58 protein-coding genes, 1 pseudogene and 1 riboswitch (1 of these 60 running past the window's edge) are annotated in these 54,974 nt (G+C 60.9%); of the genes and pseudogenes, 26 read left to right on the top strand and 33 right to left on the bottom strand.

Going from position 1 to position 54,974, the window contains the following annotated elements:
• The 3 genes in view from FHT82_RS29955 to FHT82_RS29945 are tightly spaced (at most 23 nt apart) and all read right to left on the bottom strand, a layout consistent with a single transcriptional unit that may run on beyond the window.
• A protein-coding gene (locus FHT82_RS29955) for a hypothetical protein (RefSeq protein ID WP_183736349.1) crosses the window boundary here: on the bottom strand, window positions 1–3,245 show its 5' portion. It extends 595 nt beyond the left edge of the window; 3,245 of the gene's 3,840 nt are visible here — the first part of the coding sequence; it begins with the start codon at window positions 3,243–3,245; its stop codon lies beyond the left edge, outside the window.
• Between the two features lie 23 nt (window positions 3,246–3,268).
• A complete protein-coding gene (locus FHT82_RS29950) occupies window positions 3,269–4,579 on the bottom strand; it encodes a hypothetical protein (protein ID WP_183736348.1) in 1,311 nt (436 codons plus the stop codon).
• Entirely contained in the window at window positions 4,525–5,688 is a 1,164-nt protein-coding gene (locus FHT82_RS29945) for a hypothetical protein (RefSeq protein ID WP_183736347.1), read from the bottom strand. The genes FHT82_RS29950 and FHT82_RS29945 overlap by 55 nt, the downstream gene beginning before the upstream one ends.
• A 74-nt stretch (window positions 5,689–5,762) precedes the next feature.
• Between FHT82_RS29945 and FHT82_RS29940 the strand changes: the two genes are divergently transcribed.
• From FHT82_RS29940 to FHT82_RS29930, 3 genes are all read left to right on the top strand, one after another.
• On the top strand, window positions 5,763–6,107 hold the full coding sequence (locus tag FHT82_RS29940) for a hypothetical protein (RefSeq protein WP_183736346.1): 345 nt from the start codon (window positions 5,763–5,765) through the stop codon (window positions 6,105–6,107).
• A gap of 96 nt (window positions 6,108–6,203) precedes the next feature.
• Window positions 6,204–6,917: a hypothetical protein gene (locus FHT82_RS29935; protein ID WP_183806163.1), complete on the top strand. Its 714-nt coding sequence runs from the start codon at window positions 6,204–6,206 to the stop codon at window positions 6,915–6,917.
• Window positions 6,918–6,931: 14 nt separating this feature from the next.
• Window positions 6,932–7,456, top strand: coding sequence for a hypothetical protein (locus tag FHT82_RS29930; RefSeq protein ID WP_183736344.1), 525 nt, complete (start codon window positions 6,932–6,934; stop codon window positions 7,454–7,456).
• Window positions 7,457–7,513: 57 nt separating this feature from the next.
• Here FHT82_RS29930 and FHT82_RS29925 read toward each other — a convergent pair whose 3' ends face one another.
• Together FHT82_RS29925 and FHT82_RS29920 are read right to left on the bottom strand one after the other, a co-directional pair.
• Entirely contained in the window at window positions 7,514–8,506 is a 993-nt protein-coding gene (locus tag FHT82_RS29925) for a carbon-nitrogen hydrolase family protein (protein ID WP_183736343.1), read from the bottom strand.
• 261 nt (window positions 8,507–8,767) lie between these two features.
• Complete coding sequence (locus FHT82_RS29920; RefSeq protein WP_183736342.1) at window positions 8,768–9,646, bottom strand: aldo/keto reductase family oxidoreductase; 879 nt, start codon at window positions 9,644–9,646, stop codon at window positions 8,768–8,770.
• 116 nt (window positions 9,647–9,762) lie between these two features.
• On the opposite strand from FHT82_RS29920, the gene FHT82_RS29915 reads away from it, so the two are divergent.
• Both FHT82_RS29915 and FHT82_RS29910 read left to right on the top strand, forming a co-directional pair.
• Entirely contained in the window at window positions 9,763–10,680 is a 918-nt protein-coding gene (locus FHT82_RS29915; protein ID WP_183736341.1) for a LysR family transcriptional regulator, read from the top strand.
• Window positions 10,681–10,793: 113 nt separating this feature from the next.
• Window positions 10,794–11,465: a VOC family protein gene (locus FHT82_RS29910; protein WP_183736340.1), complete on the top strand. Its 672-nt coding sequence runs from the start codon at window positions 10,794–10,796 to the stop codon at window positions 11,463–11,465.
• 64 nt (window positions 11,466–11,529) lie between these two features.
• On the opposite strand, the gene FHT82_RS29905 is transcribed toward FHT82_RS29910, so the two are convergent.
• Both FHT82_RS29905 and FHT82_RS29900 read right to left on the bottom strand, forming a co-directional pair.
• The gene (locus tag FHT82_RS29905) at window positions 11,530–11,838 is read right to left on the bottom strand and encodes a hypothetical protein (protein WP_246698272.1); all 309 of its coding nucleotides are present in this window, start codon (window positions 11,836–11,838) and stop codon (window positions 11,530–11,532) included.
• Window positions 11,839–11,939: 101 nt separating this feature from the next.
• The gene (locus FHT82_RS29900; protein ID WP_183736338.1) at window positions 11,940–13,559 is read right to left on the bottom strand and encodes a hypothetical protein; all 1,620 of its coding nucleotides are present in this window, start codon (window positions 13,557–13,559) and stop codon (window positions 11,940–11,942) included.
• A 298-nt stretch (window positions 13,560–13,857) separates the two neighbouring features.
• On the opposite strand from FHT82_RS29900, the gene FHT82_RS29895 reads away from it, so the two are divergent.
• From FHT82_RS29895 to FHT82_RS29880, 4 genes are all read left to right on the top strand, one after another.
• Window positions 13,858–14,427: an acyltransferase gene (locus FHT82_RS29895; protein ID WP_183736337.1), complete on the top strand. Its 570-nt coding sequence runs from the start codon at window positions 13,858–13,860 to the stop codon at window positions 14,425–14,427.
• Window positions 14,428–14,616: 189 nt separating this feature from the next.
• Window positions 14,617–15,042, top strand: a complete 426-nt coding sequence (locus tag FHT82_RS29890; protein WP_183736336.1) for a class I SAM-dependent methyltransferase — start codon at window positions 14,617–14,619, stop codon at window positions 15,040–15,042.
• A complete protein-coding gene (locus FHT82_RS29885) occupies window positions 15,039–15,416 on the top strand; it encodes a hypothetical protein (RefSeq protein WP_183736335.1) in 378 nt (125 codons plus the stop codon). Before FHT82_RS29890 ends, FHT82_RS29885 begins: the two co-directional genes overlap by 4 nt.
• A gap of 199 nt (window positions 15,417–15,615) precedes the next feature.
• The gene (locus tag FHT82_RS29880) at window positions 15,616–17,283 is read left to right on the top strand and encodes an alpha/beta-hydrolase family protein (protein ID WP_246698271.1); all 1,668 of its coding nucleotides are present in this window, start codon (window positions 15,616–15,618) and stop codon (window positions 17,281–17,283) included.
• 42 nt (window positions 17,284–17,325) lie between these two features.
• On the opposite strand, the gene FHT82_RS29875 is transcribed toward FHT82_RS29880, so the two are convergent.
• The 7 genes from FHT82_RS29875 to FHT82_RS29845 form a co-directional block, all read right to left on the bottom strand.
• Window positions 17,326–19,863 carry a hypothetical protein gene (locus FHT82_RS29875; RefSeq protein ID WP_183736334.1) on the bottom strand — a complete coding sequence of 846 codons (2,538 nt, stop codon included), beginning with the start codon at window positions 19,861–19,863 and terminating at the stop codon, window positions 17,326–17,328.
• A gap of 67 nt (window positions 19,864–19,930) precedes the next feature.
• A complete protein-coding gene (locus FHT82_RS29870) occupies window positions 19,931–20,440 on the bottom strand; it encodes a hypothetical protein (protein WP_183736333.1) in 510 nt (169 codons plus the stop codon).
• Window positions 20,433–20,909, bottom strand: a complete 477-nt coding sequence (locus FHT82_RS29865; protein WP_183736332.1) for a hypothetical protein — start codon at window positions 20,907–20,909, stop codon at window positions 20,433–20,435. The genes FHT82_RS29870 and FHT82_RS29865 overlap by 8 nt, the downstream gene beginning before the upstream one ends.
• Complete coding sequence (locus FHT82_RS29860; protein WP_183736331.1) at window positions 20,890–22,983, bottom strand: hypothetical protein; 2,094 nt, start codon at window positions 22,981–22,983, stop codon at window positions 20,890–20,892. The genes FHT82_RS29865 and FHT82_RS29860 overlap by 20 nt, the downstream gene beginning before the upstream one ends.
• A complete protein-coding gene (locus FHT82_RS29855) occupies window positions 22,976–23,611 on the bottom strand; it encodes a hypothetical protein (RefSeq protein ID WP_183736330.1) in 636 nt (211 codons plus the stop codon). Before FHT82_RS29855 ends, FHT82_RS29860 begins: the two co-directional genes overlap by 8 nt.
• A 269-nt stretch (window positions 23,612–23,880) precedes the next feature.
• Window positions 23,881–24,678: a class I SAM-dependent methyltransferase gene (locus FHT82_RS29850; RefSeq protein ID WP_183736329.1), complete on the bottom strand. Its 798-nt coding sequence runs from the start codon at window positions 24,676–24,678 to the stop codon at window positions 23,881–23,883.
• 286 nt (window positions 24,679–24,964) lie between these two features.
• Window positions 24,965–25,906 (bottom strand): AEC family transporter, encoded by a 942-nt coding sequence (locus FHT82_RS29845; protein ID WP_183736328.1) that lies wholly within the window; start codon window positions 25,904–25,906, stop codon window positions 24,965–24,967.
• A 109-nt stretch (window positions 25,907–26,015) separates the two neighbouring features.
• Here FHT82_RS29845 and FHT82_RS29840 point away from each other — a divergent pair, with 109 nt between their 5' ends.
• Window positions 26,016–26,897: a LysR substrate-binding domain-containing protein gene (locus FHT82_RS29840; RefSeq protein WP_183736327.1), complete on the top strand. Its 882-nt coding sequence runs from the start codon at window positions 26,016–26,018 to the stop codon at window positions 26,895–26,897.
• A 40-nt stretch (window positions 26,898–26,937) separates the two neighbouring features.
• Here the strand turns inward: FHT82_RS29840 and FHT82_RS29835 are convergent, their stop codons facing one another.
• The 4 genes from FHT82_RS29835 to FHT82_RS30485 all read right to left on the bottom strand — a co-directional run bounded on the left by FHT82_RS29835 (window position 26,938) and on the right by FHT82_RS30485 (window position 29,762).
• A complete protein-coding gene (locus FHT82_RS29835; RefSeq protein ID WP_183736326.1) occupies window positions 26,938–27,888 on the bottom strand; it encodes a DUF3616 domain-containing protein in 951 nt (316 codons plus the stop codon).
• A gap of 331 nt (window positions 27,889–28,219) precedes the next feature.
• On the bottom strand, window positions 28,220–28,834 hold the full coding sequence (locus FHT82_RS29830) for a TetR/AcrR family transcriptional regulator (RefSeq protein WP_183736325.1): 615 nt from the start codon (window positions 28,832–28,834) through the stop codon (window positions 28,220–28,222).
• Window positions 28,835–28,837: 3 nt separating this feature from the next.
• A complete protein-coding gene (locus FHT82_RS29825) occupies window positions 28,838–29,260 on the bottom strand; it encodes an ester cyclase (protein ID WP_183736324.1) in 423 nt (140 codons plus the stop codon).
• 241 nt (window positions 29,261–29,501) lie between these two features.
• Complete coding sequence (locus tag FHT82_RS30485) at window positions 29,502–29,762, bottom strand: LuxR C-terminal-related transcriptional regulator (protein ID WP_246698270.1); 261 nt, start codon at window positions 29,760–29,762, stop codon at window positions 29,502–29,504.
• Window positions 29,763–29,903: 141 nt separating this feature from the next.
• On the opposite strand from FHT82_RS30485, the pseudogene FHT82_RS30725 reads away from it, so the two are divergent.
• A pseudogene (locus FHT82_RS30725) lies at window positions 29,904–30,113 on the top strand (nickel-binding protein); the annotation flags it as partial.
• 96 nt (window positions 30,114–30,209) lie between these two features.
• On the opposite strand, the gene FHT82_RS29810 reads toward FHT82_RS30725, so the two are convergent.
• From FHT82_RS29810 to FHT82_RS29800, 3 genes are read right to left on the bottom strand one after another with little or no spacing between them, the layout of a single operon-like run.
• Window positions 30,210–30,497: a hypothetical protein gene (locus FHT82_RS29810; RefSeq protein ID WP_183736323.1), complete on the bottom strand. Its 288-nt coding sequence runs from the start codon at window positions 30,495–30,497 to the stop codon at window positions 30,210–30,212.
• Between the two features lie 10 nt (window positions 30,498–30,507).
• Window positions 30,508–30,765, bottom strand: coding sequence for a BON domain-containing protein (locus FHT82_RS29805; RefSeq protein ID WP_183736322.1), 258 nt, complete (start codon window positions 30,763–30,765; stop codon window positions 30,508–30,510).
• A 17-nt stretch (window positions 30,766–30,782) separates the two neighbouring features.
• Window positions 30,783–31,109: a hypothetical protein gene (locus tag FHT82_RS29800; protein WP_183736321.1), complete on the bottom strand. Its 327-nt coding sequence runs from the start codon at window positions 31,107–31,109 to the stop codon at window positions 30,783–30,785.
• Window positions 31,110–31,415: 306 nt separating this feature from the next.
• On the opposite strand from FHT82_RS29800, the gene FHT82_RS29795 reads away from it, so the two are divergent.
• The 3 genes from FHT82_RS29795 to crcB all read left to right on the top strand — a co-directional run bounded on the left by FHT82_RS29795 (window position 31,416) and on the right by crcB (window position 32,587).
• Window positions 31,416–31,625 carry a cold-shock protein gene (locus FHT82_RS29795; protein ID WP_183736320.1) on the top strand — a complete coding sequence of 70 codons (210 nt, stop codon included), beginning with the start codon at window positions 31,416–31,418 and terminating at the stop codon, window positions 31,623–31,625.
• A gap of 121 nt (window positions 31,626–31,746) precedes the next feature.
• A complete protein-coding gene (locus FHT82_RS29790; protein ID WP_183736319.1) occupies window positions 31,747–31,917 on the top strand; it encodes a hypothetical protein in 171 nt (56 codons plus the stop codon).
• Window positions 31,918–32,016: 99 nt separating this feature from the next.
• Window positions 32,017–32,078, top strand: a riboswitch (Fluoride riboswitch).
• A 77-nt stretch (window positions 32,079–32,155) separates the two neighbouring features.
• The gene (crcB, locus tag FHT82_RS29785; RefSeq protein WP_183736318.1) at window positions 32,156–32,587 is read left to right on the top strand and encodes a fluoride efflux transporter CrcB; all 432 of its coding nucleotides are present in this window, start codon (window positions 32,156–32,158) and stop codon (window positions 32,585–32,587) included.
• Between the two features lie 265 nt (window positions 32,588–32,852).
• On the opposite strand, the gene FHT82_RS29780 is transcribed toward crcB, so the two are convergent.
• A complete protein-coding gene (locus FHT82_RS29780; protein WP_183736317.1) occupies window positions 32,853–33,548 on the bottom strand; it encodes a hypothetical protein in 696 nt (231 codons plus the stop codon).
• Window positions 33,549–33,938: 390 nt separating this feature from the next.
• Here FHT82_RS29780 and FHT82_RS29775 point away from each other — a divergent pair, with 390 nt between their 5' ends.
• Complete coding sequence (locus FHT82_RS29775; protein WP_183736316.1) at window positions 33,939–34,697, top strand: SDR family oxidoreductase; 759 nt, start codon at window positions 33,939–33,941, stop codon at window positions 34,695–34,697.
• A gap of 140 nt (window positions 34,698–34,837) precedes the next feature.
• Entirely contained in the window at window positions 34,838–35,164 is a 327-nt protein-coding gene (locus FHT82_RS29770) for a hypothetical protein (protein WP_183736315.1), read from the top strand.
• Window positions 35,165–35,272: 108 nt separating this feature from the next.
• Here FHT82_RS29770 and FHT82_RS29765 read toward each other — a convergent pair whose 3' ends face one another.
• The 3 genes from FHT82_RS29765 to FHT82_RS29755 form a co-directional block, all read right to left on the bottom strand.
• Window positions 35,273–35,563: a type II toxin-antitoxin system RelE/ParE family toxin gene (locus FHT82_RS29765; protein ID WP_183736314.1), complete on the bottom strand. Its 291-nt coding sequence runs from the start codon at window positions 35,561–35,563 to the stop codon at window positions 35,273–35,275.
• On the bottom strand, window positions 35,560–35,808 hold the full coding sequence (locus FHT82_RS29760) for a CopG family ribbon-helix-helix protein (protein WP_037107841.1): 249 nt from the start codon (window positions 35,806–35,808) through the stop codon (window positions 35,560–35,562). Before FHT82_RS29760 ends, FHT82_RS29765 begins: the two co-directional genes overlap by 4 nt.
• A 111-nt stretch (window positions 35,809–35,919) precedes the next feature.
• A complete protein-coding gene (locus FHT82_RS29755; RefSeq protein WP_183736313.1) occupies window positions 35,920–37,173 on the bottom strand; it encodes an MFS transporter in 1,254 nt (417 codons plus the stop codon).
• A 69-nt stretch (window positions 37,174–37,242) separates the two neighbouring features.
• On the opposite strand from FHT82_RS29755, the gene FHT82_RS29750 reads away from it, so the two are divergent.
• Window positions 37,243–37,674: a helix-turn-helix domain-containing protein gene (locus tag FHT82_RS29750; RefSeq protein ID WP_183736312.1), complete on the top strand. Its 432-nt coding sequence runs from the start codon at window positions 37,243–37,245 to the stop codon at window positions 37,672–37,674.
• Window positions 37,675–37,710: 36 nt separating this feature from the next.
• Here FHT82_RS29750 and FHT82_RS29745 read toward each other — a convergent pair whose 3' ends face one another.
• Complete coding sequence (locus FHT82_RS29745) at window positions 37,711–38,148, bottom strand: VOC family protein (RefSeq protein ID WP_183736311.1); 438 nt, start codon at window positions 38,146–38,148, stop codon at window positions 37,711–37,713.
• A 280-nt stretch (window positions 38,149–38,428) separates the two neighbouring features.
• Here FHT82_RS29745 and FHT82_RS29740 point away from each other — a divergent pair, with 280 nt between their 5' ends.
• The 4 genes from FHT82_RS29740 (at window position 38,429) to FHT82_RS29725 (ending at window position 42,002) form a co-directional block, all read left to right on the top strand.
• Window positions 38,429–38,872 carry an SRPBCC family protein gene (locus tag FHT82_RS29740; protein ID WP_183736310.1) on the top strand — a complete coding sequence of 148 codons (444 nt, stop codon included), beginning with the start codon at window positions 38,429–38,431 and terminating at the stop codon, window positions 38,870–38,872.
• Window positions 38,873–39,312: 440 nt separating this feature from the next.
• The gene (locus FHT82_RS29735; RefSeq protein WP_183736309.1) at window positions 39,313–39,834 is read left to right on the top strand and encodes a cytochrome P460 family protein; all 522 of its coding nucleotides are present in this window, start codon (window positions 39,313–39,315) and stop codon (window positions 39,832–39,834) included.
• A gap of 161 nt (window positions 39,835–39,995) precedes the next feature.
• A complete protein-coding gene (locus tag FHT82_RS29730; protein ID WP_183736308.1) occupies window positions 39,996–40,355 on the top strand; it encodes a cupin domain-containing protein in 360 nt (119 codons plus the stop codon).
• A gap of 240 nt (window positions 40,356–40,595) precedes the next feature.
• Entirely contained in the window at window positions 40,596–42,002 is a 1,407-nt protein-coding gene (locus tag FHT82_RS29725; RefSeq protein ID WP_183736307.1) for an adenylate/guanylate cyclase domain-containing protein, read from the top strand.
• A 986-nt stretch (window positions 42,003–42,988) separates the two neighbouring features.
• On the opposite strand, the gene FHT82_RS29720 is transcribed toward FHT82_RS29725, so the two are convergent.
• Entirely contained in the window at window positions 42,989–44,902 is a 1,914-nt protein-coding gene (locus tag FHT82_RS29720) for an adenylate/guanylate cyclase domain-containing protein (protein ID WP_183736306.1), read from the bottom strand.
• A gap of 260 nt (window positions 44,903–45,162) precedes the next feature.
• Here FHT82_RS29720 and FHT82_RS29715 point away from each other — a divergent pair, with 260 nt between their 5' ends.
• The 4 genes from FHT82_RS29715 to FHT82_RS29700 all read left to right on the top strand — a co-directional run bounded on the left by FHT82_RS29715 (window position 45,163) and on the right by FHT82_RS29700 (window position 48,035).
• Window positions 45,163–45,498, top strand: a complete 336-nt coding sequence (locus tag FHT82_RS29715; protein ID WP_183736305.1) for a hypothetical protein — start codon at window positions 45,163–45,165, stop codon at window positions 45,496–45,498.
• Between the two features lie 690 nt (window positions 45,499–46,188).
• Entirely contained in the window at window positions 46,189–46,941 is a 753-nt protein-coding gene (locus FHT82_RS29710; protein ID WP_183736304.1) for a hypothetical protein, read from the top strand.
• A 208-nt stretch (window positions 46,942–47,149) separates the two neighbouring features.
• Window positions 47,150–47,482 carry a hypothetical protein gene (locus tag FHT82_RS29705; protein ID WP_183736303.1) on the top strand — a complete coding sequence of 111 codons (333 nt, stop codon included), beginning with the start codon at window positions 47,150–47,152 and terminating at the stop codon, window positions 47,480–47,482.
• 1 nt (window position 47,483) lies between these two features.
• Window positions 47,484–48,035 carry a hypothetical protein gene (locus FHT82_RS29700; RefSeq protein WP_183736302.1) on the top strand — a complete coding sequence of 184 codons (552 nt, stop codon included), beginning with the start codon at window positions 47,484–47,486 and terminating at the stop codon, window positions 48,033–48,035.
• A gap of 233 nt (window positions 48,036–48,268) precedes the next feature.
• Here the strand turns inward: FHT82_RS29700 and FHT82_RS29695 are convergent, their stop codons facing one another.
• The 6 genes from FHT82_RS29695 to FHT82_RS29670 form a co-directional block, all read right to left on the bottom strand.
• On the bottom strand, window positions 48,269–49,126 hold the full coding sequence (locus FHT82_RS29695; protein ID WP_183736301.1) for a shikimate dehydrogenase: 858 nt from the start codon (window positions 49,124–49,126) through the stop codon (window positions 48,269–48,271).
• Window positions 49,127–49,144: 18 nt separating this feature from the next.
• Window positions 49,145–49,873, bottom strand: coding sequence for an amino acid ABC transporter ATP-binding protein (locus FHT82_RS29690; protein WP_183736351.1), 729 nt, complete (start codon window positions 49,871–49,873; stop codon window positions 49,145–49,147).
• 80 nt (window positions 49,874–49,953) lie between these two features.
• Complete coding sequence (locus FHT82_RS29685; protein ID WP_183736300.1) at window positions 49,954–50,598, bottom strand: amino acid ABC transporter permease; 645 nt, start codon at window positions 50,596–50,598, stop codon at window positions 49,954–49,956.
• A gap of 7 nt (window positions 50,599–50,605) precedes the next feature.
• Window positions 50,606–51,274: an amino acid ABC transporter permease gene (locus FHT82_RS29680; RefSeq protein WP_183736299.1), complete on the bottom strand. Its 669-nt coding sequence runs from the start codon at window positions 51,272–51,274 to the stop codon at window positions 50,606–50,608.
• Window positions 51,271–51,723: a type II 3-dehydroquinate dehydratase gene (gene aroQ / locus FHT82_RS29675; RefSeq protein WP_183736298.1), complete on the bottom strand. Its 453-nt coding sequence runs from the start codon at window positions 51,721–51,723 to the stop codon at window positions 51,271–51,273. Before aroQ ends, FHT82_RS29680 begins: the two co-directional genes overlap by 4 nt.
• A 98-nt stretch (window positions 51,724–51,821) precedes the next feature.
• Window positions 51,822–52,652: a transporter substrate-binding domain-containing protein gene (locus FHT82_RS29670; protein ID WP_183736297.1), complete on the bottom strand. Its 831-nt coding sequence runs from the start codon at window positions 52,650–52,652 to the stop codon at window positions 51,822–51,824.
• Window positions 52,653–52,888: 236 nt separating this feature from the next.
• Between FHT82_RS29670 and FHT82_RS29665 the strand changes: the two genes are divergently transcribed.
• Entirely contained in the window at window positions 52,889–54,778 is a 1,890-nt protein-coding gene (locus FHT82_RS29665) for a sugar phosphate isomerase/epimerase and 4-hydroxyphenylpyruvate domain-containing protein (RefSeq protein ID WP_183736296.1), read from the top strand.
• Window positions 54,779–54,974: the final 196 nt, after the last annotated feature.

Here is a 54,974-nt window from a genome sequence, read left to right as displayed (position 1 = left end):
ATGAGATGGTGTCGCAGCGTTTCCTCAAGCCAGCCGGCCATCGTTTCCCATGCCGTTCGGGCCTCACCGAAAAAACCGCGGTCGGCCATCAGAGGCAATCGGCCGGCGACTTTCTCGATAATGCCGGGGCGGAAGGCATTCTGCAACGCGGCCACGAAATCGCCGCTGCCGGAGGCGGCGATGATCTCGGCGAGCCGGTAGCGGCTTGAAAGCGAGGCCGCGAGATCATTCGCCAGGCTGACGGCGGTGACATTCTTTTTTGCCAGGCGAGCCATCCGGCCGATGCGATCGGCGGAGCGCAATTCGCCGGTGCCCGTGTCGCTGAGCCATGCCTGCAGGGCCTCCAGATCAGCGGCACGGCCGGTCTCCTCAAAGGCCGTCTTGAGGCCGGCATCGGCAAGCAGGCGCCTTGCATTCGCGAGCGGCTCGCTGAATTCCAGGTCGTAGATGAGGTGATTGACGTGCCGGTGCAGGACGGCGATGTCGAGATCGAGCGGCCGGGCGGCGAGGTCGATGCGGGACCGGCCATGACCGGCCTCGGTTGCGGATTTGGCGAAACGGCCGGCGGCAAGCGCCTGCGCCGGATCCGGGGCGGCATCCGCGCCCTCATAGGCCAGCGGATAATAGCCGCCCTTCAACGCCTTGCCGGCGATGACGACGGAGACGGGCTGCACCCATTGCGGCGCGATGCCGGTCACACGCTTTTCGCGGGCAGCGATATCGGGCTCGAAGGCGGCGAGATAATCCCAGACGGATTGAACGAAGCCGGCATCGCGCGCATCGAGCGAGGCGAGCACGGCGGCGAGGCCGGCTTCGTTCAGGGCGCCTTCGATGCGGCTATCCGTCAGGCGCCGGCGGTTGGCCTCGTTACCGGCATTCAGCGCAATGGCGATGGCCTCCCATTTCGACAGGGACTGTCCGAGGGCCGGGAGATAGCGGCGGCTTGCCATCTGATGTCGCTCCTCGTCGGAATAGGCATCGTAGAGCGCTTCCAGATCAGCCGCCGCCTTTTGTTTGCGCTGCGCAAGGCGGCCTGCGGCGGCATCGAGCGGCGCCTTGATGGCCCTGTGGGCTGGGCCGGCAGCGGTGGCGTCGAGTTCAAGCAACAGGGCATCCGCTGCACGGGCCGGATCGAGGGGAGTACGCTCGCCTTTGGCCGGGCCGGCTGGCCGCGGCCTTTTCAGGGCACCGACGAGGCTTGCAACAGTCACCTCGACATCGGCTTCATGATCGGCATCGATCAGCTTGCCCGCGCGCCGGGCCGCATGTTCGAGATTCGTCAGCGCCGCGGCGACGGCGCGGAACCGCTCCAGCGTGATCTCCTTGTAGGACTGGCGCCCGGACCCGATCAGCACACTATCGGGAATGGCGAGCTCGTTTTCCCGGCCTGCGGCCTTCATGGCGAGACTATAGTCTCTGAGGGCGATGCGCGGATCACCCTGTCCACCCCGCTGACCTCCGGTCTGACGATCCGCCCGGCCGCCGAGACCGTAGCGGTCGAGCAGGGCGTCGATCGCACCGAGATAATCGATGCGGCCATTGTCGCGAAGGACGGCTGCGGCGAGATTTTCGCGCGTGGGGCCGCTTGCGAGGCTTTCCGCTTCGGCTTCGAATTTCTCCACCTCGCCGATAATGTCGAGGCTTTCGGCATAGATCGCGTGATTGAGAAGCTGGCGGCGTTTGGCGGTGATCAGCCTGGCGATACGCTCGTCCTGTTCGTGAGGGACAGCGTCTGCATCGCCGGCAGCTTTGCGGTTTGCCCTCTCGCGCCAGGCCTCATCCTGTGCCAATTCGTCACCCAGCCTGATAGCCTCGATCGCGGTGCGCCGGCCGGCCGCGAGGAATCGCGCGCCGTCCATGGCATCGGCCACCTCCATGCCCGCAGTCGCCGACAGCGCATAGGCCCTGGCTTCGCTCGCTGTCAGCCCATCGCCTGAGCCGCCGACCTCGACGAGGGCCGCAAGCTCGGCCGCCAGCCATTCGGCCCGCCTGTCATTGTGCACGGCCGCGATCGCCCGCTCCTCGGCCGAGCCGTCGATCAGCATGTCGCCATGGCGCTGCAGCATCACGCGCTCGACCTCGAGGGCGATCGCCTCATCGCGGTTCGGCGCCAGCGCCATGGCGGCCACCAGTTCATCACCGGAGCCGAGGCCAAAGAGATCGGCGACGATATCCGGATCGAGCCCGCCGTCATCAGCATAAAGAGAGTGCTTGCCGCGGGGCAACGCGCCAAGAATGCCCGCGCCATAGCGGGCCTCAAGGGCCGCCTTGTCGAAGCTTATGTCACCGGATGGCGCGGGATTTTCCTCATCCAGCCAGCGGCGGTTCGCCATCCATTCGATGGCGCGGTAGAGGCCGGTGGCGTCGATCTCCTTTTCCACCGCGCGCTGCACGGAGGCTTTTTCCGCCTTGTAAGCCTTCTGCCCCTCTCGCCGCACGAGCTCCATCATCTGGCGCAGAAGGCGGGCTTTTGCTTCCTGTGAGGCCAGCGCGCGCAGCTTCAGCAGCCGGTCGTAGTGCGGCTGTGTCAGGCCGGCATCTTGCGCATTGGCAAAGACCGGCTCATCGCCGCCGACATTCTGCAGGGCCATCTCGATTGCGGTGTCGCTGGCGAGCATTCGGAAGAAGATGGCTGCGACGCCCGGGGCGAGGGAGATGTCGAGGGCGACGAGGCGGCGGTAGATCGAAAGCAACCAGTCGCGGAATTGTTCGAAGACGCCGCGCATCTCGGGTGATGGGGCTGTGCCTTCGATGAGGTAGGTTTCGGCAGCGTGGGCGAAACGGGACTGCATGGCGGTGTCGATGACCGCGTCCTTGCGGGGATTGCCGGTGGTGCCGCGATCGAGCGCGGCGAGTACGTCTCTTGCGGTGATTTTGATGCCGGATGCCGCGCGAGCGGTATCGGCTGCAATGGCGCGGGCGTTTTCGCGCCACCAGTTTTCGAGATGGGCGAAATCTTCGGTCACGATGGCGATATCGTGTGCCGCCATGTCCTGCATGGTTTGAAGGAAATAGCGGCTTGCTCCACGCAGCACGGTGGAGAAATCCGGCTTGCGGAAAATGTCGAGGATCGCCACGCCGTCGGCGCCGTTCGGAATGCGCGGAACGGAATGCGGATTACGATCTGGACGGGTAAAGAGAGCGCTGGTTGCGCTGGGAATAAATGCTTCCGCTGTCTGGCTATCGGGTAAAGGCTGAGCGGACAGAACGTCGCTCGTGGGTGAAACGTCGGTCAGATTGTTCAACGGGAATCCTCTCGGCAAATCGACTAGCGGTTAAGGGTTTGGTGGGGGCTCCTGAGGCTGAACCCGTCTGGGTAGCGGTGCGTGTTTCCTGAACTTCCGATGCGCCCCATCTTCTTCGCGGTGGGATCGGCATTGCGAGAATGCGAAGCCGCGTAGTCATCGACCTTTTGGTTGCCCACGTATCCAGTGGCGATGTAGGGGCCGTTCTGCTTAACTCTCGGATTGAGACCGGGCGCAGGCACGCCGATATGCGAAGCAAGGGCTTCGGAATGGTTGAAGGCGTCGGCGCCCAGGCGCATACTGTCCCTGAAGTTCGCGTCCGCCTTGGAGGGGGAGGAATGGACTAAGTAGCCGCTCATCGGGAATTTGAGATCACTGCCGGTATCTTTCGCCACCTGCATGGCGTGAGTGCCGATTTTTCCGGACGGATCCCTGCCTGTCGCGTTGCTATATTTCTCGACAGCTTCGTGCGACGCGTAGCCATATTCGGCGGGAGTGTCCTTCAGCACTTTTGCGGTGAAATCTCGATGGCCTTCCGGGTCACGTACGCGATATTTCGACGCCTCCACCGTCGCTGCGATGTCGTCGAGGTCTTGGCGGGCCTTAACGGCCGCTTCGGGCCGGGACATGGATAAGTGCGGGGACCCGCGACCACGCGTGAGCATCCGCAAAGCCACAGTGGCGGCATCCTGGATGATTTCCTTGCCGATGCCGGCAACGCCTCCCGCGACAAAGGTGGCGGCAACTTTCTCGGAGAACTCCTGCTTCGGATCGATGAAATAGTGCTTGACCGCATTCTGTGCGACAAGCTGTGACGCCTGTGCTCCACCTTCCTTGAAGCCCACGGCGACCCATTTCTGCAGGAACGAATTCAAATACACGCGCTTCAGGACGGGCGACGACACTCTGTCGAAAGGGATCTTGTCGGCAAGTGCGGTCGGGGCGTAAGCCCACGCCGCGACGCTCTGCTGACCTTCGCTGAGATTGGCTTTTCTCGCGGCAGCAGCACCGTCCCCGGCAGCGCGCAGGAATTCCACTCCGGTACCGGCGAAGCGTCCAACCGTTACGGTTGCCACAATGTTGGGAAGATTGGCGCCCAATATTTCGCCGGTCATGCGACCCCAGCTGTTCTCATAGCCAGCTGCCGGACGAAAAATGGTTTCGCCATAGTCTCCAACGTGGGCACCCTGGGTCTGAAGGTATTGGGAAAGATTGTCCCACGTGGAGTCGAACCGTGCCTTTGCCTGGTCGGCGGTCAGGCGTCCTGCTCGAACGTCCCTCAAGACTCTTTTGGCAGTTGCCGCTTGGAACCACGACAGCTTGTCAAGTTCCATGTCCAGCAGGGCATAATCCTTGTCTGAAAGGCTTGCTGCTTTGGAGATCCTGTCAATGCGGGCGAGCTCCTCCTCCGATTTGGGGACGTACATAAGCTGCCGGTGCCTTCGACGATACGGCCGGTTGCGGTCACGGCGGCGCTGGCAGCGCCCTTCGGAACCTCCACCAGGTTCTGCCCGAATTCCTTGGTCCTTTGGACGGTCGAACTGGACGAATGTGCCAAGTACGTGAAGACCTCATCCGAGGTAGCCCCATTTGTCCGCACGGCATCCAGATAGAATTTCGCGTTATAGGGATCGAGCGCTTCCTGGGAGATAATTTTCTGTAAGAGTGCGGCAGCCTGTTCATCGGTCAAATTTGCCGCGTTGGCGATCTCTTCGATGAGGGCATCCCTTGCCTTGGTTTCATCGCTGCGAGTGTCCTCAACAGCGGCCGGAGCATTTCCCGTGGCCGGTGCGGCGGCGCCTGCGGGTTGAACGGCAGGTTGCGCTTGGGGCTGGGCTTCCAGCGGATCGGAAGGGGACGTTTTTGAACCGGCTGGATCGGCCGGCGGAGATGCAGGCTGCGGGACCGAGCCAGCATTTTCGTGCGCAGCATTCGTGGACTGAGTGTCGGGGGCCAGGGGATATGAGTTCGGCGCCTGTTGCGGCGCGCTTGGGCTCACGGTGGGCGCAGACCGTGGAGCTTCAGGATTTGCGGTCGGTTCGGTGGGGGGCTGTTTTGAAAGCCGTACGTCACCGAAAGCCTTCGGTATCTGGCCGAACCTTTGCGCCATCTCCTCGAAGGAGCATAGGTTGTAGACATCATCCTTCGCCAGAAGAGCGGCCGTGGGATTCTCGCTACACCAGGTCGCCGTCCGCGGCGACATCGACAGAACCAGTCTGTTGCGTTCGGCGTCGATAATTCCCTGAACAAACTCGCGATTCCCCGTGATCATCTGTGGGGGGACGGTTTTTCCGGTCGTTTCCGATAACTTACGCGCGAGACTAAGATTTTCCGCAACCTCATCTGGATTTTCATCCGAGGATTGAATAATGCTGCTTGCGGTGGCTGCGGCCTGCTGGTCCCGCTTCCGCGACAGGGCGCTATTGTCCTGCATGCTGTCCATGTCTGTCTCCCGTTCGGCAGAGAGACAGGGGTAGGTGCGGAACGGTTGTTTTATAAATTTGGGGAGAAATGCAGATGGTAAACGGGACTGATATGCGTGGGGCTTCGGCCAGCAGCAAAGGTGGTATGGGAGCGGGAATTGCGATCCTGGCGGCGGTCGCACTGGTCTGCAGCCTGGTGCGCCGTTTCGTAGCGGCGACGGCCTATCCGGCGGCGGAGGGGGGACGACTTATCGGCGAGATCATCGGCGGCTCGCTGCCGTCATTTGTCGTCGGCCTTATCGTTTTCTTCATCGTTCGCTTCATCAGGCGCAAGAGCGGCGATCGCTTTGCCGGCGTGCTGTCAGGCCTGATCGCCGTGCTCGCGCTATCGGGCCTCGGCTATCTCGGCGACCTCAATCATCTGAACGATTTTCGATAGAGACGTGATGCGTCATGGCGGCAGATGGATGCCGCACGAGGCAGAAATGACGGAAGCGCCTGCTGGCGTCAGGGGTGGTCTGTGAGGGGCATGTTTTTGAGGAACTTCGTTCGTCGGCTGGGGGCTGCGGGCGTTGGCCTGTTTCTGTTTTCCCTGCCATCGGCTTCCCACGCGGTGGAGCCTGAAAATGGCGGGCCTGCAGAGTTCATATTCGGCGTGCGGGTAGGGGACGGCTATGAGGGCATCCTGTCGCAGCAGGGCTGGTATGCCTGCGATGTCGGAGAGCGGAAAAGCCTGTGTTTCGATGAAGTTGAGTTCGGCGATCAGATCGGCACGTTCCGGATCGGCATGCTGGATGGCCGCGCACTTTACGGACAGTTCACGCCCAATCGCGCCGACAGTTTCTGGGAGATCGTCGGTTCATCAGGCTTTTCCCATCAAAACGAGGATGTGCCTGTCGATCTTGTGACCAGGAATGTTACGATCGACATCGTCAAAGCTGTTCATGATCTCGGCGAAGAGGAGACCAAGAGGCGGTTTTCCGGTTATCTGGCCAAGGACAATCAGAGCCTGCAGACAATCAGCTTCGTTGCTTCCCGAGCGACGAAACCACCGCGGCCGGGTGCTGCCTTCCCCGATGGCGATGCCTACCTCAACAGCCTGCCGGCCGGAATGTTTCTCGTCTCAGTCAGCAGGGCGGGGAATGTCACCACCGTCACGATCTACCCCACACCGGCAAGCGCGAGCGCGGCCTTCCCGCAATATTGCCGTGACGGCTGCAAGAGCTGGTCGCCGCCCGACCAGCGCTAGGGGGCCGAGCGCGCATGACTTCCAATCTGGGCTTCGCCTCCACCCTCGTGCCCACTTTCATGGCGGCTTGGTTTGGGGCGAGATATTGGGCGCGGCTATTGCCGAAGGGGCAGCTCTATTCGCTGCTGGCCTTTTTCTGCGTGCTGACCGGCGTGATCCTTGTCTATGTAACGTGCATCATATGCCTCTGGCAGGCGGATCTGGCTTCTCACTCAATAAGCGATGAACGGACGGATTATCTGGGGCGGGGGCTTGGGTGGTCCGGTCTCATCATGATGGTGGTCATTGTTTCGACAAACCGGTTTCGGCTAAAATTCCACCCTCCTGGAGAGATCAGACCTTCTGATGACGTGGATGAGAAACCAATCGACAAGTGGCATTTTTTGATGACCGGTCTCGTGGGATGCATAGTCTCAGGATTTGTGGAACTACCATCCGGCTGGGAATATGAATCTCCAACCGCTTGCGTGTATGCAGGTATGGTGCTGATCTACGGGGTTAGCGCGGGGCTTGCCGTGACCGGTCTTTTCCTGAAGTAAGCAGCATGCAATTCCAGCACAATCGCTGCACGGTTCTGCCGGAATTGCCCTGCCGCTTCAGAAAGCCTCGCGGCTGTCGCTTCTGGGATCTCCCTCGATCTGATGCGGCCGGTAGAGATCGCCCCGGGCGTTGCGCCGCCAAGGGCGGGCGAGATTGGCCGGGTCGGTTGCGATTTCGGCGATTGCGATGCCAGGTTTGCCATCATCCGAGCAACGAGCCGCCCACTGACCCCTGGGGCCGGCGATGCCGCAGGGGGCGATGACGCTTTGCGGCGCATGGGCAGCGTAGCTCACCCAGAATGTGTTGCTGGCCGCAACTCCCAGGACTTCAGCGGCGAAGGGAGGGGCGGCGGAGGGGACTTCGCCCGATGTGGAGAAGAGCACGCAATCGACATCGAGCCGCTCATATTCGGTGAAGATCTCGTGATAGTGCGACTCTATGCCTGCAGCACAGCCGAAGCGCATGCCGTCCACCTCGAAGGTGACGGGGATTCTGCCCGGCGAATACATAAAGGAAATCTTGGTGTGGGAGAGCAGGCGCTCGTCATAACGCGTCACCAGCTCGCCCCGGTCTGAGATGACATAGAGGCTGTTATGCGGCCGGTGCGGCGGGGTCAGCCTGTGCGGCGCGCCGAAGACCGTCCAGAGCTTCAACTCCTTTGCGCGCTTTCTCGTCTCTTCCAGCTCTTCGCGCAGAACCTCCCATTGATAGCGGCTCCAATCGGCCGCGCCGATCTCCCTGGGGCCGATTTCGGAGAGGAGGCGTTTGCTGGGAAAGCAGATTGTACCTTCCGGGAAGTGGATCAGTCGGGCTCCGGCTTTGCTCGCCTGGCGCATCAGGTGGCGCATTTCGGCGCCGTTGGCGCGGAATGCCGAGGCATCGCGCGGGTCGAGGCAAACAGTGGTCTGGGCCACGGCCAGCCGCAGGGATTTGCCGGCGGGCTCATCCGGCTTTGGTTTGCGGATGTGGCTGAGGGCTGAAGTATAGGATTCGCCGGTTTTTGCAGCGCGAGCGCGAACCCTGCGTTTGAGATTTCCGTTCTGGGTCATTGTCTGGCCTTTCCGTCACGGACGCATGTTCCCCGGCAACCACGCCCGAGCGATCGGACCAAGGTTTTCGAACCCGAGACGGAAGTCCCTTTGCCTCCGTTTTGAAGACCCTGCCGGGGAGGATCGCTGGAGGTTGGGCGCAGGCCACGCCTGACGAGAAAGATGTCGATGCCGTGGCGATTCGTCAATCTGGGGAGGGGCCGCAATGTGGGCTTCGAAACGCGGCAGGTGATCCGCCGCGTTTCGGTTCCTTACGTGGGGTCAGGCGCCTTTCGCTGCGGCAATGCCGTCGAGTTGCGCCATCACCTCGGGCGACAGTTCGATCTCGGCCACTGCGAGATTTTCCCTGAGGTGGCCGCGCGAGGACGTACCGGGGATCAGGAGGATGTTCGGTGCGCGCTTCAGGAGCCAGGCGAGTGCCACCTGCAGAGGTGTGGCATCGAGGCGGGTGGCGACATCTGAGAGCGTCGAGGACTGCAGGGGCGAGAAGCCGCCGAGCGGGAAGAAGGGCACGTAGGCGGTGCCTTCGGCGGCAAGCTTGTCGATCAGCGCGTCATCGTCGCGGTTGGCGAGGTTGTACTGGTTCTGGACGCAGACGATCTCCGTGATCCTGCGGCCGTCATCCACCTGTTTTGCCGTGGCATTCGACAGGCCGATATGCTTGATCAGGCCCTGCTGCTGCAACTCGGCGAGAACCGTGAGTGGCGCTTCGAGCGAGCCTTCGGCCGGGCCGTGCACATCGAACATGGCGCGCAGGTTGACCACCTCGATCACATCGAGGCCGAGGTTTTTCAGGTTGCTGTGGATCGCAGCGGTCAGCTCTGCCTTGGAGAAGGCCGGGTTCCAGGAGGCGTCGGACCCACGCAGCGCGCCGACCTTGGTGACGATGACGAGATCGTCCTTATAGGGGTGCAGCGCTTCCCTGATGATCTCATTGGTGACGAAGGGTCCATAAAAATCGCTGGTGTCGATGTGGTTGACGCCGCTTTCGACCGCCTCGCGCAGAACGGCGATGGCTTCGTCTCGATCGCGCGGCGGGCCGAAGACACCCTTGCCGGCGAGCTGCATCGCGCCATAGCCGAGCCGCTTGACCGTGCGGTCGCCGAGCTTGAAGGTTCCGGATTTTTCGACAGTAGACATGAAATCTCATCTCCGATTGAAAGCCAAGGAGGAGATAGGCCCGTATCGCTATTCGGACAATCGGCTATAATCCGGACGGGCTGTCCGGAATACAGGACAATGAACGGGGTGGGACTATGAAACAGGGTGTGCCCGAGATCAGCGATGTCAGCGCCTTTCTCGCCGTCGCAAGGGCCGGTGGTTTTCGCGAGGCGGCGCGGATGAGCCGTATGAGTTCGTCGGCACTCAGCGATGCGGTGCGCCGGCTCGAGGCGGAACTTGGTGTCAGGCTCTTCAACCGCACGACGCGCAGCGTGGTGCCGACCGAGGCCGGCCGCGGCTTGATGGAGCGGCTGGGTCCTGCCTTCGGCGAGATCGATGCGGCGCTCGATTTCGTCAAGGATTTTCGCGACCGGCCGGCCGGCTCGCTGAAGCTCAATGTGCCTGTCAGCGCCGCAAGGCTGGTGCTGCCGCGCATCGTGCCGGCGTTTCTGAAAGCCTATCCCGACATCCGCCTCGAAATCGTCACCGAAGAGAATTTCGTCGATATCATCGCCGCCGGCTGCGATGCCGGCATTCGATACGACGAGCGGCTGGAGCAGGACATGATCGCCGTGCCGATCGGCCCACGCCGCCAGCGTTTTGCCGGTGGTGCATCCTCAGCCTATCTCGCCGAACACGGGCGGCCGGATCATCCGCGCGATCTGCTCGAGCATGCCTGCATCCGCGGGCGCTTTGCCGGTCGCGCCATCCCGGTCTGGGAATTCGAGCGCAATGGCGAGATCGTCAGGGTCGATCCGCCGAGCCCGCTGATCGTCCAGAATGGCGGCGGCACGGATCTCGCCGTCGATGCGGCCATTGCCGGAACCGGCGTCGTCTTCACTTTCGAGGATTGGCTCAGGCCTTATTTTGCAAGTGGCGCGCTGGAGCCGGTGCTGGAGGGCTGGTGGGAGAGCTTTTCCGGCCCCTTCCTCTATTATCCCGGCCGGCGGCTGGTGCCGGCGCCGCTGCGCGCCTTCATCGATTTCATCAAGGCTATGCCGCGAGGGGGGTGAGCGGAGATCGCCGGCGCGCAACGTGGTAGAGTGGGTGCCGGCGATGCCTTCGCCGCATCGCCGTCATCATCATCATCAACACCATCGTCGTGACGATGGGAAGGGGGAAGATCATGAGCAGCGCAAGCACTATGACCGGCAACGGCACCAGCGAGATGAAGCTGGAGATCATTGTCGTACCCGTTTCGGATGTCGACCGGGCCAAGGCATTTTACGGCGGGCTCGGCTGGCGCCTCGATGCCGATTATTCCTCAGGCGATGACTATCGGGTGATCCAGTTCACCCCTCCGGGCTCGAAAGCATCCGTCATCTTCGGGAAGAACGTGACACCGGCAGCGCCCGGCTCCGCGCAGGGCCTCTATCTCATCGTGTCCGACATAGAGACCGCCCGCAAGGAGCTACGCGAGCGCGGCGTCGAGGTCAGCGAGGCCTTTCATCCCGAAGGTGAAGTCTATAGCGGCCCTGACGTGCCCTATCTTTTCGGCCGGCGTCGGGTCAGCGGCCGCGATCCGGACCGAGGCAGCTACCGTTCCTTCGCGGCCTTCAGCGACCCTGACGGCAATGGCTGGCTCTTCCAGGAAATCACCGCCCGGCTGCCCGGCCGCATCACCTCCGACCTCGCCGCCTTCGGCACGGCGAAGGACCTCGCCGCGGGATTGCGCCGGGCGGCCGAGGCGCATGGAGAGCATGAGAAGCGCAATGGTGGAAAGCACGACGAGAACTGGCCGGACTGGTATGCGGAATACATGATGGCCGAGCAGACGGGCAGGCCGTTGCCGCTGTGAGATGATTGCCAAGCGGGGCCGGCGGGATGGGCTGGTCCCGCTGGCTATTTTACGTGAACCCGCGTCAGATAGGCTCGATCTGGGCCGCCCATTTCCAGAGGTCGTCCATCTGGTTCGGCGGAATGCCCATGGCTGCCGCGAGCAGATCGATGCGGGAGTCTTCACGGGAATATTCCTGGGCATCCTCGATCATGATCCGAACGGTTTCCTTGTCTTTCCCAGACATGCCGGCCATGTCGTTGACGGTGGAGAGAACATCGGTCTTGAAAATCGGCGGTTCAAGCTCGAGCGCGGCGAGCCAGAGCTGCCATTTTTTGAGAGGGGGGAAGGCATCTTCGAGGCCGAAGGGGTCGCGGAGGAATTTGGCAATCAATGGATCCTGGTCGTCGCGAGGAGTGAGCGAAAGCCCAATCTGATCGCAGGCATAAATTCCCCTAATATTCCCATCATTATCTCGGTCAACGTAAACTATGGTCATCCCAGTAGCCTCTTGCAGGTGTAGTCAGTCCATCCGGATGATGAAATGCTGATGTTAATGCTGCCGCCCGCGCTTGACCCCACAAGGCGAAAGGTCCCATCAGTTCGGGTGTGGATGTCCCATGTATCGGTGATGGCGATAGTGCCGGTCCCGTTGTTGGCTTGAACGAGCAGTTCGCTCTCCCCCACTGCGTCAGCAGCCGTCGCAACACCGCCTTTGAGGGTAATAACGCCGTTATTACTGTTGGCGACGATGCTGCTGTTTGCTCGCCCCAGGACCGGAACACCGACAGGCCAGAAGGCAAACCTCATGTTGTCGTTCGTGAAGGCAGCCGAGGTATTAACCTCGTTTGATGCGACTGTCTGGACGAAGTTCCCGGTTTGTTTGAACCGGTGGATTTGCGCGCTGGCATTGGTCAATAGGATGCCCACACGACTACCAGAGAGTAGCTCCCAGCCCGTTAGGTTGGTCAACGACACGCCCCCTTCTATAGCGCTAAGAGAGGCCACAAAGTCGGTAGCACCCGTGTCGAGGTTCCTGATGGCGTATATGAAATAGGTCTTGGAGGCTTGCACCACGCCTGTGTCGAGGAAACCGGTGCCGGTACCAAAGGTGGCCGAAAGCTGCCTCGTGGTATCAACCGTAGTAGCGTGCCTCTTGCCACCAAAGAAACCGACGCCGGGACCAATCGAGATGGACGTGGTGCTGGCCCAGGCCGGGATGAACCCGACCATGAAGTCCAGGTCCAGCGCCCGGGCCACATATTTGACGATGCTGCCCGCCAGAACCTTTCTCAGTCCCCAGCCTGCCGCATTGTCGGCAATGGCGAATTCGTCTGTATCCATGATGTCGCTTTTTGCCGCTGCGCCGTGCAGCCAGCCGGCGAGAGTATTGGCAACGGTGTCGTAGATTGCCAGCGTCTTCCGATACCAATGAAAGGCGGAAAACAGCCCGCCCGAACCTGGAACCGCAACATCTTCCGGATTCGTCGCGTAAGCGGTCGCAACCCCGGCGTTGGCATTTGCGTCCGCGGCCGACTGCGCGGCTTCCGCGGCCTTCTGCTGGGTGGTCTGCGTCAAGCTGGCAACATCGGGAATGTCATCGGCAAGATCGGCCACAGCCTCCAGATAGTGCGAGACAGCGGCAACAGCCTCCAGCGCATCGCCTTTGTTGCTCAACGCCAGAACATCTGCGATGAGTTTGTCGATCGTCGCCGAATCGAAGGACGGCGGAATGGTTATGGCGCGGGCCGCCCGTTCCTTCAGTTGCTGAAGCCGCATCACGATCAGGTCGAGCGCCTGCTCGACGGTCTCGGCATAATACGCGCCCTGGTTTTCCAGGTCGGTTTCCTGGGTGAAGGGCACGTCCAGCAGCAGGGTTATCCGGCTGCCTTCGGCCGGGGCAGGGGTGATGAGCGCGCTGCCGCCGCCATCGTTGCCAATTCCGGTCACGGTGTAATCGGCATCGAGCATCAGGATTGAATCCGTGCCCGAGGAATCCGTGTGGATCACCTGCAGATGCTGGGGTTCAAGGATCTTGAACTTGTATTCGAAGGCCGTCGTTATGCCGTTTGCGTCATAAGGGCCGGATCGATTTACTTCACTCGATATGGTCATGTCGTTGTGCCTTATTTTTTTGCCGATCATGGGCGTAAAAAGGTTGTTTACCTGACCTGCCGAAAACGCAGCGCGGCGGGCAAGCGCTTAAAGATGGAAGCAGGGCGACGGATCGTTGGAGTAGCAAGCCGACTCTGAATGAGGGGCAAGATCGAACGGACGGGGCCAAGCGCTGTCGTCGAACAATCGTAAAGGGCATACTCGATTTTACTTCTAAGATGCCAGCGCCAGTTCAACCCATGATGGGTCTGGCAGTTCTGGTAATAGCTAACTCGTCAGGCTGAAAGCACCTTTCCCGATGGGAGCGCGTGCGACAAAAGACAGAGCATCCTATAGAAATCGAGGCGGCATCATTCAGAAGCTGGTGACCGCTTATAAACGGGCTCGCTATTTCACCAGGGCGGGTAGAAACTTGGTCGTGAAGCGTCGCGCGGAGTTCCTGATAGTTGAGCATGCAGTCTTGGAGGTTGGGGATAATGTCACGATCCAGGACTATTCTTTCTTCCAACTCACAATGCCGGAGCCAAAGGTATTTATCGGTGACAATACGGTCATAGGCCGACGAAACATTGTCACGGCAAAGAACCTCATTCGCATCGGAAGCGATGTATTGATCGGATCAGATGTCCAGATCACCGATCACAGCCACGGCACAAAACGCGATACTCTAATGCGCCTGCAGCGGGCAGACATCGGCTTCGTAGAGATTGGAGACGATGTCTGGATTGGAGTGGGGGCAAAGATTCTGATGAACGTAACGATAGGAAAAGGTGCTGTAATCGGCGCCAATTCTGTCGTGATATCCGATATCCCGGAATACGCGATTGCTGTTGGCTCACCTGCGAAGGTCGTCAAATATCGAACCTAACTGCACGTCACGCGAGCCATTATTATGTCGCTACTGCCCGGCAAGGCCGGCCACCGAGCCTTTCTGCTGAAACCTCCTGCCCAGCAATCGGATACTGGATCGACGTTTTGCCCATCCCAAGTCGAAATTGCCATCTACCGTTGTGTTTTGGCGGTCTCGTGGATAGTAATACCTTCTGGTGGGTAGGGGATGAACGTGGATTATAATAGGCACAACGCGGCTTCCGCATGGAAGCATCTGACGATCAGGCATCCGGATGTACTTGTGGTGGGGGCCAACACCGGCAACGATTGTTCCTATTTTGTCGAGTTTGGCGCCAAGGCGGTTTTGGGCCTCGATGTAATCGAAGAAGTCGGAAGCGAGTTCACGCACCCGAAAGTAAAATATCTCTGCGAGAGCGCGGAAGACATGCGTTCGATCGCAGATGAATCCTTCGATCTGGTGTACTGCTATGCGACGATGGAACACGTCCCCAACGTGGAGGCGGCGTTCTCCGAAATGGCGCGAGTGGTGCGCAAGGGCGGCATCATATATTCCCTCGCATCCCCGCTTTGGCAGTCGCCCGGCGGCCACCATATGGTGAGTTCCTCAAATGGCCCTGGATCCACCTTGTGAAGTCTCCCGACGAGATTGCCGAGATAGCGATCAATAACAATCTCTACCCCACAGAAGAGCGTGCCAGGGCGAAGGTCGCGTACATGCTCAATCCGTCCTTTTTCAATATGCGCCCCTCAACGGATTACATTGAGGCCTGTGCGAAGCTCGCAGGCTTGCGCGTTCTTCGAAATGAAATCCTGAAGGAAGATGCGAGTTTGCTACGCCACCCATTTGGGGCCGCAGCTGTAGCGAGGGGCATGTCTCAAGAGAACTTGCTCGACGTAACCCACCAATTGATAGCTCGGAAAAGAGGCTCCGGCAGCATGGCATCGGTCGTTTTCGACACTGCATATCTTCTGAAGCAGAGGCTTTCCCAGTTGGTTAGACATTGAATTGACCGGGAGATCCGGCGAGTAAGAGGGATCGCGCGTCTGCTGCTCATATCTTTCGATGATGCGATTTCGGGTGATATCAGCCTGCCATCATCTGACAAATCCTACAGCCTGCCATACAACCACACATCGCTTCTGGATTGTATGCAAAACCTGACATAAAACAGGGAGGTGCAGCATTCGGCATGGTGTGAGGGCAATGATGCGATATCAGGCGATCGTTTCCGTCAGGCCGCTTTCGTGGCCGGGTCTTTTCTTCGCGCTGGTTTGCCTGTGCCTGTCGCTGACGCCGAGCCTGATGCCGCGGTCGTGGTTCGTGCAGGGTGCCCTGTCGGGTACGAGCGCTGCGGTCGGTTATTTCTGCGGTGTCGTCCTGCAATGGCTCTGGATCTATCTCGAGATCCCGTCGCTCCGGTTCCGCCCCGGATGGATAGTGCGATCGGTCGCGGTCATAGCCGGCGTATTGATCGCGGCGTTTTTCGTGTGGCAGGCGTCATCCTGGCAGAATTCGGTCCGGGCGTTGATGCAGCTTCCGCCCAATGCCACGATCGAGCCCTTCCTGCTGATCCTCACCGCAGCCGTGGCCTTCATCCTGCTCGTCGCGATCGGCCGGCTTTTCAAGATGGTGGTGCTTGCGAGTTATGAACGCGCCAGCCGTATCGTTCCAAGGCGGATCGCCGCCCTTGCCGCGATCCTGATTTCGGCCTTCGCCTTCTGGACTGTCGTCGACGGTGTGCTGTTCCATGTCGCGCTGCGCGTCGTCGATTCCTCCTTCCGGGAGGCCGATGCGCTGATTGACGACGATACGCCGATGCCAGACGACCCGGCCAAAACGGGAAGTGCGGTCTCGCTCGTCAACTGGGAGGAGCTCGGACGACGCGGCCGTCATTTCATCACCTCTGGCCCGACGCGTGAGCAGATTGGCGCATTCCTGAACTCTCCCGTAAAGGATCCGATCCGGGTCTATGTCGGCCTCAACAGCGCAGACAGTGCGGAGGCGCGCGCAAGCCTGGCGCTTGCCGAACTTAAGCGCCAGGGCGCATTCGAGCGACCCTCCCTGATCGTCGTCGTACCGACGGGAACCGGCTGGGTCGATCCGGAAGCGCTGGATACGGTCGAATATCTGCTGCGCGGCGATGTCGCCAGCGTCGCGATCCAATATTCCTATCTCAGCAGCTGGCTGTCACTGATGGTCGAGCCGGAATACGGGTCCGATACGGCAAGGGCGCTGTTTCGGGAGGTCTACGGCTATTGGCGCACGCTGCCGCGCGATCATCGCCCGAAACTCTATCTGCATGGCCTCAGCCTCGGGGCGCTGAATTCGCAATCGTCCGTCAATCTCTTCGAGGTGTTTGACGATCCGTTCCAGGGGGCGCTGTGGAGCGGGCCGCCCTTTGCGAGTGCCACGTGGTCCTATCTGACCGCAAATCGCAATCCGGGATCGCCGGCCTGGCTGCCGCAATTTCGCGATGGCAGCATGATCCGGTTTTCCAATCAGTGGACGTCTGCCACCACTGCCGGTGCCGCCTGGGGGCCGGTCCGCATCGTCTTCCTGCAATATGCCAGCGACCCCGTAACCTTTTTCGACTGGCGGGCGCTCTATCGGGAGCCGGACTGGATGAAGGGGCAGCGCGGCCCGGATGTCTCACCGCATTTTCAATGGTTTCCGATCGTCACCGCCCTGCAGCTCGGCTTCGACGCCATGATCGCCACCACGTCGCCGATGGGCTACGGCCATGTCTATGCGCCGCAGCACTATATCGATGCCTGGTTGGCGGTCACGGAGCCGCCCGGCTGGTCGGCTGAGGAGATCGAGCGGCTGAAGCAGCATTTCGAGAGCGCTCCGCCGATCGAAGTGAGTGATTGATCGAGACTGGTCATGGCTCGACGTTTTTTCTGACGCATCAGGTCAGCGATTGAGAATAAATAGCTCATATTCATTCGCAATTTCTCCCGGCGTTGGCTGCTTGCCGTTGCGTTTCTTCAGGTCAGCCTCGATCGCCAACCTCAGATCCCGCGGAATATCCTCGTACTGCACGGTGATGTCGTAGGTCGCGTCGTTGGCGCGGCTGTTGGCTTCGAAGAGATAGCCCGGTTGCTCGCTCGCCGGCAGGCCGCGGCCGTGGCTTGGCGTGCTGATAACGATCGGCAGCAGCAGACGATTGATCATTTTCTGGACGTCGCTCTGGGGCGGGTTCTGGCCGTTGTGGGTGGTTTTGAACTCGTCCATCTGGTCGACCAGCATGGTCTGGAATTGGGCGGCGCGGCGGGGAGCGTCGCCGGATGAGAAGAAGCCGGGATTGGTGTCGATGAGGCCGAGGCCTTCGAGCTGCGGGCGGGCGAGTTCGAAGGCGGTCTTGAGATCCAGGCTTTCGAGGCGGGCCTTGCGCTGGTCGGTGAGGGCCATCTGCCGCCAGCCGGTGACCTTTTCCCAGTCCTTGTCGGAGAGTTTGGAGCGATACCCAAGGAGATCGATCTGCGAGAAGGCGGCCGGATCCCTGGCGAATTCGGTCTGCAGGTCGTAGAGCGTCTGCGTATTCGTCGCCGGCTGGCCGTAGGCGCGGACTTTTTCCTTGTAGTCGCGCAGCGTCAGCATGCCGGATGGGCCGATGGCCTGCTGGATGTGGACGGGCAGTTTCGTCGGGTCGAAGCTCGGGTCGGCGATAACCTGGTTATTGGCCCATTCCTGCACCTGCACCCGCTGGGCGTCGATCGCCTTCTTCAGCGAGACGGTATAGCCGTTCAGCTGTGCCTCGGTGGCGGCGCGCAAGGCGGGGTCGGCGATGCTGTTCAGGCTTTCTTCGATCCTGCGCAAGCTCTCGGGATTGTAGTTCGGCAAGGTCATGGTCTTCTCGTCGACGGTGCCGGATGTGCGGAAGCCGATGACCTGGCTTGCGGCGTGGGCCGTCAGCACGGTTTCGCCGGCGCGTCTGGGATCGCGGCCGAGCACGAGGATGTTGCCGTCGGCATCGTAGCCGCGGAAGATGCCGATCTGGCCCTTCTCGCGATCATCAGGGGCGTTGCCACCGTTCTTCCCGGCGCCTTTGCTTTGAGGCAGGCCGAGCACGACGATGTCGCCGGGGCGGGGTGTCTGCGTCGGCAGGCCGAAATGGCGGAAGCTTGTGGCATCGGCCGCAGTGCTTCCGGCGGGGCCTGCGGCCGTGCCGAGGATAGCTCCCGTGACATCGGTCAACCAGGGCTGGAGCGACGGGGCGACTGTGGTGCCGGCGGCATTTCTGACAAAACTCGCCACCGCCAGATCGTCCTTCGCCTTGCCGGGGAAGGTAAGCGTGGCGGCAACGGTGCGGAAATCCTCCGGGCCGCTCGGCTGGCGCGGCGGGATCTGAGTGGTCGATACCTGCGGGCCGGCGGGTCGCTGGCCAGTTGTTTGAGCGCGGGCGATTTGCGGGGCTGCGGTCTTGCCCGCCGAAGGCTGCGCGCCAAGTGTGCGGGCTCCCCCGGTTCTGCTGCCGGCGCCATCCGTTTCGAGGCCGGTGGTTCTTGCGCCTGCTGTGGAGGGCTGAACCGGGCTGCCGGTCTGCGGCTGGCCGCCTGTACTGCTATCGGCGTTTGCGGTGGCCGCTGTGGGGGCGGTATTGGCATCAGGCACACCGGTATAGGTCGGCGGCCGGCCGGCGATGATATCGGTGGTGTTCTGCCTGGCCTTTTCCTCGGTGACGGCGGGCTGCAGCGATTTCAGCAGGGCGGTGCTGTCGGCCGGCAGCATCCGGTCGCCGGCGTCTTTCACATATTGCTCGGCCTTGATGGCGCTGTCATTGGCGATGCGAAGGGCGACATTCTTCGTCGTGTCGGAGACGAACCGGGCGCGTTCCTGCTCGAGCCTTTCCTGGCTCCAGCCCTGCATATGGCCCTGATGCTCGATCTCCGCCACACCCTTGCCGATCTCGGCATCCACCTTGGCCGGATCGCTGTAGACGGCGACGGCGCCGGCGCCGGCGGATTTGATGCTGTTGGCTGAGGTCTCGGCAAACCACGCCTTGCGCTGGTCGAATGTGTGGCGGATCGTGCTGTCCAGCAGCGCGTTCATGCTGGCGCGGCTGGTCTCTTCGTAGGTGCGCGCGGCACCCGGCGTCAGGCCCTTGCCGAATTCGGCGCGTTTCTGCTCGGCCAGCTTTTCGAAGGCGGCGCGGCCTTCCACGGCGGCGCGGCCGGTCAGCGTCAGGAAGCCGCTCTTGCCGTAAAGCCCGTCGCGCTGCCAGTCGTTGAGCTTCGTCTGCGCATCCTTGGCGGCATTGGCATTATCAAGCTTCTCCACCTCGACCACGGCCTCGCCGAGCGTGCCCATGGCGGTTGCCAGCCCCTGCATGCCCTTGCCGATGGCGGAGCCGAAAGCCTCGGCATCGGCCTTCACCGTGAAGCCCTCGGTATATTCGGGGCGCAGTGCCACGTGCTGTTGCGTATCCTGGTAAGTCGGAACAGTCGGCATCAAACCCTCACTTCTTTTTCACCGCAATTCCGGACGCAAAACCGCGGCACACTTTTGCTGGAATTGCTCAGAAATAACCCAGGGCCTTGCCCTGCGTGTAAACCTTGCCGGTGCCGCCGAGCACGGTGCCGATAGCATCGAGATAGCCTCCCTTGACGGCAGCATCGGCGCGCATGCGGTCGAGCTTGGCGCTGGCCAGCTGGTTGGTGCCCTGCACCTTGTAGCCATAGGCTTCGCGATAGGCGTTGGTGCGCACGTTCAGCGCATCGATCTCGCCCATCTTGGCGGTGTCGACGATGGTGTCGAGCGGCGAGCCGAAGGTTAGGTCCACGCCGTCTGCGGCGATCGCGGCGCGCTGGCGTCCCTCAAGCTGCGCGGTCTGCAGACGCTTTTGCTGCTCTTCCTGCTTGCCGCGCTCGATCGCATCCTTCGCCTGCTTGTCGGCGATCTGCGCATTCATTTCGGCGACCTGGGCGTTATATTTGTTGGCTTCCGCCGTCGCCTTCGCCTGCTGCACCTGGCCGGCGGCACCCAGAAGCGTCGAGCCCAATGTCAGCGCCAGACCAAGATCACACATCCGCGTCTCCCATTTCGAACAGGTGGAATGGATGGCCGTTGATCTCGACCGGTTCGAACAGCCGGAAGCCCAGCCATTCGAGCCAGCGGAGCGAGACCATGTTGCGTGCATCCACGAAGTTTCTGATCAAGCGATAGCGGCTCAACAGTTGAGCCGGCCAATCGCGCGAGATCCGCAGGAAGGCGCGGAAATTCTCTTCCACCGCATCGGTGCCGAGCAGCCAGGGCGCGCCGATGCCGGTGAGGATATTGATGTCACCGACACCCCACATCACCTCCGGCCGGCCATCGAAAAGTGCCGTCCAGGCAAGCGAAGAATGGCGGTAGGAGAAGGAAAGGGCAGACAGTGGTGAGCGACCCGAGGCGGCGAAGACTTCTTCGCGGTCTGCCGTCCGCATCCGCGCGGCAATCTCTCTGATATGGCCGGGTCTCGCCGGCGTGATCGCAATCTCAGCGGCCAAGGGTGACATCCGGCATGATGGAGAGGATAGTCATCGGCAGCGGGTCGAACTGCTTTACCCACATGGCACCGCTGGTATTCCAGTCCCAATAGGGGGTGATGGTGAGATCGCCGGTATAGAGGCTGATTGCCTCGTTCCAGTTCTCGTTGCGGCGCTGCTTGTATTCCACCAGCACATTGCCATCGCGCTCGCCATCGGCAGGACCGGTGAAGATGCCGCGGGTGTTTTCCACGCGGAATGTCACTTCGGAGACGGATTTGGTGCGACCCTGCACGGTGCCGAGGCCCTGCACCTGGCCGACATCGAGATCGAGCGTCTGGATTGCCGCCGTCACCGGCAGGCCGATATGGATTTTCGTCGCCGCGCTCTGCAGCCGCACGGCTCCGCCTGTGACGGTGAGATTGCGCACGACATTGCCATCGGCAAGCGCCACGACGGATTGGCCTTCGAGATGGCCAAGCCCATTCAGCACAGTGGCCGGCGAGCCGGAATAGGTCAGTCCGCAATCGACGAAGAAGGCATCCTGCACATCCTCAAAAGCGCGGCTGTGCAGCCGTTCGATATAGCGCTTTTGCGTGCCGTTGATCGTGCGCCGGACGATAAAATAGGGCACGTCCTCGCCATTCTCCTCGATGACGGTCACATCCTCAAAAAAGGCATCGGCACCGCTTTCGTGGCGTGTCCAGGCCCAGACATCCTGCTCCTTCATGTAGGTGAGCGAGACCAGGGCGCCGTCGTCGAGCACCACCCAGACGACGGAATCCGGTGCCTGCGCATAATCCCAGGCTGATATCTCGCGGCCCTTGAAGAGGTGGCGGGCGAGGATGGTCAGATCCTTGCCCACGTAGCTGTCCTGCGTATAGTCATAGGAGAAGTCGCGCACCACGCCGCCAAGGCGCTGGGCAAAAAGCACCGTATTGCCGACGACGATCGGCTGCACCTTGGCGGCCCCGCGATAACCCTGGTTATCGAGCTTGATGGCGGAGGGCGAGATCGCATCGGCAGTCGAACCGCCGGTGACGATCCATTCGGAACCTGACGTCAGCAGCAGCAACCCGCGCACCGAGATCATCGAGCGGATCTCGTTCACCTGCCTTGCGCGGATGCGGAAGGTCACGGCATCGCTTGCCTTGGCGGGTGAGGAGACGCCGAAATTCTCGTAATTGGCGGATTGGCTGAGCCAGACGGCCTGCGGGTCGTTTTGCGTCGAGGCAAAGGCGAGGCGCTGTTCGATGAAGGTCACGCAGCGCGGATAATCGCCTGCCGCATTGAAGGGGTTGCGGCCCGTTTGCGGCGTGTCGGAGAGATCGGGCGTGATATTCTCGTCATCGAAGGTCAGGCCGGTCGTGCCGCCGACATAGCCGAAAATGCCGTTGTCGTCGCGGTAGACGATGTAGCGCGCCGCACCTGACACCGCCGCCCAGGTGACACGATTGATGCCGCCCTGAATGGCGAGGTCGTTGACGACGGCGCCGGCGTTGGACGGCAGGCTTTCCTCGCCGCTGTCGGCCACGGCGGAGACCCGATAGCGGTATGTGGCTGCCACATAGCCCGGCTTGCCTGATGTATCGCCGGGCTTGGTGACGGATGGTGTGCCTGCCGGCGGATTGATCAGCGGCTTGAACAGGACTGACGTCAGCGTCCAGTTGTTGTCGGCGAGGCGCCCGAGCTTTCGCACGGGATGATTGACGTGGCAGAGATAGAGCACGTCGGCTTCCTGCACGAAGACGAGGTCCTGCACGTCATTATCAGTATAGGCGGTCGCGACCTCGTAGGGGGCGGCACCCGAGAGCACCAGCCCGCCATCGCGGAAGATGCGGATATATTGGTGGCCGAATTCGAGGATATAGGTCTGTTCGGTGTTGAACTGAAAGCGGATCAGCCGGGCCTGTTTCGAACTGTCCTTGATCTCGTGGATGAATTGCAGCCCGGCCCGGTTCGACACACCGCCATGCGGATGGACGAAGACATTCAGCGCCGTGCGCAGGCCGCTCTGGTATTTGGTGAGATCGACGCGGGCGCCGAGTGCGGGCGAGAGTTCACCGGCGGTGAACGAGGGTTGATAGGCGCGGAAATCAGCCATGGGCGCGCACCGCAATCAGTTCGCTGACGAAATTCTCGCTCGTGTGCCTCACCTGATTGGCCTCGGCCTGTTCGGCGGCCCGCTGGCTGCTTTGGGCGAGCGCCATCGCATCGGCGCGGATCTTCGGATCGCGCGTCAGCGGCATGGCGAGACGGACGGCGAGATGCCAGGAGAGCGCCTCGATGAAGAGCGGTGCATATGTCGTCGGGTCGGTCAGGCGGCAGGTATAGCGCAGGAGTGCGGGCGAGAGATCGCAATAGAGCCGGTCGCCCTCGAGCGCGTAAGGGTATTGCATCTCGCGCCCGGCCTCGTCGAGATCGGGGTTGAGCGTCTCCGGCGGGGCAGCAGCATCAGCGGAATATCGCGGCCTGATCCAGCGGATCTGCAGGCAATCGGCCGGCCGCGCATAGGAATGGCGCCAGACGCCCGGCTTGTCATTGTCCAGCGCGCCCAGCGCCAGCGTCTTGCCGGCCGCAGCCCAAGGAAAGGACTGCAGGAGCACATCGCGCGTCTGCGCATAGAACTGATTGCAGGCGCGCGCCTCGGCGCTCTTTTCGGTGAGATCGTTGATATTGTCCTTGCCGATATTGGAAAGGGCGAGATTGCAGATAGAGACAACGGTAGCCATGAACCAACCTCTTGAGTTGGGGTAGGGCTAACGTGGAGATGGTTGTGGGGGTGAAATCTCTCCTCCCTCATTCCCTCCTCGTGCTGGCACGAGGGATGTCACAGGAATCCAGCCGGCTTGCGTCGGCAAGCCGAGAGGACTCCTGCACTGAGAGCCAGCACGCAACCTGCGCTCGTCGATAGACTTAAAGGAAAAAAGTCTCTCCTGCCCAAGGACTTGGGCAGGCTGGATTCCTGTGACAAGCACAGGAATGAGGGTGGGGAGTGCTCTCACTCCGCCTTCCGGCTGATGAACAACCCCGTCTCCTTGCCCACCTCGAGCACACCGCCGCCCGCCCGGAATGCCTCTGATATCGCCACCCGAAACGCCGCAAGCTCTGCCTCATCAGCCCTGTCGCCGGGCGGATAGGAAGTCAGCGCCAGAAACACGTCTTCCGGCTCCGTTATCCGCATATGGGCCGGGTGTTCCGTCATCGTCACATTGCCGAACTGCGCCTGCATCAACCGCTCTGCCGTCTCATAGCCGAAGGCCGCGCCCGCGGGGTCGTAGGGCGGGCTGCCGAACACCGTCGTCAGTTCGTACATGCCGCGCATGTTGCCCGCACCATTGGTGGTCACCGCAAGGTGACCGCCTAACTTCAGCACGCGGTACATTTCGGCAATCGCCTTAGCTTGATCGGCGACATGGTAGAGCATGTGCATGGCGATGACGGTATCGAAGGAGCCGTCTTCGAAGGGCAGGGCGGTGGCGTCGGCCCGCCGGCCCGTGACTTCGGCGAAGGCGAGCGGGTGGCAGCGCTCGAGCGCTTCCTGCAGCATGCCGGGGGAGAGATCGGCAAGGGTGAGGGCGAGATCGTCGGGCAGTTCGTTCACCACCGAAGCCCAGAACCAGCCGGGGCCGCAGCCGATATCCAGCACGCGATCTCCTGACCTGAGCGGCAGCTGCCTTGCCACCCAGGGAAACCAGCCGGTTTCGGCAATCGTATATTCCCGGTTCAGGCGCCCGCGGGCTGCGAGCTTTTTGCTGTCGCTATATTGCTCTTCATTGCCTGTGGTGATGGATGACATGATTGGCCCCGGCTTCCCTCAATGTCAGATGGAATGAATGCGGCGGGTCGATCCTGCACTTTTATAGTGTAGTGGGCAATGATGAGATCGGTTATTGAGGTGGCGGATTGGCTGGTGTCGATGATGCGCCTTGCCCGCAGCAGCTCCAAGGAGACATTGTGAAGAACCGGATCTTTTTCATTCTCATGTGCGCCTTTGTGCTGGTGGCGATTGCCGGCCTGATGATCAGCTCCGCCCGGCTGATCGGGCTCTTCGGCTAGGCGCAAGCAGTCTTCCCGCATCGCGGTCAGCGCGCCGCTACCGCCAGATAGGCCGAGATCGTCAGCACCGAAAGCACCGTGGAAGCCAGCACCACGCGGCCCGTGAGGCTCGCCTCGCGGCCGTAGAATTCCGCCAGCATGAAGGGGCCGGTGCCGGTCGGCAGGGCTGCGAGCAGCACGGCGGTATGGGTGGCAGCCGGCGGCAGGTTGAGGAGCGGTGCGGCGATGACCCAGGTGACGGCTGGTTGCGCGATCAGCTTCAGGCCGACGAGAATGCTTGTCGTCGTCGCCCGCGCGCTTGCCTCGCCAGCCTTGGTGCCGGCGAGAAACAGGCCGAGGGCGATCAGCGCGCAGGGTGAGGCGGCACCGCCCAAGAGCTTCAGGAAGGCATGCGCGGGGGCGGGAAGCACCACACCCGAGACCATGACCAGCGCGCCGAGAGCGGGCGCGACCAGCAGCGGGTTTTTTGCCAGCGAGCGGGCCGTCCTGATGGCGATATCGCGCCGGCGGCTTTCGGATTGCAGGCCGCCTTCGATGAGGATGATGGCGACGGCGAAGAGCACGCAGACAGTGAGGATGGTGGAGATCAGCGTCGGCGCCATGCCTGTGTCGCCGACCAGGGACAGGACGAGCGGAAAGCCGATGAAGCCGGTATTGGCGTAACTCGCGTTCAGCCCGTCGATCGCCGCATCGGCGAGATGCCGGCCCTTGGCGACGCGCCAGCAGAGTGTGGCGCCGAAGATGACGGCGCAGCCGGCCGTGAAGGCGAGAATGAAGCCCGGCTGCCAGATCTCGGCGGGCCTGGCATTGGCCATGATGTCGAAGAGCAGTGCGGGCAAGGCAAGATAAACGACCAGCCGGTTGACCTCGCGCGTGGCATTTTCGCCGAGCGCGCCGGTCTTGCGGGCAATCCAGCCGGCGAGGATGAGGGCAAAGATCGGCAGGACAATCGAAAGGTTCGTCAGCATTTGGGGCAACGCGGGTGTCATTCTTGGCTGGGGTGATGATTGCCTAGCGTTCCGGATCGAGATAATCCAATGTCATCTTGGATGCTTATTGATACTTTTGAGGTATCGAATGGACACACGTCATATGCGCTATTTCGTGGCGCTGGCCGAAACGCTGCATTTCGGCCATGCGGCGGCGCGCATGAACATGAGCCAGCCGCCCTTCAGCCGGCAGATCGCGGCGATCGAAAAGCAGCTCGGTGTGCGGCTCTTCGAGCGCAACTCGCGCAATGTGGCGCTGACGCCGGCCGGCCAGCATTTCCTTGCCGATTGCCGCGCCGTGCTTGATCAATTCGATGCCGCCTGCCGCGATGTGCAGCTGGTCGCCTGCGGCATGAAGGGCGAGCTGAAGCTCGGCTTCATGATGCATGCCGCCCATAGCGTCATCCCGGCGCTGGTGCGGCTTTATTCCGAAGCGCGGCCGGATGTGCGCCTCATCCTTGAAGAGCGCATACCCACCGATATCGAGGAGATGCTGGCCGAAGGGAAACTCGATGCCGCCGTCACCTTCGGCGGCGGTCCTGCGCCGCATCTGCGCACGCTGCTGCTTGCCCGCGACCGGCTGTGCCTGATCGTGCCCCAGGGCCATCGGCTGGCCGGGGTCGAAACCATCGGGCCGCAGTCGCTTGCGGGCGAAAGGCTGATCGCTGCGCCCGCAACCGTGGCGCCAACGCTGCGCACGGCGATCGGCCTCTATTGCGCATCCGGCGGCGTCGTCCCGCATTATGCCTTCGAGCCGCGCCTGCAGCACACGATCATTCGGCTGGTGCAGGAGGGGCTGGGGGTGGCGCTGATCCCGCAATCGCTTTGCGATGATCTGGCCGAGGGCGTGGTGTCGCGGAGGCTCGATGATGCGCCGGAATTCGATGTCGTGCTTTGCGCCTCGCGTGCGGCGAAGAACCCGGCCGTGCCGCAGCTCTTCGAAGTGGCGGGACGGGCGGGCGTGGATTGAAGAGCGAGACTATGCCGTTTGGCGCCCTCTCTTGAAAAACTCAGAATTTGAGGTTGATGGCGGGGAAAAAGGCGCCCTCGGGCGGATCCTTGTCGGCGCATTCCACCCCATTGATCATCATGCCGCCGCTATCGCTGAGGATCTCGCCCTCGTGATCGCTCCAGATCACGATTGCTTCCGGCGTCATTCCCGAGAAATCAGCGTCGGGACCTGGGGTGACGCGGCCCTCGGCGTTTCCATCCCACCAGAAAAGCTTCGGCGGAGGATTGCCGCCATCAGGCTCGGAGCCCGCCAGGATGAGGTATCGGCTGCCGACCCGGGCGATGTCGCGCACGCCTCGGCCGGACGTTCCCGGTCCATCGGAGAGGTCCATCGTGACGACACGGGTCATTTGCGCGGAGCCCACGTCGCCCGTGCCCAGTTTGACCAGCTGCATCGGATTGGCGAGTTCGAGCACGATGGCGCGGTCGTTGGGTATTGTTTCAGGGCCTCGCAAGCCGATCAGAAGATGCCCGTCAGGCGTTGCTGCCAGGCCTTCGATGTTGATGAGGGCTTTCGATCTGTCTTCGCTGCGGCCAAGTGCTGCGGCCAGATCCGCGCGAAGATTGCGATAGACCTCGCCGGAGTTCGACAATGTCCCATCGGCCGAAACGGTCGTTGCAAATAGTTCCTTGCGCTTCTTCTTGTCTTCCCCGCTGCTGTTCAGCGAATGGGATGTGAGCCAGAAGATCGTGTCGCCGATGCGGGCACCGCCTTCGATATCAGTCACATCGTCGACCGCGAACTGCGTGACCGGTTTCGGTTTCCCCCGCTGATAGATCATGATCGCGGAGAAATCGTCGCTTGCGACCGCCACATGCGACGCATCGACCAAGGCTGCGGCCGAGGCCTCGCAAATGCCTTGATATGTGTGGCCCGCCGCATTGGCCGTCAGCGGGCCAACGAGCGACGAAAACAAGGCCAAAAGGATCACGCGGCTGCTGTTGCTCATGCGACAAGTCCCCCGTCTCGGCGTGCAACTTCCCGGTGAGGTGGCAATGCTCTAATTAAACTCTCGCGGAACGTGCGCGTCAATATAATGTTTAGTCGTTCATCATGCGCAAGCCAGTGTGACTGGCTTCATCCATTTATAAATTGTCGATTTTCATAAATGAAATTCATCTGTTTCGCTGAATGTTACGGTAAGTCGGCTCTTTGGCGGTCTATAGAAGTGCTGATGCCATAGTTTTATTCTTTAATGGAGCTTGCCTGTTCTTTCGGGTGTCGCACCGGCGAGTCAGGGCTGATAGCTGCAGCTGGTGCAGATCGCGACCGGGCGCAGATCAACCGTGGCCTTTCTGGGCCGCGGCCACCAGCGTCCTGATCGCCCAGCGCTTCACCTCGCGCGCGTCGGCATCGTCGAGTTGCAGGACATCCTTGCACACCACCATTGCCTCCGGCCCCACGATCAGGGAAAGGGCCTTTATCAGATGTTCGAGAGCTTTCGGGTCGAATGCGCCGCGTGCCGGTTCCAGTGCCGCCTCGATGAGCGGCGTGCGACGGTTTTGGCGGCCAAGCAGTTCACCATCGTCGACTGCCTTGGCCCGCCGCTCGAGGGACTGCGCCAGCATGATACGAAGCGGGGCCTCGTTGGCGAGGATCATGTCATGCAGGACCTGGTCGACGAGTTGGACGCGCGTCGCTGGATCGGTCGAGGATTCGTTGCCGAACAGCTCTTCGGCTCCGGGGGTCGCTATGTCGATGGAGGCTTCCAGCAGCAGAGCCTCGACACTCGGGAAGTAACGATAGGCTGTGGCGCGTGAAACCAGGGCCTCCACCGCGACATCTTCCAACGTCGGTCGGTTGCCCTGTTTCATCAGCCGCGTTGCAGCCTCGAGCAGATCTTTGCGTGTTCGCTGCCGCTGGTTTTGCCGAATCGTCTTGCCTCCTTCGGCCATCAGTCAGTCCCTTGGCAGTTGCTGCATGATTGCGGCAAGGTCGAGCCAGACGTTTTCGCGTTTGATGTCACCATCATCGTTGAACTCTACGACGTGCAGCAGTCGAAATTCCAAAGGGCGATTGCGACCTTCGAGACCGAAGGGCCGGCCCGGGGCGCGACCCCTCCAAAGCGACTCATCGACCAGGAAGCCGTCGCCGTAAAGTCTGCGGATACATTTGACCGAACTTTCCGAGAGATCCGAAAAGGTTGCCGCGTAGAAAGCACGGGCCGCATTGCGTCCATGCGAAGGCCCGAAAGGCCAGCCGACGACGTCGTGCTCGACATCCTCCGACAGTGTTTGCAACACGCCGTCGATATCGTCGCTGGCCTCAAAACTGAAATGCTCATCGATCTTCAGATCCATGTCACGGGGGGTAAGCGTCATTTTAGTCCTCCCTTGAAAAAGTTGACGATGCCGCGGACGTGGCGTCGCAGCGGCAAAACTGCGGTGTCATTTCATTGCGAGTTTGTCGGCGGCCTGGCGGGCTGCCGGCGAGAGGAAGTCCATATCCTGGTTGGATTTTGAGACGTAACGATCTTAATGAGACTTTTGTCTCATGTAAAGAAAAATCGTATAATACGACATATCTCATTATTGGAACACTCAAATCGGAAGGAGAGGCAACCTATTGCAGCAGCCCCAGCCGCCGTCCTTCGGCAGCCGCCTGTCCGCGGGATTTCGCGTTCAGTTTGGCGAGGATCGAAGAGATGTGGTGATCCACCGTTTTCGCCGGGACGAACAGGCGCGCGCCGATCTCGGCATTTGACCTGCCCTCGTCGATCAGCCGCAGCACATCCAATTCCCGTGTCGTGAGGCTGGCGGCGTTGGCTTTGGTGCTGGCTCTCGGGCCGCGCGTTGCAAGACGGCCGCTGCGTTTGCGGATCATGTCCTTCACGTGGGCGGTGACGGCGGTGGCGCCGAGGGCGCCGAGGGCTTCCAATGTCGTCAGAGCACGGTAGAGCGCGTCATTGTCGCCATCGAGCAGGGGAAGCGCCGCGAAATAGGGGGCGCGGCGGTCCGTCCAGATATCGGCGGCTTCCTGCCAGCGGCCCTTGCAGTCAAGCTCACACCTGAGCAGCTGCGGGAGATTTCCGCCACGTCCAACAAGGTCGTCGCCGGCCTCGACCGTCCGTACAACTGGATCACCAGCTATGTCGCCGGCGACAAGAGCTATTGCGTGCACGAGGCCGACAGCGCCGAAACCGTCTATCACCACGCCCGCGAGGGCGGCTTTCCGGGGCAGCGGCCGGCGTTCGCCTCGTTCCCTCCTCGGGTTTGGCTCGGGGAGGGGATGGGGAAGAGGGCGTGCAGGGTAATTGATCACCTCACCAAGTCAGCAGAAACCCGTACGGGCAGATGCCGTGGCGCCGGCAGCTCTGGATTGCAGGCGCGACAGCAGGCGCAGCGCTGCGGAGACGGCGGGCCTTGCGGATGCCGGGTCGCTGGCGGAGATCTGCTCGCGGCAGGTCTTCAGCCGTCCCGAAACCTTGCCGATTTCGGCATGCAGCGAGGCGTTGCCGGCAGCCGCCGCGTCGGATGAGGCCGTGGCAAGATGGGCGATCAGCAGCTCGATGATGGCGAGGCGTTCTTCCTGCGGCATGGATTCGAAGGGTATCGGCATGTGTTTCTCTTCAGAGCGAACAGGACAACTCGTTTAAAACGTGCCTCACGCCACCGACGCCCCACGCCACATCCGCCGCCCGCTCGATCTGGGTGTAGAGCGGCACCCATCCTGCAAGGGTGACGTCGCCTTCATGCGCCGATACGAAGATATAGGTCGCATCGATATCGCCTGCGCGGTGAAGCGATGCCGAGACCTCGGATTCCAGATCGGCCGCATTGGCCGGTCTCGAATGCACAAGCTGCAGATGCCGTTCACGCACGGGCATATCCGTTCTCCTGCGCATCATACTGCCTGCGCGGTGTTGCCCGGCGGCAGGCCTTGGATCGCAAAGCGGCGCTTGACGTATGGATCGGCGACGCCGGGATAGTCGCCGGCGTTCTGAAGCGCGGCCATGAGGATCGTTTCATGGCGGATGCCGCTATCGAACAGAGAAAGGATCTGTGCTGCAGCGTGCACGAACAACTTCGGCTCGGCAGCCTGGTCATATCCGGCTCGATCGAGCATACGGGTCAGCAGGTTCATGTCGTCGTTATCAAGTACGGTTTCGCCGGCCGAAGATACCGGGATTGCGGACATCGGAACTAGATTCAGCAGGATCGTGGAAGACATTCAGTCCTCCTTCCGGTCGGGGCCAGGGTGTGGATGCCCTTAACCAACAGCGCCCGTGAAAATGGCTGCTGACGCGGTCAAGATGCGCCCTTTTTGCTGCCTCCACAATGGCCGGCGAAATTAATAAAAATAAAATATACCTTGTTCTGAACACAAATGTTCCCTATGTTCAGCTCATCGAATTTGCTTCGTCAGCTTCGTTTCTGCGCAAGATGCGCATTGGCTAATCTTTCCTCTCAAGCTCGACCATTTATCGCCTGCACGCAGCGGGCTTGGTAATACTTTGCGATTGAAAGGAAATCGTTCATGAATACTGGTATCGTCAAATTCTTCAACACGGCCAAGGGCTTTGGTTTCATCTCGCCGACCGACGGCTCGCCGGATGTGTTCGTTCACATTTCGGCTGTCGAGCAGTCCGGCATGTCTGCGCTGCGCGAAGGCCAGTCGGTGACTTTCGAGCTGGTCCGTGACAGCCGCAGCGGCAAGAACGCGGCGCAGAACCTCGGTTCTGCATAATCAATCGGCTCGCACCCCGCTTTGACCACGGATGTACTGGCACTGCGGATATGCGAACCCTGGAAAGGTCGGGCCAGTCCCGGCCTTTTTGTTTTCAAGCCGGTTTGTTCAGGAGAACACAATGACGAAGACAGATGCTGCAGCGCTTCTCAGACGTGCCGCGCGCCAAGTGGCCAACACCAGCGGCGGCGGGCACCTGGGAGGCACCAATTTCGGTCAGGCCTTCGATGCAAAGACATCTTCTGCCAAAGACAAGAGCGATAAAACCCGCAGGCCGCCGCGCGGGAAATAACAGCCTGGCGGGTGAGCCAGTCGTACCAGGGGTGTCTGTCGGGGTGAGATCATCCACCTCTCACCCCCTTGCCATCCCACCGCAGCCCGCGCTATATATTGCGCCGATGGGGATGGAGTACCCCCGAAACCGCCCTAGAGGCTGATGACTCCTACCGTGTTGAACCGCGGTGGGAATCTGTCCGGAGCCCGCTGCAAGGCGGGTTTTTTATTGCCCGTCCGAGATTTTTGGAGCGAGCATGTCATTTTATACCTGCCTCATCATCATGGCCGGCGGCGCCTTAGGCACTTTCGCGCGCTATGCCGTTTCCATCATCGCCATGCCGATCAGCCGGGACATGCCCTGGGGCACTGTTATCATCAATGTCACCGGCTCGCTGGTGATCGGCCTTTTCAGCACGCTGACGCTCGCCAATGGCCGCTTCCCGGTCTCGGACAATATGCGCCTCTTCGTGCTGATCGGCCTCTGCGGCGGCTATACGACCTTCTCCTCCTTCAGCCTGCAGACGCTCGATCTGCTGCGATCAGGTGCCGTGGTGCGGGCCTGCATCAATGTGACGGCTTCCGTCGTGCTCTGCATCGGGGCGGTGGCTGTCGGCCATTTCATCGCGACGCGGATCAACAGCGGCGCGCCTGATGTGGCGCAGGTGGCGATCGAGGAGCAGGCGTAAGAAGAGCACATTGCGGCGCCGTCAGCCAGTTCCCGTTCCTTGGCGTCCATCACGCCTTCCGCGCTGTCTCGGAACTCTTTCCAAGCTATGATGCTGGGTCCGGCTCAAGAGGTCTTTTTCGGTTTCGGCTCGAAGCCTGTTGCAGGGCGGCTGGGATGTCGCGGGAAGCGGGTGCAGCTGCAGGGGGAAAGAGATTATCCTGCCCGTGGGAAAACCCATGACAGGTGCAATCGATCCGCCGGGTGCCCGGCGGATCGAGGGGCCGTTAATTCCCTGTCGAGGTCGGGGCGGAGTAAGACAGGGATTCACGGATCTGGTCGATTTTGCCGTCGGCTTCTCCGACGCCGAGGATGGTCTTGGCCTCTTCGAAGGCTTCCGGGCTCAGCTGGCCGGTGCGCGTGGCGGACTCCAGCGCGTCCTCCAGTGCTGCGTCACCCAGTATCGGGTCATCGATGGCGGGTGCGAAGCCGTTGTCGAGTTCAAACTGGGCATAGGCCGTGGCATAGGCGGCGATCGCGGTCATCCGCGGATCGGACGTGTGCATATAGGCCTTATAGCTCCGGTTGAGGGAGTTCAGACCCGCAAGCTCGGAGCGAACGTTCTTTTGCCTGAGATCGTCAGTGGTCTTCTTCGCTGACAGAGATTTCCCCTTCGTCTCGCCGGATTTGCCCTTTGTTGCGCTCCCGGACTTCGAACCGTCGCGCAATGAACTGCCACCCTGGTTGCCGCGATTTTCGTGACTGCCGCTCTGTCCGCCGCCATTGCCGCCGCCATGCCCGCCGCCGCTGCCGCCACCATTTCCTCCACCGCTGCCGCCACCATTTCCTCCACCGTTGCCGCCGCCATTGCCGCCTCCACCGCCCTTTGCCATGGCGGCACTATCGAAGCCGGTCATCGTCAGCGGGCTGGACGCCAGGATCATTGAAAGTGCAGCTATGGACGCAAAAGTTGCGATACGCATCGGTCTCTCCTCCGCAGGATAAGTTCATCGAAAGTCATGGGATCGCCGACTCGGGGAGGCGGCCATCAGGGTGACGACGATGTTAGGCGCGAATTGCGGAGCGTGCATCGGACCGAGGTCCGGCATCCCTCGGACTATGGTCCTAGAGAGCGGGAGATGGTTAACAGATTTCGTCGCCGCACCGTTCGTCAGGCGCCGCCGGCTACTGCATAATTCCTTAAATCGGAATCGATTTCAGGACAAAATTATGCAGAAACTCAAAGTGTTACAGCGTCCTTTGCGCGTCTTAAAAGACGCGCGGCGCTGTAGTGGCCGCCGATCCGGAATCGGGTGGCTGCCGGTTCGCATTTTTCCTACCCCTCCATGACCATCAAAACAGGAGAGTTGGACATGGAACTGGAAGACAAGGTGATCATTATCTCCGGCGCGAGCAGTGGTATCGGAGCCGCCGCCGCCCGGCTGTTTGGGGGAAGGGGCGCGAAACTCGTGCTCGGCGCGCGGCGGGCACAGAACCTCTCAGCGCTGGTTTCCGAGATCAATGAAAGCGGCGGCACGGCTGTGTCTCTCGCCGGTGATGTGCGCGACGAGACTTACGCGCAAGCGCTGGTCGACCGGGCGCTCGATGCTTTCGGCAGGCTGGACGGGGCTTTCAACAATGCCGGTGTCGTCGGCGAGATGGGCGCGTTTTCGGAGATGAGCGCGGCCAATTGGGAGGCGGTGATCTCCACCAACCTGACGAGCGCGTTCTTTGCGCTGAAGGCGCAGCTGCCGGTCATGAAAGCGCAGCGCAGCGGCTCGATCGTCTTCACCTCGTCCTTTGTCGGATACAGCAATGGCGGCCTGCCGGGCATGGGGGCTTATGCGGCTTCCAAGGCGGGCCTGATCGGCCTCGTGCAATCGGTCGCCGCCGATTACGCGGCCGATGGCATCCGGATCAACAGCCTGCTGCCCGGCGGCACCATCACACCCGCCGGCGGGGAGAATAACCCCGAGTTCCTCGACTATATCTCCGGCCTACATCCGATGAAGCGGATGGCCGCTGCCAAGGAGATCGCGCAGGCGGCGCTCTTCCTGCTGTCGGACCAGTCGAGCTTCATGACCGGCAGCCCGATGATCGTCGATGGCGGCATGTCGGTGCGGCTGCTGTAGCAGAACTGGCCTCGGGCGGCGGTGGCGCCGCCCGAGGCGGGGAATGCGCTGATGTCCCAGAGGGTCACCAGCGCTTCACGCCGCGCTCAATTCCTGACATATTTGCGGGAGGGACAGCCAACCGTCGTGGATATTGCGTCATGAGCTCGCTGACACGTGAAAAAAACAACCTGCATGCACCGACCGGGTCCGTTACAGGGCTTTGCTCTGCGTCCGCCACCATGTTTGCAGTCGGAATGGCCTTTCTGGGATACTGGGGGGTCTATGAACAGGGGAGCTGGCGTGCAGTCGATTATCTTGTCATGATCGTAGCCGTCATCGGATTTGCGGCACTTGGTTGCGTTCCCTGGATTGTGACCACACCTGTCGCAGAGGGGGATGCAGACAAGGTCGCCGTCGCCAGGCGAGCGATGGCACTGGGGACGGCGTTAATCTGGACGGCCGTCTGTATTACCGTATTTGCCTGAGTTGTCCTGCGTGACCCTATACGGCCGCAGAATGGATCCATTTGAAGCGATAGGGCTCCGACCGACGTCCAATACCGGCCCAGGTGATTTCTGAATCCATTATGAGGACTAGAATGTCGATGGCCACCGTTGGTGGGCGTGCATGACGGTGATAACTTCGATGTCCTGACTGACACGGTACGGGATGATGTAGGGAATATCCGCCAGCACCAGTTCACGGGTACCCTTGATGCGCCCCGGCCGCCCGCTCGCGGGTCGTTCGGCGAGCATATCCACAGCCGTCGCGATCCTCGCAATCACGCGTGCTGCCGCATCAGGATTGTCCTTCTCAATATGGGCGCCGATTTCGTCAAGTCGCCGTAACGCCCGAAGCGTCCAGCGAATAGGCTTCCCGCTCATGATTGGCGGGTAGCCTTGACGTATTTCCCAATGACCGTCGCCACATCTTCCGCACTGGCAAATTCGCCGCGATCGGCTTCAGCTAACCCGGCCTCGATCTCGGCAAGCTGCCACTCCTGCTGCTCGACAAAAGCCTCAATGGCCTCGGCAGCCATATAGGCACGGGAGCGATCCAGCTTTTCCGCGATTCGATTAAGCTTGCTCGCGGTTTCGTCCGAAACCCGCACGGTAAATGCAGCGGTCATGGCACCTGACTTCCTTGGTTCACTATGATTATTGGTGAACCAATGTGGTTCGTCAAGGTTCTGTCGGTGACAGACGGCCCGGATACCGCCGGGCGTCGTCATTTCCACCGGTTATGCCTTTTCACGAAAAAGGCATAACCAATTCGCCGCGCCAGCGAAGACAATTGCCATGGCTGACAGCATCAGCCCGCCGGCAAGAAGGAAGGTCAGTTGCATGCCGGCCGAAATCGCTGCCGGCGCCGCATGGATGAAATCCTGCGTGCCAGCGCCATAGGCGAAGACGGCGCCCATGAGGGATGCGCCTGACATCAGGCCGATATTGCGCGACAGGCCGAGCAGGCCGGAGGCCGTGCCGCGCCGGTCCTTCGGCACATCGGCAAGGGCTGCCGTATTGTTGGCAGCCTGGAAAAGCTGGTAGCCGGGTGTGAGCACGATGATGGCGGCAACATAGCCCGCGACACCCGAAATCTCAGGCAGGATCGCCAGCAGGAAGGCGCCGGCGGCGAGCATCGCAAGGCCGATCGAAAGCACCCGTCGCGCGCCCCAGGCATCGACCAGCCGGCCGGAGGGCACGCCGCTGATGATCGAAATAACAGGGCCGACAGACATGACGAGGCCGACGACAGCGGCTTTCAGCCCGAGCGCCAGACCGAGATAGAAGGGGCCGACCACCAGCGTCGTCATCATTACGGCGGCGACCACGATATTGACGACGAGATTGGGGATGAGGCGCCGTTCCAGCATGGCAAGCAGGCCGGCCGGGCGCGTCTTGCCCCTGGCCCTGTCAGCCGGCAGCGTCGCGATGGCAAGGATCAGTGCAAGTCCCGCCAGCGGAACCTGCACCCAGAAAATGCCGCGCCAGCCGGCAAGCGGGATCAGCGCGCCGCCGAGCGACGGCCCAAGCGCCGTGCCGAGCGCGGAGACCGTGCCGAGCAGGCCCATGGCGCGGCCGATGCGCGCCTCGCTCGCCGTCTCGCGCATCAGCGCCATCGAGATCGTCATCAGGAAGGCAGCGCCGACGCCTTGAACAGCACGCGCCGCCATCAAGAGCGTCAGATCGGGCGCCATGGCCGAAAGCAGCGAGGCGGCGGCAAACAGGCCGAGGCCCGCAAGCTGCATGCGCTTCAGCCCATAGAGATCGCCGAGCCGGCCGACGATGACGACCGAGATCGTCAGGGCTGCGAGATAGGCGACGACGACGCCCTGCACCTCAGTGAAGGGCGCCGAAAAATCCTCTGCGAGCTTGGGCAGGGCGATGTTGGCGATGCTGGTGCCGAGCGAGGCGAGCAGCATCGAAAGCGACAGCGTCAGTGTGGCGCCCCGTCTTTCCGTCTTCGCCGATCCGGTCATTTCTGCCTGTTGCATATCGATATCCTCTTGCTTGAAATGTCATTCAAGAGCAGGCTACCAATTCAAGCCGACTTGAGGTCAACCATGAAATTTCTGGATATCGGAGAGGTCTCCGCAAGAAGCGGAATCAAGCCCTCGGCGCTGCGCTATTACGAGGAGGTCGGGCTCATCACGTCGGTCTTCCGCCACGGCTTGCGCCGGCAGTTCCCGCCCGAGGTACTGTTGCAGCTGACGCTGATTTCGATGGGCAAGATGGCCGGTTTCTCATTAGAGGAGATATCGGGCATGTTCGGCAGGACCGGCGGCCCGGACCTGCCGCGCGCAACGCTCCACGAGAAGGCCGACGAAATCGACCGCCAGATCCGCCAGCTCTCGGCGCTGCGCGACACGCTGCGGCACGTGGCCGAATGCCCGGCGCCCTCGCATATGGAATGCCCGACCTTTCGCCGGCTGGTGGAGGTGGCGGGCAAGCGGGCGAGCGCCGGCAAGGCGGCGCGGAAAGGGAAGGGCGGGTAAAGATCGGGGCACTGGAGCACCCCGATCGATATGTGCTCAGCCGAGTTCCTGGGCGAGCCCGATGAGAATCCCTTCAGGCCCGCGGATGTAGCAGAGCCGGTACGCCTCCATATACTGGACGACTTCGCCGACGAGCTCAGCGCCGCGCGCACGCAGCCTTTCAAGCGTGTCGTCGAGATCATCGACGGCGAACATGACGCGGAGGTAGCCGAGCGCGTTGACCGGGGCGTTGCGGTGATCTGCGACGACGCGAGGGGCGAGGAAGCGGGAGAGCTCCAGCCGGCTGTGTCCGTCAGGTGTGCGCATCATGGCGATCTCGACACGCTGATCGCCCAGTCCGGTGATGCGTCCGGCCCATTCTCCCTCGATCATGGCCCGCCCTTCGAGATTGAGGCCGAGTTCGCGAAAGAAATCGATCGTCACGTCCAGGTCTTCGACGACGATTCCTACATTGTCCATCCGCTTGAGCGCCATGCTTTTAATCTCCAAACTATCGTTTCAATCGACAAGGTGTCGCCTCGTCCAGCAAAGAACGTTTGAGGCAGGCCAATGCCGACAGCCATCCGCGCCCGATCGGCTGTTTTCCACGTCGCAAGCTTGAAACATGCACCGCCTCGGCGGAAGGTCGGGATGCGGTCCCCCATCGCGGGCAGGCGAGAGGGCGGAAGCAAAAAAGTCGAGCGCCGTGTCGGATCGGCCAGATCAGGCCCGTCTTAGAGACATTGCCACAGTTCAATCCAAAGGGAGAATCATCATGCCAAGCACAATTCGCCTTCACCGCGTCCTGGCAACCACCCCGGACAAGGTCTATCGCGCCTTCCTGGAAGCCGATGCCGTTGCCAAATGGCTTCCCCCCAACGGCTTTGTCTGCACGGTCCACCATCTGGAACCGATCGTGGGAGGCACACACAAGATGTCTTTCCGCAACTTCACCACCGGCCACAGCCATTCCTTCGGCGGTGAGTATCTGGAACTCGTTCCCGGCCAGAAGCTTCGCTACACCGACACGTTCGACGACGCCAACCTGCCCGGCGAAATGGACGTGACGGTGACCCTGACGAAGGTTTCGGTCGGCACCGAACTCCATGTGGTGCAGGCTGGCATCCCTGACCTCATCCCGCCGGAGGCCTGCTATCTCGGCTGGCAGGAATCGCTGCGCAACCTTGCCCGTCTGGTCGAGCCCGATATTCAGGAATAGGCGTCAAAACGTAAAGGGAAGCCGGGTCTGCAAAGCTGCGGAGCCGGCCTTTTCCATGTGTGCTTCTGCCCGCTACAAAGGGCGAAAAGGGGTGACGGAGCCGGTTGCGGATTGCGCTTTCGGGGGAAGGGATTTCGAACCGCCGAAGCCCTGCGTGTCCGCTTTTGTTGACGGCAAGCACGATGGCGGGCCGCCCCTGGTAGAGGATAACCCTTTCCGGCTCGGCAGGGCCTGTAGGGTCCGTCACGGGACAGTGTCCACCATATCAAAGTATGATTTCGCCTGCCGGAATATCTGCGAGGATCGCTTCGTCGCTTACAGCATCGGCCCGAAAATCGGATACGGTTTTCGGAAAGCCTGATGCGTAGATTCAAGAGTTAGAGCGTCCTTAGTGCGTCCGAATGGACGCACGGCGCTCTAATGGCAGGAGAGTTCTTTCGATGAAGCAGATTATCACGGTGTCCTTGGCGGCCGGTCTGGTGACCGGCCTGATCGGTTACGATGCCACAGCATCCGGGGAGGCCGACGCCGCGCGCGCGCCGGCCCTGACGACACTGCCCGCCGGTTACCGCGACTGGCGGCTGATCACTGTGGCGCATGAGGAGGGCAAGCTCGACGATATCAGAGCTGTCCTGGGCAACGACATTGCGATCACGGCCTTCCGGGAGGGGGCCGCTACCTATCCCGACGGCACCATCATCGGACGCCTTGCCTGGGATTATCACCCGCTGGAGGAAAGCAAAGCAGCCTTCGGCGCTCCCCAGTCCTTTGTCGCGGGATTGCCCAAGAACGGCGTGCAGTTCATGGTCAAGGATGCAAAGAAGTTCGCCTCGACCGGCGGCTGGGGTTATGTCGAATTCGATGACGGCAAACCCTCCGCTACGGCAATGCCCGAAGCCTGCTTTGCCTGTCACACGGTCGTCAAGGACCGCGACTTCGTGTTCAGCCGGTACGCACCCTGAGAGGCGTATCGTGCCTTTTCCCGCGTCAACGAAGAGATTAAATAACTGTCCACCGTGCAGTGGAGGATTTACTCACCGGAGACCAGAGCAATGTCCAGAGCCGCATAGGTAATCTTGCGACGGCACCGCGCACGCCGAGCCCCAGCTATGAGGGCCAGATTATGCCCGAGCGCTTCGCCGGTATGGCTGAATTGAGGTTGGCGAAACCACTCTTGCTGACACAGTTCGGCGTCAACCACGTGCGGCTTGACCCGGGAGCGTGGTCGTCACTCCGCCACTGGCACGCGGTTGAGGACGAATTCATATACGTGCTCGAAGGCACACTGACATTGCTCGACGATAATGGTCTTCATGAGCTGACTCCCGGCATGTTCGCCGCCTTTCCGGCGGGTGAGCCAAACGGACATCACATACGGAACCGGTCGGACCAGCCGGGCAGCTTCCTGGCTGTCGGCTCACGCCGGCCGGGTGAGGAAACGATCCATTACCCCGACCAGAACTTCGGACCGATCCGGAAATAGGGGCTCGGCTCACGTTGTGGGGAAGCTTGATTATCCGCATCGTCCCTCTCTGATCGGCCGCCGATCGATTATTCCCGTATTGCTTGTATGCCGAGCATCCCATGGCAACTGCGGATCAAAAAACAGCCTTCGATCCGGCGTTGTCCCCATTGATGCACGATATCGGCGGATTCCGTGATATAATCCTTCGTTGCCGGCGGCCTCGTCAGCCGTGGCGTTGCGTGCACAGAGGCTTGTCCGATGAGTGAAATGGACGTGCTTTTTTCGGCCCTGCGACAGGCGGCCGACCCCGAGACGGTCGACTGCATCGAAAATGTCGTCAGGCATGGCGCCGATCGAGAACTCAACCGCATCAATGCGCTGGCCTTCGCCGGGGCGCATCATCTCGATGAAGAGAAGGTGATCGCGGCCTTTCTCCATGCTGCCCGCATGGGGGCGTTCGAGATGACCTGGAACGTGCTTTGCCCCGGATGCGGCGGCGTGCTCGACAGTGGTGCCACCCTGAAAACCGTCGATCGGGAATGCTATCATTGCGCGCTCTGCGCGGCCGGTTACGAGCCGACCCTCGATGAAATGGTCGAGGTGTCCTTCACGGTCAGTCCGCGCGTGCGCAAGATCGCCGCCCACGACCCCGACCGGTTGCCTTCGCTCGAATATTACCGGCAGATCTTTTTCAGCACCGGCGTCGACCTGCCTGACAATCTCGAAGAAAGGTTCTCGCACGTCCTTCTGGAGGAGGTCGAGCTGGAGCCGGGCGAGCGAGCGCTCGTCTCGCTGCAGCTGCCGGCGCAATTCGTCATCATCTTCGATGCGGTGACGCATTCGGCGCAGTTCATCGACGTGCAGGGCGAGCCGACGGAGGAGCGACAGAACCTGTCGATGGTCCTCGGCCAAGGCCATGCGGCGAACGAGACGCTTGTCCTGCGCCCCGGCCCGCTGCGGCTGACGCTGGAAAACCACACCGATCGCAGGGTGCTGCCGAATGTCTGCGTCGCGGGAGACGAGCTGCACGACATATTGGGCCACAGGCGACCCTTCCTGACGGCCAAGCGGCTTTTGACGAACCAGAATTTTCGCGACATCTACCGGACCGATACGCTCGATGTCGACCAGCGCCTGAAGATCACCAGCCTGACCTTCCTCTTCACCGACCTCAGGGGCTCGACCGCCCTTTACGAGCGTGTCGGCGATCTCTCGGCCTTCGATCTGGTGCGCACGCATTTCAGGGTTCTGCACGAGATCGTCGCGGCCGAGGCCGGCGCAGTCGTGAAAACCATCGGCGATGCCGTGATGGCGACCTTCCCGAGCCCGGACCGCGCGGTGGCGGCCGCACTTCGGATGCGCGAAGCCATGCTGCAGCTGAACGCCGAACGCGGAAGCGAGGATCTTCTCCTGAAGATCGGCATCCACGAGGGACCATGCCTTGCCGTCAACATGAACGACCGGCAGGACTATTTCGGCCAGACCGTCAATATCGCCTCGCGTGTGCAGGAGCTCGCCGAGCCGCATGTGATCCTGACGACGGAAGCGGTGGTCGGCAACGAGCAGGTCACGGAAATATTGCGCGACGGCGGCATCAGCTCGGTGTCGCGGATGGAGGAGCTTCATGGCATCGGGCGGGAAGTGCGAATTTTTGCGCTGTCGTGAAGGGGGCTGCGCAATGACATGCCATCGCAGTGAAAAGCCTCGCCGCGTCGTCGGACCGGTTCGCGAGCGGCAACCAAACGTTTGCCGGGTCGAACGCTAAAAACTTTAGCATTTTCGAAAATAAAAAAATATTTGGCGCCAAACAATGATACGGTGCGCTTGTAGAATAAATTTTTCTAAGAAGAGGCAAATCATGCAGCAATTTTTTCCTGGCCTGACGGGAAGGCAAATCGCAATCTTTCTGATCGAAACATCGGTGCTTACAGCTGCGCTCATAGGCGTCCTTGTTGTGACGATACCTATGATTTGACCAAGCCTAAACGAGCAGACCGTGCGCGTATTCGTTCTCGCTCAAATGATGATGGGGGCAGGTACCGGAAGTCGTTTAACCTTTGCGTCACGCCATCCCAATCGGGCGCAGTACCATTCTGCAGCACGTATCCCGCTCCTTCTGTCCGAGAAAGGCCCGTCCAGATAGTGTGGCTTACCCCGAAAGACAATCGCTACTCCTCGTGAGACCTGATCCCACACTATCACCATGTCGGCTTCATATGTCATTGCGACACCATTTGCGGGAGGTGCCCGGTGTGCGGTGGTCTGCTCCGGTGTTGAAGATATAGGACTGTATGAGTGGAATGACAGAACCCGTCATCTTTCACAGGGCACCGGGCGGCAGGTGAGGATACTTGCGCTGTCGCAAGGGGGCGTCTGCGCTTTGATGTCATATGCGTTCGAGCGGTTTCCGCTGGCGAGCCGATATGCAATGTGGGACTTTAGTCCGATTGAAGGCGGCGATCTGGCCGCTAGTTTTTGTTCCGCTGATGACTCCAGGATCAGCGCGAAAAGGGTGTCTTTTTCAGAGTCGGAGCACCCTTTTCGACCCTTTCTCCTGATCAGCCGCCAACACCCCTTGGCGGCTTTTTCGTGCAGGTTCCGCTCAAGCCGAGCGTTGCCCCACAGCATGGACGTCGGTTGCGGCGGCCAGTCTACCCGCCGATCTCTCCAACAAGCTCCCACAGGTCGACTTTCTCAGCCCGCCCCTTGAGTTGCACCAGGCCCAGCGGCCGCAGCTCGAACCGTTCGCCGACCGCATCGCGGATGGCCGCACTCACCAGGATCGACGTATCGTATTGCTTGTTCAGCCCTTCCAGCCGCGAGGCGACGTTGATCGTGTCGCCCATGGCCGTGTATTGCTGGCGCGAGATTGCGCCGAAACTGCCGACGACGGCGGGGCCGGTGTGCAGGCCGAAGCGGGTGACGAGTTCGGGGCGGCCATTTGCTCTGTTTTCCTCGTTCAGCTCGTCGATTGCGGCCTTCATGGCGAGTGCGCAGCGGCAGCCGTGTTCGGCATGGTCAACATCTTCGACGGGGGCGTTCCACATGACGAAGATGGAGTCGCCGAGATATTGCACGACTGTGCCGCCATTGCGCTCGGCTGTTGTGTTCAGGATCTCGAAATAGGCCGACAGCGTATCGACCACGTCTTCGGGCGAATGCTGTTCGGATATGGTGGTGAAATCCCTGATATCGGTGAAGAGCACGGTCACGTCCTGGCGCCTCGCCTTGACCACCGCTTGCCCTCCGGGATTGACGATGCGCCTCACGACTTCGCGCGGCACATAGAGGGCAAACTGGCTGATGGCGTGGCGGCTGGCGGCGAGCGCAGTTGCCAGCGTGTTGATCTCGGTGATCCAGGAATGGCTCACAGGCTTTTCGCCGAAATCGAGATCGCCGATCCGGCGGGCCTCGCCCGCAAGCCGGTTGAGGGAGCGGCTGACCATGCGCGACAGGATGACCGAGGCGGCGACACCGGCGATCAGGAAGGCGCTCGCAATCAGCAGATTGTGGAGGAGCAGCCGGTTGGCCTCGGCCACCAGGTCCTCCATCGGCACGACGATTGCGGCGGCACTTCCCTGGAACAGGCCGGACACGCCGACGGGGGCGATCTGCACGAGATGGGCTTCGCCATCGAGCTCGACGCGGGCCAGGCCGCCATTGGCAAAGGCGGGATCGCGCCTGAGCCTTGCCACGGTTTCGACGCTCGTGTCGAAGCCGTTTGCCGTCGCGTCGAAGGTACCTGATGCTCTCGACCATATTTCGATGATCCTGCTCATGATATCAGGGTCGGAATGGGCGACGAGATCATCGCCGGCGTCGATGATATAGGCGCGGGCACGCGGCGAAATCTGGCGCGCGTCGAGCAGGCGGCTGACGGTCTGCAGGTGGATGTTGATGCCGACGACCACCTTGATATTGTCCCGCATCGGTGCTGCGATCGTCAGCGTCGGAACCTTGAGCGTGCCTGCAACATAGGGTCCGACGGACACCGGCACGCCGTCCTGAACGACGGATTGATACCACGGGCGCTGGCGCGGATCGAAGGATGCGGAGTCGACGTCCCGCTCGCCGATCGGTCTTGCCTCGCTATCGAGAAACCGAAGCGTCGAGATGACATCGGCGCTTTGTCTCTCGGCGATCGTCCTGATCGCGAAGGCCGTCCCGTCAGGTGCTGCGAGCGTCCGGCGAACATCCTGCCTTGCTGCGTTGATGACCTGCAGATACGAGCCATCGGGATAACCGGTGTAGATGCTGGTCGCATTGGGGACGTTTCGCAGAACCTCCAGAAAGAATTGCTGCTTGGCCTCGATATCCTGAGGCGGCGGGGAGGCGAGCTGCGGCAGGGTGGCTGCCAGCGCCACCGCCTCCGTGCCGCCCTGCAGCGTATTGCGATATCCCTCGATCAGCCGCAGGCTCATCCCGCGCATCTGCTGCACGCCGGCGCTGACCGCAGCGTCGCTTCCGCGGCTGAAGGCCAGCCAGATGATCGGCATCGACGTGCAAAGCAGCGATGCGATGACCAGGACGCCGAGATGCAGCCTTAAGGGTTTGGACCAGAGCACGAGATTTCCCCCGAAATGCGGGCGCGTTTCAGCACGCGTTTCATCTCAATACTTGTCCGGCCGTGCAGGAATGAGCGTACCCAGCGGCCGCAGCTAACCGCTTTTTGAGGGCTTGCACAAGGCAGTCATGCAAGCAGGCCTGCGCCGCCGACAAGAGACCACCGGCCACACCCCAAGAATTCTTCTGTGGTTGTTCTTCCGCGTTACTCGCGCCAGGCGGGCGGCAATGCTAGAGATCGGCTGCTAACTGGGGTTATCTCATGAAAAAAATCATTCTCGCCGCGGCTCTTGCCGCAGCACTCACGTCCTGCGCGAAAAGACCTGACGCCATCGTCCAGGCCGATATCCCGATGCAGGCCTATACCAATCTCGGCTGCCCGCAGCTTGCCAGCGAACATGCCAAGGAAAAGAAGAAGCTCGACGACCTGTCGAAGCAGCAGATCTCGGCGGCTAATGGGGATGCTTTCGGCGTGTTTCTGGTCGGCGTGCCGATCGGCAGTGTTGCCGGTGGCGACAAGGAAGGCGAGGTCGCGGTGTCGAAGGGCAAGGTTTCGGCGATGGAGAGTGCTGCGTTGTCGAAGGGGTGCAAGTTGTAGGTGAGGGGGTGTGGGAGGGGTGATGCTGCCGGCAAGAGCGGAGAGGCGCAACCCTCTCCTCCCTCATCTCTGTGCTTGTTGTAAAGCCCGGATACATACCTGACAGATGTTCGGAGATATGCCTGACAGTTATTCGGGGTTATTGAGGTCGATTTTGGCGACCTGATTTGCGCCGAAGAAGACGCCGGAGGGGACCTGAGTCTTTACGATGTAGAGTACCCACTAAATGACGAATCTGGCGGTGGGGCAATCGAGCTAATTGCCGATGTAGCCTTCGATAACATAGCTTTCAAGAAGCAGCATCCGTAGGTTTAAGGGTTCGCCTGTGTATCGAGTCAAGCGAACCCCTTATATTTTCTGAGGTGGTGGGCCGCCGGTGTCGGTATGACAAGCCGCCGACGTCAAAGCCCCTTATCAAAGACGTCGAGCTGTTACACTCCCGTCCGCCCAAGCCTTGCCGTCCAGCGCAGCCAAACCTTCTTTCGTATCGCACGTGGGCGTATGACAGGAAGCGGTAGCACACAGAGCGTTGGTTGCAGTCCTCAACATGCCGTGATGTCCCTCCCACAACCTTCAGGTAAGAATTATATGAAACAAAGCTCGGGATTTGTTTTGCTTGCTGCGTGCGCAGGCGTTGCATTTCGCGCAGTTATCTTGCAACAGTGTCGCCAATAGAGGGAACGCATAAGAATGGCCGTCTGGGGCTCACAGTCTGTCCAGTTCGTTTGGTTTTTGACCTCCGTAGAAAACCTGCGCGCGGAAGCGCTCTATCAGGCATTGGTAGGCGATGAGCCGGACACAAGCCAGCGAAACAAGGTACCAAGTCCCGCGAACCCATTTTTAAGCACCGCAGACGGCGTAATCGAGAACAGACAATTCCAGTTGCAGGTCCAGCCGGGCAGGGTGGATCTGATTATTTCGGCATTCCAGCAAGAGCTTGATCAAGATATTACGCTTCTTGAGACGGTAGACGAAATACAGGGTGTACTGGAAGCCATTCCAAAAGCCGCGATTGAATGGCCGGTGGCCGTCAGGCAATCGGTCGTAGCCAACCTTGTCGCACCTGTGAAGAACGACGCGGAAGCGTATTCACTGTTTCTTGAAACCGCTGAATACGCTTTGGATCTTCCCGATTTTTCTGATCCGATTTTGCAGATCAACAGGCGCAAAGCGCTTAAAGCTGGCGGTTTCATGAATCGCCTCATGCGCTTTGGCGTTGCTGCTACTCAGCAGTTTATGTTTGAGATTAACCAATTCGCCGGCGCTGGACAGGCAATTCCGGTCTCAAAACAGCGTTTCGGTTGTTCGCTTACCCTCGACATAAACACAGTACCAGATGGCCGAACTATTGATAGCAAGCACCAGATCACCATTTTCAAGGAACTATCTCAAGAGTTGATACGGCTTGCCGAATTGAGATCCCCAAAAGCGTTGGCAGACTGAAATGGCTATGCGTATATCGAAATCGAAGTACTTCAAGGCCCCGGCGTCCTCATCGGCTATATTCTACTCGCCTATGAGCGTGTCATCAAATCCAGACTATCGGTCTGTTTATGAGAGCATCGCTAGTAATTGTTTCGTCTCGCTGGCAACAAACGGAAACAGCCCCCGAGCCGCGAAGTTTTCTGCTCTGCAGCAAGCTCTTCGGAACATGAGCGCGCTGCCGCCCGATCATGACTTTCACGTCGATCCGTCGTCCATTACGCGCGCCTCGGAGTTTCTGGCCGTCCTCGCCGAGAATTTCGATATCGATCCGCCAAAGGTTCTGCCGCAAGATGGAGAGGCCGTTGTTTTCACCTGGGACTACGGCACACTCAAGCGTTATCTAACCATCGACCCGGAACAGGTCGACGTGATGGATCTGAATAAAAGCCTGAAGGTTCGATGTGTTCATGAGATCATGTCTGATCAAGATGCGGAAGCGTACGCTAAACTCGTAGGCGTGATCGGGGCAAAGCCCATTTCGGCGACAACGACGGATTAACATGTTCGACGGAGATCTGGTCTGCCGTGCTGTGCACTATCCGAAATTTATCACCCCTGCCGGGATCTTCGATGAAGAATTGCTCCTGAAGTTCGACAGTCAGCCAGACGGCACAACATACGCCATGTCTGTCGCTTCGAAGTTTCTGTGCCGGAATTCTGAAGGGGTGCATGGCTATGGTGCAATCGCTGCGACCAGCAAGAACGAGCGATTTCGAGAGAGGCATAATCGCGATCCAGAACCGCTAACTGAGGAAGTACATTATCTTGGCTTCTACGAGTTCACGGCTGGAGCAGCGCGAGCAATACCGATGACGCATTATAGCGTTAGCTGTGTTTGGAAACCTGAAGCCGGCCAGGATGTCCACTTCCAGATCGAAATGCGCCAGACAGTGGCCAACGGAACGAAGGCTCAACGTAGAAATGATCGCAGAGCTGCCATAGGCGTTCTATTCGCAAATCTTTATGGTCCGATGCGACATATCTGCCCGCAGGATGAACAACACCGTGATGCGCTGGAGGCTATTGATCTTCCGACTTGCGCGGTTGCTTGAACGGGCGCAATTCTAGCGCGACATCGCCCTCTCGACCGTGGCTACCTGTGCGTCACACGGCGGCTGAAATCCACCCTTCCGAATCCCGACCTTCTCCGACCCCGGATGGCATGCGTGTGCGGGTGGCGAAGAACATGAAGCGATTGGGATCTCCGTCCCCCACCGCCCTGTTATGGGGCGATGAGAGCTTCAGTCCCAAGCCGACTTCAGCTTCGCCAGCCGCAAATAACCCCTCACAACCGCGCCACCCGCCTCAACTCCTCCGCAGTCGTCGTCTGAAACCCAAAAAACTCCAGATAAGCCGGTATCTGCTCAAACAGCATATCCGTCCCCACCTGATACCGGCATCCTCTCTCCCTTGCCGCGGCGAGAAACGGCGTAATCTCCTCCTTCATCACCACTTCACCCACGAAAGTTGCCGCCGACAATCGCGTCACATCCAGCGGCAAGGGATCATCCTTGCGCATGCCGAGCGGCGTGGCGTTGATGACGATGTCGAATCCATCCGGGTCGTTGCCGCCGGTCGTGACCTGCATTTGCGGATACCAGGTGTTGAGGCGGGTCTTCAGGCCGTCCAGCGCCGCCTCGTTGTCGTCGTGGAGGGCGAGGTGGGTGAGGCCGGCGCTGGCCAGCGATGCTGCGATGGCCGAGCCGACGCCGCCGGCGCCGACCATGAGGGCGCTGGCGCCCGCGATCGTCTGGCCCTTGCGTTTGAGGCCGCGCACGAAACCTTCGCCGTCGAACATGTCGCCGATGAGTTTGCCGTCCGCGCCGAGCTTGACGGCGTTGCAGGAGCCGGCGACGCGGGCGTTGGTGGAGATCTCGTCCAGCAGGCCCATCGTGGTGATCTTGTGGGGCATGGTGATCAGCGCCCCGTGGATGTTTGACAGGCGGAAGACCAGCCTCAGGAAATCGGGGTAATCCCTGGGTTTGCAGCCCATGGGCACGACGACGGCGTCGATGCCCTGTTCCTTGAAATAGGGGTTGTAAATCAGCGGCGCCTTGAAGCTCTCCGTCGGGTAGCCGAGATGGGCGATCAGCCGTGTGGTGCCGCTAATTTCGAGCGGGCGTGTGCGCGACGGTTCGGGCATGAAAGCGTCCTTCCGATCCTAATTGCGCAGGATTTCGCCGAGGAATTTGCGGGTGCGCTCATGGCGCGGATTGGTGAAGAATTCCGCCGGGGCGGCTTCTTCCACGATCGCGCCGCTTGCCATGAAGATCACCCGGTTGGCGACCTGGCGGGCAAAGCCCATTTCATGGGTCACGCAGATCATCGTCATGCCTTCCTCGGCAAGGCTGATCATCGTATCCAGCACTTCCTTGACCATTTCGGGATCGAGCGCGGAGGTCGGCTCGTCGAAGAGCATCACCTTGGGGCGCATGCAGAGCGCACGGGCGATCGCCACGCGCTGCTGCTGGCCGCCCGAGAGCTGCACCGGATATTTGGCCGCCTGTTCGGAAATTTTCACGCGCGCCAGAAGCTGGCGGGCGCGGTCTTCGGCTTCGGCTTTCGTTACGCCCAGCGCCCGCATCGGCGCCAGCATGCAGTTTTCCAGCACGGTCAGATGCGGGAAGAGGTTGAACTGCTGGAAGACCATGCCGACTTCGCGCCTGATCGCATCGATCGCCTTGGCCTGATTGCCGAGCAGGATGCCGCCGACGCGGATCTCGCCCTTCTCGTAGGTCTCCAGATGGTTGATGCAGCGGATCAGCGTCGATTTTCCGCTGCCGGAGGGGCCGCAGAGCACGATGCGCTCGCCTCTGTGCACCTCGATATTGATGTCGTGCAGGGCCTGGAAGGCGCCGTACCATTTCTCCACATGGCTCATGGTGATCATGGTTTCGCCGGTGGCGGCGTTGAGAGCGGGTGCTGTTGCTGTTGCTGTGGTCATGGTGTTGGTTCCGATCGCAATGTGCGTCATCGTGCATGGGCGGCGTTGAAGCGCCGCTCCAGTCGCGCGCCGATGATCGTCAGCGGGCAGCACATCAGGAAATAGAGGATGCCGACGATGCCGAAGACGGTCAGCGGCTGGAAGATCTGGTTGGAGACGATGTTGCCGGCCCGCGTCAGCTCCGTGAAACCGACGATGGAGGCAAGCGAAGTGCCCTTGATGAGCTGCACCAGGAAGCCGATCGTTGCCGGCAGCGAGATGCGGATCGCCTGCGGCAGGATCACATCCTTCATGCGCGAGACATATCTGAGGCTGAGCGCCTTTGCCGCCTCCGTCTGGCCGCGCGGCACGGCCTCGATGGAGCCGCGCCAGATCTCGCCGAGATAGGCGCTGGCATGCAGCGTCAGGCCGATCGCCACCGCTTCCCAGGCGTCGAGCTTGAAGCCGATCAGCGCCAGCCCATAGTAGGTGACGAAGAGCTGCATGAGCAGCGGCGTGCCCTGGAAGACGGCGATATAGGCCGAGGTCAGCCGCTCCAGCCACGGCATGCCGGAAGTGCGCGCGAGCGCCACGCAAAGCCCGGCAATGCAGCCGCAGACGAAGCCGACGGCGGAGAGAAGCACGGTCCATTTCAGGCCGATCAGAAGGAAGATGAATTCTTCGCTGCCCATGGTGCCCTCACTTGACCGGATAGGTGAAATAGCGGGCCGAGAAGAGCGCGAAGAGGCGCATCATCAGCCAGGAAATGACGAGGTAGAACACGGTCACGGTGAAATAGACCTCGAAGCTGCGGAAGCTGTCGGATTCGATGCGCTGCGCGACCGATGTCAGTTCATAGGCCGAGATGGCCGAGCAGATGCTGGTCGAGAGCGTCAGCAGCACGAACTGGCTGGTCAGCGACGGGTAGATCGCGCGCAGCGCCGGCTTGAGGATGATCAGCCGGAACACCTGGACCTTGTGCAGGCCGAGCGCCAGGCCCGCTTCCATCTGCCCCTTGGGGATGGATTGCACGCCGCCCCTGATGATCTCGATCGCATAGGCGCCGCCATTGATGCCGAGCGCGATGATTGCCGTCGGCGTCGGGTCGAGGCGAATGCCGATCAGCGGCAGGGCGAAGAAGAGAAAGAAGATCTGCACCAGGAAGGGCGTGTTGCGGATGAGCTCGACAAAGCCGATCACCAGCCAGCGCACCGCCTTGATATGCGAATCCCTCAGCGCTACGCCGCCGACGCCGATGACGACGGCGAGCACCATGCCGCAGAGCGCCAGCAGGAAGGTGCCGAGACAGCCGAGCAGCAGGCTCGGCAACCCGTCGATGACGGGCGTGAAATCCAGTTGATAATTCATGCCGCTTTCGCCGCTCCCACCATGCCGGCCATAGCCTCAATCGCCAGCTCGTAACCGCGGGCGCCAAAACCGATCATGATGGCGGTGGCGATGCGCGAGACGAGGGACTTATGGTAGATCTCCTCGCGGGCATGGACATTGGAAATATGCAGCTCGATCTTCGGCGGATCGAAGGTTTTCAACGCATCGAGCAGGGCAATCGAGGTGAAGGTGTAGGCGGCGGGATTGATGATGATGCCGCAGGCCTGCTTGCGGGCCTGATGGATGCTTTCCACCAGCTCGCCCTCGAAATTCGTCTGGCGGAAGTCGATTTCGAAGCCGAGCGCCTTTGCTCTCGCGAGGCACATCTGCCTGATATCGGCAAGCGTCGTGGAGCCGTAGATGGTGGGCTCGCGCTCGCCGAGCAGGTTCAGGTTCGGTCCGTTGAGGACGAAGATGGTTCTGGTCATGTCGCGCACCTCAAACGGGGCAGGGCTTCAGGCATAGGGATGGCGTGGACGGGCATCGAAATGCCCGCCCTGGTATCCGGATTTTCAGGGCGTTTCGCTCAGCCCGCCGTAAACGGAATGCCTTCCAGCTTTTCCGGGAATTCCGGAACCGGCACCTTCATCCACTTGTCGTAGATCTTCTTCAGCTCGCCATTGGCCTTGATCTTGTCGATGAACGTGTTGATCGAGGCGTTGATTTCCTTTTCGCCGAGCCGCGTGCAGGCGCCGTTATAGAGCTTCTGGAATTCCAGCTTGTTTTCGAATTCGCCGGGGCGGGCCTTTTCGACGCGGTCCATGTAGAAGATGTTGCCGCCGAGCGCCTGCACCTGGCCGGAGGCGAGCGCCTGGACGCTTGCCGCGTCACCATCGAAGCGGCGAATCGTGGCGGTCGGCGGCGCGTTCTTCGTCACCTGCGTGTCCTGAGCAGCACCCTTGGCGACGCCGATCGTCAGGTTCGCCATATCCTCATTGGTCTTGATCGAGGCGGATTTGGCGCCGATCAGCACGATGGCATTGGCGACATAGGGTTTTGAAAACTGCACGGCCTTGGCGCGATCCGGCAGCATGGCCATGGTGGCGAAGAGCACGTCGACACGGCCGGTCGTCAGCGCCGGAATGCGGTTGTTCACTTCCAGCGGCACGAATTCCACGTCGACGCCGAGTTCCTTGGCATAGAGTGTGGCGATATCGGCATCCAGGCCATCCTGCTTGCCGGCGCTGGTGACGAAGCCCCATGGCGGGTTGTCGCCCTGGATGCCGACGATCAGCTTGCCGCGGGCCTTGATTTCTTCGGGGGTGACGGCGGCAGCCGGGTTTGCAAGCCCGATGGCGGCCACGAGAGCGGCAGCACCCAGCATGGCGCCACGCCGCGTCAGCAAAGACTTCAGCATTGGAATTCTCCTCCTTTTTGCATGGCCGTCGAAAACGGCCCCACAGTCATCCTCTCCCGACTGTTCGCAACAATGTTTGCCAGAGGGGAAGCCATAAATCAACATAGTTTTTGAAAATCATATGAGACTTTTCATTTGGTCAATTGAATTGAAATCCTCACGACATTCGTCATAATGCCGTCAGGAGGGTCGCCGGCCTCAGCCGATGGCGGCCCGAACGAGGAGGATTGCCTGATATGAAGACCTCGATTGCGACTGTGACGATCTCGGGCGAGCTGCCGGAAAAGCTGGAAGCGATTGCGCGGGCCGGCTTTGACGGCGTGGAGATTTTCGAAAACGACTTCCTGGCCTTCGATGGCAGCCCCGCCGATGTGGGGAAGATGGCGCGGGATCTCGGCCTCGCCATCACGCTCTTCCAGCCCTTCCGCGATTTCGAGGGCATGCCGGACAGTCTGCGCAGCCGCACCTTCGACCGCGCCGAGCGCAAGTTCGACATCATGCAGGAGCTCGGCACGGACATGGTGCTCGTCTGCTCCAATGTCTCGCAGGCAGCCCTCGGCGGCATCGACCGGGCGGCGGCCGACTTCCGCGAGCTCGGCGAACGGGCGGCCAAGCGCGGGCTGAAAGTGGGCTACGAGGCGCTCGCCTGGGGTCGCTTTGTCAACGATCATCGCGACGCCTGGGAGATCGTGCGCCGCGCCGATCACGAGAATGTCGGGCTGATCCTCGACAGTTTCCATTCGCTGTCGCGCAAGATCGATATCAATTCCATCCGCTCGATCCCGAAGGAAAAGATCTTCATCGTGCAGCTCGCCGATGCGCCGCTGATCGATATGGACCTGCTCTACTGGTCCAGGCATTTCCGCAACATGCCGGGCGAGGGCGATCTTCCCGTCACCGAATTCACCGAGGCGGTGGCCTCGACCGGTTATGACGGCTTCTTCTCGCTGGAGATCTTCAACGACCAGTTCCGCGGCGGCTCGACACGGGCGATTGCCGCCGACGGCCACCGCTCGCTGATCTATCTCGCCGACCAGATCCGCCGCAAGGTGGAGACGCCGATCGGTGTGGAAATGCCTGCGCGAGCCGCCGTCAAAGGCGTCGGCTTCATCGAATTCGCCACCGATGACGAGGAGGCGGTGGAACTCGTCGGCATTCTCGAAGCGCTCGGTTTCCGCAAGGTCGCGGTGCATCGCTCCAAGAAGGTGACGCTGTTCCAGCAAGGCGATATCAAGATCATCATCAATGTCGATCCCGAAGGCTTTGCCAATGCCGCCTATGCCGTGCACGGCACCTTCGCCTATGCGATGGCGCTGGTGGTGGACGATGCCGCTGAGGCCTATGCCCGCGCGCTGGCACTCGATGCCGAACCCTTCACCCAGGCCGTGGCCGAAGGCGAACTGCAGCTGCCGGCCATTCGCGGCGTCGGCGGCGGGCTGATCTATCTCATCGACGAGAAGAGCCCGCTCGGCCGTTTCTCCGAGATCGATTTCGAGCCGGTGGCGGCAGCGGACAAGGCCCCAGATGCGGGCCTGCTGCAGATCGACCATATCGCCCAGACCGTCTCCTATGACGAGATGCTGACCTGGCTGCTCTTCTACACCTCGATCTTCGAAACCCGCAAAACCCCTGTCGTCGACATCATCGATCCCGCCGGCGTGGTGCGCAGCCAGGTGATCGAAAACGAGGCGGGCACGCTGCGCATTACCATGAACGGTGCGGAAAACCGCCGCACGCTTGCCGGCCATTTCATCGCGGAGAAGTTCGGCTCCGGTATCCAGCACCTGGCGTTTTCGACCAAGGATATCTTCGCAACCGCCGAACGCCTGCGCGCCAAAGGTTTCAGACCGCTGCCGATCTCGCCGAACTATTACGATGACGTCGAAGCCCGCTTCGGGCTGGACCCGGAGCTGACCGAGAGGCTGAAGGCGGAGAACATTCTCTATGACCGCGATGGCGAGGGGGAATATTTCCAGCTCTACAGCGGGACCTATGGGGAGGGGTTTTTCTTTGAGGTGGTGGAGCGGCGGAGCTATCGCGGCTATGGGGCGCCGAATGCGATTTTTAGGATTGCGGCGCTGAAGAAGCAGATGCGGCCGGAGGGGATTCCGAAGGATGCGGGGTGAGGTCGTGTTGGGCTGAGATGGGATGAGATGAGATGAGATGAGATGAGATGAGATGAGATGAGATGAGATGAGATGAGATGCCAGGGCATCCACTCCTCCTCCGTCATCCTCGGGCTTGTCCCACTGCTGTCCGGTTTAAATATCTGGACAAGGCGCATGACATTGATTCTACTCTGTTTCAGACGTTTCGCGGCGT

The sequence above is a fragment of the Rhizobium sp. BK275 genome (assembly GCF_014193555.1).
Lineage (GTDB): Bacteria > Pseudomonadota > Alphaproteobacteria > Rhizobiales > Rhizobiaceae > Rhizobium.
This window is presented reverse-complemented; position numbering and strand designations above follow the sequence as displayed.

Coding starts and splice junctions, on each gene's coding strand:
- FHT82_RS29800 (WP_183736321.1), bottom strand. CDS start 31,109: ATGTCTTCCACGATCCTGCTGAATCTAGTTCCGATGTCCGCAATCCCG.
- FHT82_RS29930 (WP_183736344.1), top strand. CDS start 6,932: ATGACTTCCAATCTGGGCTTCGCCTCCACCCTCGTGCCCACTTTCATG.
- FHT82_RS29750 (WP_183736312.1), top strand. CDS start 37,243: ATGAAATTTCTGGATATCGGAGAGGTCTCCGCAAGAAGCGGAATCAAG.
- FHT82_RS29875 (WP_183736334.1), bottom strand. CDS start 19,863: ATGCCGACTGTTCCGACTTACCAGGATACGCAACAGCACGTGGCACTG.
- FHT82_RS29915 (WP_183736341.1), top strand. CDS start 9,763: ATGAAACAGGGTGTGCCCGAGATCAGCGATGTCAGCGCCTTTCTCGCC.
- FHT82_RS29765 (WP_183736314.1), bottom strand. CDS start 35,563: ATGAGCGGGAAGCCTATTCGCTGGACGCTTCGGGCGTTACGGCGACTT.
- FHT82_RS29945 (WP_183736347.1), bottom strand. CDS start 5,688: ATGGACAGCATGCAGGACAATAGCGCCCTGTCGCGGAAGCGGGACCAG.
- aroQ (WP_183736298.1), bottom strand. CDS start 51,723: ATGACCAGAACCATCTTCGTCCTCAACGGACCGAACCTGAACCTGCTC.
- FHT82_RS29910 (WP_183736340.1), top strand. CDS start 10,794: ATGAGCAGCGCAAGCACTATGACCGGCAACGGCACCAGCGAGATGAAG.
- FHT82_RS29870 (WP_183736333.1), bottom strand. CDS start 20,440: ATGTGTGATCTTGGTCTGGCGCTGACATTGGGCTCGACGCTTCTGGGT.
- FHT82_RS29690 (WP_183736351.1), bottom strand. CDS start 49,873: ATGATCACCATGAGCCATGTGGAGAAATGGTACGGCGCCTTCCAGGCC.
- FHT82_RS29795 (WP_183736320.1), top strand. CDS start 31,416: ATGAATACTGGTATCGTCAAATTCTTCAACACGGCCAAGGGCTTTGGT.
- FHT82_RS29725 (WP_183736307.1), top strand. CDS start 40,596: ATGAGTGAAATGGACGTGCTTTTTTCGGCCCTGCGACAGGCGGCCGAC.
- FHT82_RS29670 (WP_183736297.1), bottom strand. CDS start 52,652: ATGCTGAAGTCTTTGCTGACGCGGCGTGGCGCCATGCTGGGTGCTGCC.
- FHT82_RS29735 (WP_183736309.1), top strand. CDS start 39,313: ATGAAGCAGATTATCACGGTGTCCTTGGCGGCCGGTCTGGTGACCGGC.
- FHT82_RS29855 (WP_183736330.1), bottom strand. CDS start 23,611: ATGGCTACCGTTGTCTCTATCTGCAATCTCGCCCTTTCCAATATCGGC.
- FHT82_RS29790 (WP_183736319.1), top strand. CDS start 31,747: ATGACGAAGACAGATGCTGCAGCGCTTCTCAGACGTGCCGCGCGCCAA.
- FHT82_RS29925 (WP_183736343.1), bottom strand. CDS start 8,506: ATGACCCAGAACGGAAATCTCAAACGCAGGGTTCGCGCTCGCGCTGCA.
- FHT82_RS29740 (WP_183736310.1), top strand. CDS start 38,429: ATGCCAAGCACAATTCGCCTTCACCGCGTCCTGGCAACCACCCCGGAC.
- FHT82_RS29825 (WP_183736324.1), bottom strand. CDS start 29,260: ATGACGCTTACCCCCCGTGACATGGATCTGAAGATCGATGAGCATTTC.
- FHT82_RS29895 (WP_183736337.1), top strand. CDS start 13,858: ATGGGAGCGCGTGCGACAAAAGACAGAGCATCCTATAGAAATCGAGGC.
- FHT82_RS29700 (WP_183736302.1), top strand. CDS start 47,484: ATGTTCGACGGAGATCTGGTCTGCCGTGCTGTGCACTATCCGAAATTT.
- FHT82_RS29805 (WP_183736322.1), bottom strand. CDS start 30,765: ATGCCCGTGCGTGAACGGCATCTGCAGCTTGTGCATTCGAGACCGGCC.
- FHT82_RS29830 (WP_183736325.1), bottom strand. CDS start 28,834: ATGGCCGAAGGAGGCAAGACGATTCGGCAAAACCAGCGGCAGCGAACA.
- FHT82_RS29755 (WP_183736313.1), bottom strand. CDS start 37,173: ATGCAACAGGCAGAAATGACCGGATCGGCGAAGACGGAAAGACGGGGC.
- FHT82_RS29715 (WP_183736305.1), top strand. CDS start 45,163: ATGAAAAAAATCATTCTCGCCGCGGCTCTTGCCGCAGCACTCACGTCC.
- FHT82_RS29730 (WP_183736308.1), top strand. CDS start 39,996: ATGCCCGAGCGCTTCGCCGGTATGGCTGAATTGAGGTTGGCGAAACCA.
- FHT82_RS29780 (WP_183736317.1), bottom strand. CDS start 33,548: ATGCGTATCGCAACTTTTGCGTCCATAGCTGCACTTTCAATGATCCTG.
- FHT82_RS29865 (WP_183736332.1), bottom strand. CDS start 20,909: ATGTCACCCTTGGCCGCTGAGATTGCGATCACGCCGGCGAGACCCGGC.
- FHT82_RS29665 (WP_183736296.1), top strand. CDS start 52,889: ATGAAGACCTCGATTGCGACTGTGACGATCTCGGGCGAGCTGCCGGAA.
- FHT82_RS29680 (WP_183736299.1), bottom strand. CDS start 51,274: ATGAATTATCAACTGGATTTCACGCCCGTCATCGACGGGTTGCCGAGC.
- FHT82_RS29705 (WP_183736303.1), top strand. CDS start 47,150: ATGAGCGCGCTGCCGCCCGATCATGACTTTCACGTCGATCCGTCGTCC.
- FHT82_RS29850 (WP_183736329.1), bottom strand. CDS start 24,678: ATGTCATCCATCACCACAGGCAATGAAGAGCAATATAGCGACAGCAAA.
- FHT82_RS29840 (WP_183736327.1), top strand. CDS start 26,016: ATGGACACACGTCATATGCGCTATTTCGTGGCGCTGGCCGAAACGCTG.
- FHT82_RS30485 (WP_246698270.1), bottom strand. CDS start 29,762: ATGATCCGCAAACGCAGCGGCCGTCTTGCAACGCGCGGCCCGAGAGCC.
- FHT82_RS29710 (WP_183736304.1), top strand. CDS start 46,189: ATGGCCGTCTGGGGCTCACAGTCTGTCCAGTTCGTTTGGTTTTTGACC.
- FHT82_RS29685 (WP_183736300.1), bottom strand. CDS start 50,598: ATGGGCAGCGAAGAATTCATCTTCCTTCTGATCGGCCTGAAATGGACC.
- FHT82_RS29900 (WP_183736338.1), bottom strand. CDS start 13,559: ATGACCATATCGAGTGAAGTAAATCGATCCGGCCCTTATGACGCAAAC.
- FHT82_RS29845 (WP_183736328.1), bottom strand. CDS start 25,906: ATGCTGACGAACCTTTCGATTGTCCTGCCGATCTTTGCCCTCATCCTC.
- FHT82_RS29745 (WP_183736311.1), bottom strand. CDS start 38,148: ATGGCGCTCAAGCGGATGGACAATGTAGGAATCGTCGTCGAAGACCTG.
- FHT82_RS29695 (WP_183736301.1), bottom strand. CDS start 49,126: ATGCCCGAACCGTCGCGCACACGCCCGCTCGAAATTAGCGGCACCACA.
- crcB (WP_183736318.1), top strand. CDS start 32,156: ATGTCATTTTATACCTGCCTCATCATCATGGCCGGCGGCGCCTTAGGC.
- FHT82_RS29860 (WP_183736331.1), bottom strand. CDS start 22,983: ATGGCTGATTTCCGCGCCTATCAACCCTCGTTCACCGCCGGTGAACTC.
- FHT82_RS29775 (WP_183736316.1), top strand. CDS start 33,939: ATGGAACTGGAAGACAAGGTGATCATTATCTCCGGCGCGAGCAGTGGT.
- FHT82_RS29890 (WP_183736336.1), top strand. CDS start 14,617: ATGAACGTGGATTATAATAGGCACAACGCGGCTTCCGCATGGAAGCAT.
- FHT82_RS29950 (WP_183736348.1), bottom strand. CDS start 4,579: ATGGAACTTGACAAGCTGTCGTGGTTCCAAGCGGCAACTGCCAAAAGA.
- FHT82_RS29760 (WP_037107841.1), bottom strand. CDS start 35,808: ATGACCGCTGCATTTACCGTGCGGGTTTCGGACGAAACCGCGAGCAAG.
- FHT82_RS29770 (WP_183736315.1), top strand. CDS start 34,838: ATGAGCTCGCTGACACGTGAAAAAAACAACCTGCATGCACCGACCGGG.
- FHT82_RS29940 (WP_183736346.1), top strand. CDS start 5,763: ATGGTAAACGGGACTGATATGCGTGGGGCTTCGGCCAGCAGCAAAGGT.
- FHT82_RS29810 (WP_183736323.1), bottom strand. CDS start 30,497: ATGCCGATACCCTTCGAATCCATGCCGCAGGAAGAACGCCTCGCCATC.
- FHT82_RS29880 (WP_246698271.1), top strand. CDS start 15,616: ATGATGCGATATCAGGCGATCGTTTCCGTCAGGCCGCTTTCGTGGCCG.
- FHT82_RS29920 (WP_183736342.1), bottom strand. CDS start 9,646: ATGTCTACTGTCGAAAAATCCGGAACCTTCAAGCTCGGCGACCGCACG.
- FHT82_RS29835 (WP_183736326.1), bottom strand. CDS start 27,888: ATGAGCAACAGCAGCCGCGTGATCCTTTTGGCCTTGTTTTCGTCGCTC.